This window comes from Saccharopolyspora sp. NPDC002578 (assembly GCF_053592695.1).
In genome coordinates this window covers 1-56,980 of sequence record NZ_JBSFWJ010000038.1, presented here as the reverse complement: position 1 = coordinate 56,980, position 56,980 = coordinate 1, and the positions used below count along the sequence as shown (strand labels likewise).

Here is a 56,980-nt window from a genome sequence, read left to right as displayed (position 1 = left end):
CAGCACGATCAGCGACAGCGGGTAGTGCGTGCCGTCGGACACCCGCAGGTCGGTGATCCGCGGTTCCCGCAGGTGCCGCTGCGCGTCCTCCCGCTCCGGCGGGTAGTTCTCGAACACGAGGACCGTGTCGAACAGCTCGCCGTGCCCGGCGATGGCCTGCAACCGGGTCAGGTCGACGTGCTGGTGCTCCAGCACCGCGAGCTGCTGCTCGCGCAGCTCGGCCAGCGCCTCGGCCACGGTGCGGTCCGCGCCGAGGCGCACCCGGACCGGCACCGTGTTGATGAGCAGCCCGACGACGTCCTCCACGCCGGGCAGCTCGGCCGGGCGGCCGGAGACGGTGGCGCCGAAGACCACGTCGTCGCGCCCGGTCAACGACCCCAGCAGCACGCCCCAGGCGAGCTGCACGAGGGTGTTGAAGGTGAGCCCGTGCCCGCGTGCGGCCCGCCGGATCCGCTCGGTCGTGGCGGCGTCGAGCTCGTGGTGCACCCGGCCGTGCCGCGCATCGCCTGCGCCAGGTGCGGCCACCAGCGTCGGTTCGTCCACATCGGACAGGAACGCGCGCCACGCGGACTCGTGCGCGGCGGAGTCCTGCCGCGCCATCCAGTCCAGGAAAGCGCGGTAGGGCACCGGGTCCGGCAGCGGCTCGTCCGCGTACAGCGCGAACAGGTCGCGGATCAGGATCGGCATCGACCAGCCGTCGATGAGGATGTGGTGCGTGGTCAGCACGAACACGTGCCGATCCGGGCCGGTGCGCAGCAGCGCGGCGCGCAGCACCGGCGGTTCGGCCAGGTCGAAGCGGCGGGCGCGGTCCGCGTCGAGGTAGCGGGTGACGTCGGCCTCGGCGGTCGCGTCGAGCTCGGTCCAGTCGACGCCGAACCGGGACGGCCACACCTGCACCGGGACGCCGTCGGTGCCGTGCCGGAACCCGGCGGTGAGCTGCGGATGCCTGCGCAGCAGCGCGTGCACCGCACCGCGCAGGGCCGCGGCGTCGAGCGCGCCGGTCAGCTCGAACCCGAACTGCACCAGGTACGGATCGGCGCCGTCGCGGTCGAACAGCGAGTGGAACAGCAGTCCCTGCGCCAGCGGCGGCAGCGCCAGCACCTCGCCGCCGTCGCGGTCGGTGCGGTGCCGCGCCTCGGCGGCCAGCTCGGTGAGCACCTCGAACCAGCGCCGGGCGAGCTCGTCGACCTCGTGCTCCGGCACGAGTTCGCCGGCCCAGGACCAGTTGGCGGTCAGCCGCGGGCCGTCGGCGCCATCGGTGATCAGCGAGTCGAGCTCGATCGGGTGCGTCAGCGGCAGGCCCGGCGGCATCGCCGAGCCGAGCACGCCCGACCACGGCTGCGGCCCCCATTCCTGCTCGGCCGCGGTGTCGAAGCGCCCGAGGTAGTTGAACCCGAGCTGCGGGCGGGTCCCAGCGGCCAGCTCCGGCGCGGTCTGCGGGTTGAGGTGGCGCAGCAGGCCGTGACCGATCCCGTTGCGCGGCACCGAATCCAGCGCGGCGCGGACCCGCTCGACCGGTTCGTCCCAGCCCGCGCTCTCGGGCCGCGCGCCGCGCAGGTCGAACCGCACCGGGAACCGGGTGGTGAACCAGCCGACGGTGCGGGACAGGTCCTGGTCGTCGGCGAACTCCTCCCGGCCGTGGCGCTCCACGTCCACCAGCACCGCGTCCCCGGCGCACGGGTGGCCGGTCACTGCCAGCGCGAACGCGGCGAGCAGCACGGTGTCCACCGGGCAGCCGAACACCGCGGCGGCGCGGTGCACCAGTTCACCGGTGACCTCGGCGGACAGCGTCAGGGACCGGTGCGCGCGGGTGAACTCCAGATCGGCCTCCGGCGACAGCGGCCGTGCGGTCAGCGGCGGGTCGGAGACGGCTGCCAGCTCCCTCCACAGTGGATGTTCCGCCTGCACTTCCGCTTGCTGCGCCCGCAAACCCGAGGCGCGCGCCCACTCCGCGAAGGACGTGCCGACCGGTTCCAGCCGCGGCTCCCGCCCGTCGGCGACGGCGCGCCCGGCGTCGCGCAGGTCGTCGAGCAGGATGCGCCAGGACACCCCGTCCACGGCGAGGTGGTGCACGGCCAGCACCAGCGTGCCCGGCTCGGCACCGGCGTCGAGCCACACGGCCCGCACGACGCGGCCCTCGGCGGGGTCCAGGTCCGCTTGCGCCGAGCGGGCGCGCTCGGCGGCGAGCTCCCGCAGCTGCGCGTCCCCCAGGCCGCGCACGTCCTCGCGCTCGAACTCGCACTCCGCGTCCTCGGCGATCGCCAGCGACCACAATCCGTCCGCTGTCGACAGTCGTAATCGCAGCATGTCGTGCTGTGCCACCACGGCGCGCAGCACGGTGCGCATCGCGTCCTCGCCGAACCCGGCCGGGGTCCGCAGCACCGCGCACTGCGCGAAGCCCGCCACCGAGCCGCCCAGCTCCCGGAACCAGTGCATGATCGGGGTCAGCGGCAGCGGCCCCCGGTCCGGCGCGGCGTCGCGGCGCACCGGCGCGGCGGGAGCTCCGGCGTGTCCGGCCAGCGCGGCGGCCGTGGGATGCCGGAACACGTCGGCGGTGCCGATCCCGAAGCCCGCCCGCCGTGCCCGGCTGGCGAACTGGATCGCCGTGATGCTGTCGCCGCCGAGCTCGAAGAAGTCCGCCTCCGGCGCCACGTCCGCGAGCCCGAGCACCTCGCCCACCAGGCTCCGCAGCACCTGCTCGGCGTCGGTCGCGGACGCCGTCGCCGCCACTTCCGCGCTCGCACCGGCGGGCGGCGGCAGCGCGTCGCGATCCAGCTTCCCGTTGCGGGTCAACGGCAATTCGTCCACGGGGACGATCGCCGAGGGCACCATGAACGCCGGGAGCGCCGCTTCCGCCCGAGCCGCCAGCGCGACGGCGTCGGCCGCCCCGACCACGTAGCTCACGATCCGCCGCCGACCGGGGCGGTCCTCGCGCAGCACCGTCGCGACCTGCCGCACCCCGGGCGCACCGCGCAGCGCGGCGTCGATCTCACCGAGCTCGATGCGGTAGCCGCGCAGCTTCACCTGGCCGTCGGCGCGTCCCGCGAACTCCAGCAGCCCCGCGGAGTTCCACCGGGCCAGGTCGCCGGTGCGGTACATCCGCTCGCCCGGCGGGCCCGACGGGCAGGCCACGAACCGGTGCGCCGTCGCCCCCGGCGCGCCGACGTAGCCGCGCGCCACCCCGGCGCCCGCCAGGTACACCTCGCCGACGACGCCCGGCGGCACCGGCCGCAGCGCGTCGTCGAGCAGGTGCACCCGCTTGCCGTCCAGCGGCGCCCCGATCGGCACCGTCACCTCGTCGAGCGCGGCACCGGGCGGCACGGGCTGCCGGGTCGCGAACACCGTCGTCTCCGTCGGCCCGTAGCCGTTGATCACGGTCAGCCCCGGCACGGCGTCCTGCACCCGGCGCACCGCGGCGGGTGAGACGACGTCACCGCCGGTCCACACCTGGCGCACCCCGGTCAGGCAAGCCGGGTTCTCCTCGCTGAGCGCGTCGAACAGGCCCGCCGTCAGCCACAACCCGGTGATGCCGTGGGCGGCGACGGTCTCGCCGAGCACGCCGAGGTCGGCGGCGTCCGGCGGAGCCAGCACCACCTCTCCCCCGGTGAGCAGCGGCACCCACAGCTCCAAGGTCAACGCGTCGAAGGCGTGCGGCGAGTGCAGCAGCACCCGCTGGGCGCCGCCTTCGGCCCACCACCGGTCGGCGGCCAGCCGCACCAGGTTGTCGTGGGTGATCGCGACGCCCTTGGGCACGCCGGTGGAGCCGGACGTGAACATCACGCACGCGAGCCGCTCCGGCACGGGGTCCGCGGCCTCCGCCGACGGCGCCGCCGGTGCGGGCTCGGCGAGGTCGAGCACCCGGCCCCGTTCCCGGAACCACGCGGCGAAGTCGTCGGTCGCCACGTCGGTGAGCAGCAGCTCGATCCGGGCGGTGTCCGCGATGGTGCGCAGCCGGTCGGGCGCGTCGCCCCGGTGCAGCGGCACGTAGGCCGCGCCCGCGCGAGTCACGGCCAGCACCGCCACCACCAGGTCCGCGGACCGCTCCACCAGCAGTCCCACCGGCGACTCCGCGCCCACCCCGGCCGCGACCAACCGGGCGGCCAGCGCGGCGGAGCGGGCGTCGAGTTCGCGGTAGGTCAACCGCTCTCCGGTGGCGGCCGAGGTCACCGAGACCGAGTCCGGCCGGTCGCGCACCTGCTCGGCGAACAGCGCGATCGCGTTGCGCGCAATCGGTTCCGCCGGTGCGCCGGCCCCGGCCGCGAGCACTTCCGCGCGCTGCTGCCGGGAAATCGCCTCGAACCGGCCCAGCGGAGTGTCGGCCGGGGCGTCCACCAGCTGTCGCAGCAACCGCTGGAACCGGTCCCGAGCCGCCGCGAGCAGCTGCTCGTCGTGGTTGGCGGGATTCGCGTCGAAGTCGAACCGCAGCTCCCCGTCACCCCGGTCGTAGGCGACCACGGAGAAGTCCTCCGACGGCGGGGCCTGCACGTTGTGCACGCTCGCCGAGCAGTCGCCGAAGCGCAGGCCGTAGGCGAACTTCTGGATGTTCACCACCGGCCCGAAGAACACCCGGCCGTCCTCGGGATAGCCGAGTTCGCGGCGCAACCGCTCGCCCCGGTACCGCTGGTGGCGTTGCACCCCGGCGACCTCGGCGGCGACCTGCTCGACGAACTCGCCGGCGGTGGCGGCCGGGTCGACGTGCAGCCGCAGCGGCAGCACGTTCGCCGACATCGACGGCACGGTGCGGCTGAGCTCGGTGGCCCGGCCCGGCACCGGCAGGCTCAGCACGACGTCCCGGCTGCCCGTCACCGCGTGGGTGTGCAGCGCAGTGGCCGCCACGACCAGCCTTGACCAGCGCTGCCCGAGCCGTTGCGCGGCGGAGCGCATCCCGGCGAACTCCGACTCGTCCAGGACGGCGCTCGACCGCAGCGACTGCGCCGAGGCCGCGGCCGGACGCGCCGCCATGCTCAGGAACCCGGGGCCGTCCGCGAGCCGGTCCTGCCACCACCGCCGGTCCGCGTCGAACTCGGCGCCGCGGCGGTACTCGTCCTCTTCGGACAGCAGCGCGGCCGACGAAGCCCAGCGGCAGGCGGGCACGGGCTCACCCGCGACGCGGTGCGCGTAGATCTCCGAGACCCGCTGGGAGAACAGCGTCATGCCGACGCCGTCGAGCGCGATGTGGTGCACCCACTGGAACAGCAGGTGCCGGTCGTCGGCGATGCGCAGCACCTCCGCCCCGAACAGCGGGCCGGTCGCCAAGTCCACCGGCCGGTCCAGTTCCGCGCGCATCAGCCGCAGCGCCGCCGCGTGCGGTTCGGCTTCGGCGCGCATGTCCCGGACGGCGACGTCGGGTTCGTCGCAGCGGGAGCGACGTCGAGGCCGCCCGTCCGGTCCTTCCGCGAACACGGCGTTGATCGCCTCGGTGTCGCGGGCGGCGAGGCGGACCGCCGCCACCAGCGCGTCCACCTCCAGCGGCCCGGTGATGTCGACGTACTCGCCCCACAGGTACCGCGAGCGCTGTCCGGAGCGGGCCTGTTCGGCGATCCAGATGCCGAGTTCGGCCTCGGACGCGGGCAGCTCGGCGGAGTTCTCGCCCAGGTTCATCGGTCATCCTCACCGGCAGTGGTCTGCGCTGTGTCGGCCTCGGATGGCCGCGCCGGTACCGGGGCGGCCCACGAGACATCGCCCCCGGACGGGCGCGGGGCGATGGCGTTCTGCGGTCGGCTGATGTCGTACGTCGGGCGGCGGCGAACCCCCGCTCGCGACGAGCGGTGTCCCCGCGACGGCGGCGCTTGGGCCCGGTGGCCGCTTCCCGAAGCGGGCGCGGCGGCGGGCGGACTCCCGGTTTCCGGGCGCATTGCGGCGTTGCAAGGCCCGAGCGGGAAGGCGCGGAGCGCTGTGGCGCGCTAGTTCACGCGCGTCGGGAACGAGTCGCGCCGTGCGGCACGCGTTCCCCGTATCTCGTTCGGCTGCAGCTCCCGCACGGTGGGCGGCGATCTCCCTCGCTCACGTGCTGACCTTGACATGCGGGAGCCGACCAGTCGATACAAAGAACCCAATTAGACCAATTCGGACATCTCACTTGATGCCGCTGCCCACATTCAGGTTGCGCTCGCGCGACACGGCCGACCGGTCGACGCGGACGCCGCGCCGGGCGTGTCCGCTCAGTCCGGCGGGACGTGCGCGCGCAGGAACCGCAGCAGTTCCGCGCGGCTCACCGCGCCGCCGATGGTGTGGAAGCGGGAGTCGAAGGCGTGGTCGGAGAACGGCACCGCCGCGTAGTCCACGACGTCACCCGCCGCGCGCAGCCGGTCGGCGAACCCGCGGACCCGCTTCTCCAAGATCAGGTGATCGTCGATGCCGGTGACCAGCAGGGTCGGCATCAGCCCCGGCCGGACCCGCGCCAGCGCCGACGCGTACGCGTAGCGCTCCGGGACCTGCTCCGGCGATCCACCGAGGAACGCGACCGCCGTCCGCCTGCCGTAACCGCCGAGCCCGGCGTCCGCGTACGCCCCGGCCAGGTCGACCGCCGGGTAGAACCCCGCCACCGCGATCGGCGGCGCCGGCCGCACCCCGCCGCAGCCGCCCACGTCGCGCCGATCGGCCAGCGCGTACCCGGCGTTGATGGCGAGACCGCCGCCCGCCGACCCGCCGGAGAGCACCAGCCGCGACGGGTCGACCCCCAGCTCAGCGGCGTGCTCGGTGATCCAGGACAGCGCGCACACCACATCGGACGTGGCGTCGTACCAGCGCGGCGGCGGGGTGAGGCGGTAGTCGATCGAGATCACCGGATAGCCCCGGTCCGCGAGGTACCGGTACAGGGCGCGCTGCTCGAAGCGGCTGCCGGAGCTGAAGCCACCGCCGTGCACCCACACCACGGCAGGGCGCTCGGCACCCGAGCGCGGCGGGGACCAGACGGAGGCCCGCAGTTCGTGGCCCTCGGCCTCGGCGAAGACCTCGGTCCGGTCCGGTGGCGCGGCGGGCGTGCCCGCGCCCAGCACGTCGGCGAACCCGACCGGAACACCGCGGTCGTGCGCGAAGGAGAGCTGGCCGCCGAGCACGACGAGTGAGCCGGCCAGCGCGATCAGGGCGCCGCCGCCGAGCACTCCGGCGGATCGCCGCACCCGCAGCCACCACCCGGCCGCGGCGACCACCGCCAGCACGAGGCCGAGCAGCACGAAACGGAAGGCCCACCGGCCGACGAGCTGCGAGCCGAGGACGCCGAAGAACGGCAGCGCGGGAATCAGCGCGCCGAACGCGAGCAGTGCCGCGGCGACGGCGACCACGACGCCCGCCGAGACCACCACGACGCCGAACGCTCTGGCGGCGGACCACCGCCGGGCCTCACCCGCCACGTCTCACCTCTGCTGGATCAGGACGTCAACGGCCGGTCTCGTTCCGGGCACGGCGCGGGCCGCAGGGACCCGCGCCGCTGTCGCTCAATCCTGGCGGCTCTTGCGCCCGGTGACCTTGTTGTAGATGATCAACACGACGATCGCGCCGATGATCGAACCGATCCAGCCGGTCGGCTGGAAGCCCCGGATGCCCACGGTCAGCAGCCCGAAGATCAGGCCGCCGACGACCGAGCCGACGACGCCGAGCACGATCGTCATCAGCAGTCCGATGTCGTCCTTGCCCGGAACGACGGCCCGCGCGATGAAACCCGCGATCAGGCCGAAGACGATCCAGCCGAGGATGGTCCACACCATCGCTTTCCTCCTTCTCTCGGTGCCCCTCCCGATCCGGCACCCTACTGTCCGTAAAGCCCCGAGCCGAACCGGAAGGGGGCGGCACCGGGTGAAACCGGACCCGATCGGACGCATCGGCCGCCTTCGCGGCAGCGCACACCCTCGCGAACCGTTGACAAATTCCGTTGCCGATCCTGCAATGGCCGGATGAGCGAACCCTCGTCCCCCGAGCTGGACGCGACGCTGGCGGAGGTGGGGCCGCGGCTGCGGGCGTTGCGCAAGCGCGGCGGGCTCACGCTGGCCGGGCTGTCGGAGGCCACCGGCATCTCGGTGAGCACCCTGTCCCGCCTCGAATCCGGCAGCCGCCGCCCCAGCCTGGAACTGCTGCTGCCGCTGGCCAAAGCGCACCAGGTCCAGCTGGACGAACTCGTCGGCGCCCCCGCCACGGGTGATCCGCGGATCCACGCGAAGCCGATCGTGCGCCACGGCATGACGCACATCCCGCTGACCCGGCGCCCCGGCGGCGTGCAGGCGTTCAAGATGATCATTCCCACCGGCCGGGGCGAGCCGGACCCGCAGACGCACGAGGGCTACGAGTGGCTCTACGTCCTCAATGGACGCTTGCGACTGGTGCTCGGCGAACGCGACCTGACCTTGCAGGCCGGCGAGGCGGCGGAGTTCGACACCCGGGTCCCGCACTGGTTCGGCCCCGCCGACGCCGCGACGGTGGAACTCCTCGTCCTGTTCGGACCCCAGGGAGAACGGGTCCACACCAGGGCGAAACCCCGCGGGTAGCCCCGCGCTCGACGTCCTCGCCTCGCGGTGCCGTCTCAGCGGCGGAGCCACCGGGTTCCACCGCCGGACACCTGCGCAGGCCGTTCCGGAGGAACGTTCAGTGCGAGCCCGGGGTGTAGTGGCCGGGGACGTTGCGGCTGGTCACGGCGAAGCGGTTCCAGGCGTTGATCACCGTGATGGCGGCGATGAGATGCGCCAGCTCGGTCTCGTCGAAGTGCTTCGCGACCCGGTCGTAGACGTCGTCGGGCACGAACCCGTCGGTCAGCACGGTGATCGCCTCGGTGAGTTCGATCGCCGCGATCTCCTTCGCGGTGTAGAAGTGCCGCGATTCCTCCCACGCCGAGAGCTGCACGACGCGCTGCACCGACTCACCGGCTGCCAGCGCGTCCTTGCTGTGCATGTCGAGGCAGAACGCGCAGTGGTTGAGCTGCGACGCGCGGATCTTCACCAGCTCCAGCAGAACCGGGTCGAGGCCCTTCCGGGCCGCCGAGTCCAGCCGGATCATGCTCTTGTACACGTCCGGTGCGAGTTCCTGCAGGTTCAGCCGCGGCGCGTGTTCGGGTTCGTAGCCGGATTCGTTCGCCATGCGAGCAACGCTAGTCCCGGAGTGGCCCACCCACCTGGTCCACTTCGCCCCCGATCACCTGGTCCAGTCCCGGGCAGCTCCCCCGCCGGGGCACCCCTGAACGACTGGGGACCGATTCCCCACCTGTGGACAACTCGCGCAATTTCGCGAGAAATCGCGAGCCCCCGAAATGAGTTCCCCGGCAAACACGGGTCTTGAACTGGTGTTACGGCCGGGTTTTGGGTGGCGCGGGTGTGGCAGGGGTGCGATTTCTCGCGAAATTGCGGGGTGACTGCGGGTGGTGAGGTGGGCCTTTCGGGGGGGGGCGTACGGAGTGGGGCGGAGCGAGCTACTGGTCGTCGTTCCGGGCGGGAGCCGCTCCGGGGCCGGGGGTCACTGCTCGATGCTGAACGGGGTGCCGTAGACCTCCCAGTGCAGCGGCGGGGTCAGGGCGAGGTTGCCCTCGTCCAGGAACCGGCGCTGGGCGGTGTCGACGCGGCTGGTGTCGCTGTGCGCCTCCTCCTCGCGCATCGCCTCGACGCGGGCGTCGAGGAAGGCGTGCAGGTAGGCCGTCTCGTCGCCGCCTTCGGCGGGCGGGGTCGCGCGGTCCAGCGCCGCCTGGCGGATGCCGCCGAAGCTGGGCCAGTCCTGGCCGGGACCGTGCATCACGATCGCGTCGTAGTAGGCGAACTGGCCGAGCGCACCGAGGCCGTCGGCCTTGGCCTGGTCCACGGCGGGGCTGAAGTAGACCCGGTCGCGCTCGGATTCCTGCGCCTGCTGGAAGTCCGGGTCCTCGGCCGCCTGCGCCCAGGCGTCGGTGAAGCCGGGGTCGAGTCCTTCGTGGGAGTCGGTTCCGTTGACCTCGCGCAGCGCGGGCAGGTACTCGGCGAGCGGGTTGTCCGGCTTCGCCTCGGTGTAGGCCTCGACGAGTTCCAGCATGTCCCCGGTGCCGGAGCAGAAGCCGATGATGCCTGCCGTGTAGCCGCGGCCGTCGCCGATGTCCTCGATGTAGCCGAACTGCGCGCGCCAGTCCAGCGAGGAGTTCTCCGCGCTGGAGACGAGCTGCATCGCGATGTCCTTGGTGCGCGGGTCCGTGAGATCGCCTTCGGCGGCGAGGTGCGCGGCGAGCGCGGGCGGCGCGACCGAGGAGGCGACCGGCGCGGCGGAGGCCGCCGACAGGGCGGGCAGCGCGGTGGCGCCGAGGGCGCTCGCGGCGACACCGGTGACGAGCAGCAGCCGGAGGGCCCGGCGGGACGGCTGGGGCGACGGGGTGGGCATGGCTGGCTCCTCTGGCGACGACCGATCTCGATCCGGTGACGGCGAGCAGCCAACCGTCCGGCCGCCCGTCCGTCAAGATCACTTGAGGTGGCCCGCCCGCACCTGCTCCCGACCGCGTCCACCGGCCGTGACGTGGCATTCGGCCCAAGCGCTCGCGACCTCGCCAGCTCAGCGTTCCCGAATCGCGAGGGTCCGCGCTCCCCCGCAAGTCCGCTCGGGCCGCTTTTCCACGGCACAACTGGGAATTTTCCACAGTTCCCACAGCAGGGCCGTTCCGCCGGTGCGCTGCCGCGTTCGGCGGTTCGGGAGGCGATCGCCACTATTCCTCGTCGTCGCCGTCCGGGTCGTGCAAGGATCCGCGTCGGTCTTGTTGCAAGGAGTTGGCAATTGCGACGCGGTGTGGGATTCCTGGCCTTCGGGCTCGTGCTGGTGCTCGCCGGGTGCGGGTTCACCGGCGGTGGAGCGGATGCGGGCACGTTGCGGGTGGCGGTGACGATCCCGCCGCGGGCCGACTGGTCCCCCGCCTCCGACGACGCGTTGCTGATGCAGCGGCTCGGCGTCACCGAAACGCTCGTCGACGGCGCCATGGACGGCGGCGCCGAGCCCGGACTGGCCGAGTCGTGGCGCCGGACCGCGCCGACCGAGTGGCGGTTCACGCTCGTCGAGGGCGTGCGCTTCCACTCCGGTGAGCCGGTGACGGCGCGCGCCGCCGCGGAGTCGATCAACCGCGTCGTGCACGACCCCGCCCCGCCGCGAGCGCTGCGCGGCACCGTCGAACGCGCCGACGCGCTGGACGAGCGCACGCTCGCGGTGCGCACCTCCGCACCCGATCCGATCCTGCCGCAGCGGCTCAGCGCCGCGAACACGGCGGTCCTCGCGCCCGCCGCGATCCGCCCGGACGGTTCGGTCGACCCGGCGAAGGGCGCGGGCACCGGGCCGTTCGAGGTGACCGGAACCGACGGCGACCGAAGCGTGTCGCTGCGCCGGTTCGACGGCTACCGCGGCGGGCTCGCGCAGGTCCAGCGGGCCGAAGTGCGGTTCGTGGAGGACGCCTCGGCGCGGGTGAACGGGCTGCGCAGCGGCGAGTTCGACCTCATCGACAAGGTCCCGGTCTCCCAGCTCGCCGAGGTGCGCGCCGATTCCGGGCTCCGGGTCGACGCGGTGGACCTGCCGCGCACGACGGCGCTGCACCTCAAGACCTCCGGCGGCCCGTTCGCCGACCCGCGCCTGCGCGAAGCCGCCGCGGCGGCGATCGACCGCGCGGGCCTGGTCACCGGGGTGCTGCGGGGGCAGGGAGTGGCCGCGAGCCGCTACTTCGGGCCCGCCGTGCCGTGGAGCGAGCAGCACCCGCCGCCGCGGCCCGACCCGGCGGCGGCGCGGCGGACCGTCACCGAGGTCACCGGCGGAGCGCCCGTTCCCATCACCATCGGCACCTACCCGGACCGCCCGGAGCTGCCCGCGCTGACGACCGTCGTCGCCGACGAGCTCGGCCGGGCCGGGTTCACCGTCCGGATCGTGCAGGAACCCGCCGGGAGCATCGAGCCGCGCATCCTGTCCGGGGAGCTCGACGCCGCGGTGTACTCGCGCAACCAGCTCGTCGACGTCCCCGACGCCGCCGCGCACCTGACCAGCGACTTCAGCTGCCGGGGCGGGTTCAACCTGGACCACTTCTGCGCGCCAGAGCTGGATTCGCTGCTCGCCGAGCTGCCCGGGATCAGCGCCCCGGACCGGCGCGCCGCGGTCTTCCGCCGCGCCGACGACCTGCTCGCCGAGCGCGTCGCGGGCGTGCCGCTGGTGCACGAGCAGCAGCGCTTCGCCCACCGCGCCGAGGTGAGCGGCGTCCCCGCCGACCCGCTGGAACGGGAGTTCCTCACCGAGGAGGTCGTGCTGCGATGAGCACCCCGATCATCGACTACTGGAACGACCGCGCCCGCCGCGGCTACGACCGGCAACCCGGCCAGGACCCGGCGCGGGACCTGTGGGCGAAGCGCCTCGGGCCGCTGGTGGCGGACCTGGCCGGTCCGGGCGCGCGCGTGCTGGATTCGGGCTGCGGCACGGGATTCCTCGCCCGCATCCTCGCCGCCGACGGCCACCGCGTCACCGGGCAGGACGCCTCGCCGGGAATGCTGGAGGTCGCCGGGGAGCGCGGTGCCGCCGAAGGGCTCGACGTCCGGTGGCTGCTCGGCGCGGCCGACGAACCGCCCGCGGGACCGTTCGACGTAGTGGTCACCCGCAACGTGCTGTGGACGCTGCCCGACGCGCGGCGCGCGGTGGACTCGTGGGCGGCGGTCCTGCGACCGGGCGGGCTGCTGGTCGTCAGCGACGGCCGGTGGAACGAGGCCGCGGCCGGGGACGACGCGACCGAGCGGCGGTTCGGCGCGTCCTACGCGGACGCCGCGCCGGCGCTGCCGATGGGGTTCGACTTCGCGAGCTGCGCCGAGCTGGTCGGCCGGGCCGGGTTCGTCGAGCGCACCGATCGCACCGGATTGTTCGACACCGCGCCGTATCCGAGCGCACCCGGCTTCTTCCTGCTCTCCGCCCGAACCCCGCGACGGTGACGGGAGGGCGCGGGCTGCTGGCCCGGCTGGGCGTGGCGCCGGTGGTGGCGGCGCTGATCGTGCTGGTCGCGGTGCTGCTGCCGGAGCTCACCGGGGTGGACGCCGCCCGCACGGTGCTCGCCGCCCGCTACGCGGAGGCCGACCCGGATCCGGCGGTGCTGGCGGGGATCCGCACCGAGCTGGGGCTGGATCTGCCGCTGCCGCAACGGGTTCTGGCGCGGCTCGGTTCCATGGCCACCGGCGACCTGGGGTCCTCGTGGGTCTCCGGCGTCCCGGTCGCGGCGGTGATCGGGCCCGCGCTCCAGGTGTCGCTGGGCATCGCGCTGGGCGCGGCCGTGCTGTCGTTCCTCGTCGGCTACCTGGCGGGCCTGCTCGCGGCGCACCGCCCCGGTTCGGTCACCGACCGGGTGCTGTCCGGGCTGGTGCGGGTGTTCTCGGCGCTCCCGGAGTTCGCGCTGGCCCCGATCCTGGTGCTGGTGTTCGCCGTCGGGCTCCAGGTGCTGCCGAGCTCGGGGTGGCGGGGCCCGGAGCACTCGGTGCTGCCGCTGCTGTCGCTGGTGCCGTCGCTGGCGGTGCCGATCGCCGCGGTGACCCGCGAACAGGTGGTGGCGTTGCGGCGGGAGAACTTCGCGCTCGCGGCGCGGGCGCGGGGGCTCGGCGCGGCGCGGATCTGGGGCGTGCACCTGGCGCGGCCCGCGCTGCCCGCGGCGCTGTCGCTGGTGACCTACAACGCGGCGGGCGCCGTTTCCGGCACCACCGCCATCGAAGTCGTCTTCGACATCCCCGGGCTGGGCAGCACCGTCGTGGAGGCGGTGCGCGCGCAGGACGTGCCGGTGGTGCAGGCCGGTCTGGTGGTGGCGGCGCTCGCGGCGCTGTGCGTGGGTGCGGCGGGTGATCTGCTCGGGCTCGCCGCCGAGCCCCGCACCCGGCGGGAGGCCCTCCGATGACGCCGCGTCGCATCGCCGGGCTGCTCGGAGCCGGGACGTTCCTGCTGGTGCTGGTGTTCGCGGCGGGCGGCGACCCGCTGGCCACGAACATGGGCGAGGTGCTGCGAGCCCCGTCCCTCGCGCACCCGCTGGGCACCGACGAGCTGGGCCGGGACGTGCTGGCGAGGCTCGCGCACGGCGCGGTGGTCACGCTCGGCACCGCGGGCACCGCGCTGGCCGCCGCCGTGCTGCTGGGCACGCTGGCCGGATGCGCGACGGGCTGGAGCACCTCGCCGGTGGCCGCGGTGGTGCGGGCGGGCGTGGACGTGGCGACGGCGCTGCCGCCGCTGATCGTGGCGCTGGTGACGGCGCTGGTCGCGGGGCCGAGCACGACGGCGCTGCTGCTGGCCCTGGCCGGGGTGGGCTGGTTGCCGTTCGCCCGGAACGCGGACGCGATGACCGCGCAGCTGCGGACGCGGAACTGGGTGCTGGCGCACCGGGCGCTCGGCGCGGGCCGGCTGCGGATCTGGCACCGCTCGCTGCTGCCGTTCCTGGCGCCCGCGACCGGTGCGCTCGCCGCGGTGCGCCTGCCCGCGCTGGTGAACACCGTGGCGGCGCTGGGTTTCCTCGGGTTGGGACCACCACCGCCGAGCCCGGAGTGGGGCGCGATGATCGCGGAGTCGGTCGATCACCTCGGCACCGCTCCGTGGCTGCTGGCCGCGCCGGTGCTGGCGCTGGTGGCGGTGCAGGCGCTGGTCAGCGCCTGCACCGCGCGCACCCGCGAGTGATCACTTGCCCTGGAACCGCGGCGTGCGCCGTTCGGTGCGGGCCCGGCTCGCCTCGGCGGCGTCCTCGCTGGCCCAGCAGTCCGCGTAGGCCGCTTCGAGCTCGTCGGCCTGCTCGCCGGGGTCGAACCCGCCGGAGTCGAGCGAGTTCAGCGCCATCTTCGAGTAGCGCAGCGACAGCGGCGCCAGCTCACCGATCTCCCGCGCCCACGCCACGGCCGCGTCGTGGTCCCCGAGCCGGTCCACCACGCCGCGCTGGTGGGCCACTTCGGCGCCGAGCCGGTCGGCGGCGAGCAGCAGCGAGCGGGCGGCTCCTCCCCCGGCCAGCAGCGACAGGCGCCGGACCGTCCACGGGTCGACGGCGAGGCCGTTGCGCGCGGTGGGCACCGCGAAGTACGCGTCCGGCGCGGCGATCCGCAGGTCGGCCGCCAGCGCGAGCTGGGCGCCCGCGCCGACCGCGGGTCCGTTGACGGCGGCGATCACCGGGACCGGCACCGTGAGCACGGTCTGCAGCGCGTCGTAGAGCCCGTCCCGGAACTCGTCGCCGTACACGCCGTCGAGGTCGGCGCCCGCGCAGAAGGTGCTGCCCGCGCCGGTGATCACCAAGGTCCGCGCGCCCTGTTCCACCAGTGCGGGCACCGCGTCGCGCAGCGCCTCGCAGTGCTCCAGGTCGAGCGCGTTGCGCCGTTCGTGCCGGTCGAGCGTGATCAGTCCGATCGGCCCGTCCCACCCGGTGGTGATCATCGATGCGCCTCCAGTGCCGCACCGGCCGCGCCGGTGATGTCGTCGCTGCGCCACCGCCGCCGGTGGCCTCGGCCAGTGCACCACCGCCGGACCGCACGCGGGGGTTCGGCCGCCACAGATCACATGTCCGCGGCGCTCGGCCGAATCGGTGATGTTCGTTCCGGCCTGACGAGTGAAGACCGGCATCGGATCATGTCCACGTCTTTTCGTTCGCTCGCAATCATGTCCGGGCATGCCGGAACACCGATCGGGAAAAACCGCCCGCGCACCGGAATGTTCCACCTCTTCCCGCCGTCCACTGAGAACTCCGTCCACTGTGCACGCCGCTTTCGATTCGTTACCGAAATCGACCGGGACGATCGCTTTCCTCCCGAAAACCCGCAGCGGTTCCTTTTCGCGGGAAATACCCGATTTCACCGACTCCCCGGTAGCGGCGTGCCCATACTCCTCACCGTGACGACACTTTCACCGGAGCAGATCGCTCAGCACGCCTACGACGCGGGTTTCCGCGGCGAGGCATTGTCCACCGCGGTGGCGGTGGCGATGGCCGAATCCAGCGGGAACACCGAAGCGCACAACGGTCAGGAACCCGACGACTCGTACGGTCTCTGGCAGATCAACCTGCACGGCGACCTCGGTCCGGGCCGCCGCGAGCAATTCGGCCTGAGTTCCGATGACGAACTGCTCGACCCGGCGAAGAACGCCGAGGCGGCTTACTCGATCGCCGGGAACGGCGAGAACTTCGTCCCGTGGTCGACCTACAACGACGGCACCTACAAGGAACACCTCGACGAAGCCCAGAAGGCCGCCGCCACGATCGAGGGCGGCGGGGACACCGGCCCCTCCGGACCGCCGGGCGGGAGCACCGAGCAACCATCCGGACCGCCCGCCGACAGCGGCGGCCAGGACAACGGCTTCACCGTGGAAACGGATCTCCTCACCGACTACGCCAAAGCCGTGGAGGGGATCGCCGAAGAACTGGGGAACATCGGCAAGCGCGCCCTCGATTCGGTGACCGGCCTCGCCCCGAACAGCTTCGGCGAGGTCGGCGAGGAGACGGGATTCGCCGGCGCGCTGGCCGATCTGAGCAAGAGCCTCGACAAGCAGGTCGCCGCGGTCGGCGAGAGCGCCCGCTCGCTCGGGCAGGCCGCCGCGGACGCGGCCAAGACGTACCTCGACGCGGACGACGAGTCGATCAAGGCACTGGAAGGCGTCCTGAAGCTCTGACACGGGGGAGGAACAGGTGGATGTGGCAGCGATCGCCACGAAGTTCGTCGGCGAGCTCACCGCGCACCAGGGGAAGCTGGACGGCGATGCCGGGGGCGTGCAGGACGCGCAGGGCGCGTTGGAGCGAGCCGCCGAAGGGGCCCGGCAGCAGAGCGACGCCCAGCGCGAAGCGGCCGAGACACTGCTGGGCGGCTGGCAGAGCAAGGCCATCGACGGTTTCAAGCAGCAGGTGGAGAAACTCACCACCGACCTCGCGACCACCGCGGAGGCGAGCGCGGAGGCCGCGAAGATCGCGGGCGAGGTGTCCCAGGCGCTCGGCGGCAGGCACGACACCGTCGGCGGCCTCATCGGCGACTTCGTCGAGAAGTCCACGCAGCTCCTGGGCGCCGGGCTCGCCGCGGTGGGGCTCAACGCTCCGGGTGGCCTGATGCAGGCCGCCGCGCAGCTCAACGACCTGGCGGGCGGGTTCATCAAGGACTCCGGCGGGGAGCTCAAGGGAGCTCAGGACGAGATGGAGCGGGCCGCGCAGAAGCTGCGCGAGTTGCAGCAGCGCCTCGACGGCGACGGCATCGCCGATCCGCCGAAGGAGCAGGAGACGGACGGGGCCGGCGAGGACCGGGCGACGCCGGTCAGGACAAGCCGGGATCGAAGACCGAGGACATCCTCGCGAGGGCGCGCGAGAACCTGGGCTTCGAGGAAGGCCCGAACGACAAGAACAAGTGGGGTCCGGACGGGCAGCCGTGGTGCTCCTACTTCGCCACCTCCATGTGGCAGGAAGCCGGAGTGGACATCGGCAGCCTCGGCTACAGCGGCGACGTCTACAAGTGGGGCCAGGAGCACGGGACCGCCTACGACCAGGATTCCCTTGCGGAGAGCGCGAAACCGGGCGACGCGCTGCTGTTCGGCACCGGACCGGACCAGATGCAGAGCACCCACATCGGCATCATCGAGAAGGTCGAAGGCAACCAGATCACCACGATCGAAGGCAATTCCAGCGACAAGGTGCAGCGGATGACCTACACGCTTCCCGACGACGCGGACAAGTTCTACGGAGGGGTGCATCCCGAATGACCACCGGACGTGCGGAACGCGACGGCGTCGCCGTCGAAGTCTCCCCCGGCGGAGCGCTGCGCTCCCTCGTGCTGGACCCGAGCGCGCTGCGCGGCGGCGGCGCCAAGCTGGCGAGCACGATCACGACCTTGGCCCACGAGGCGAACGCCCAGGCCACCCGCGCTGCGGCGCGCGACCCCCGGCTCTCGGGGCTGAGCGCGCAAGACCGCGCGGCGCTGGGCTTGGAACCGGGCGACGCCGCCCGCCACGACGAGGACCGGAGGTAGCGATGGGCGACGGACGCAGCGTCAAGACGCTGATCGCGATAGCCGAGAGCTTGCCCGCGAATCGCGGGCTGGCCGCGGGAATGGCCGAGATCCGCGGCACGGCCACCGGCGAGGGCATCTCGCTGTCGGTCGACCTGAACGGCCTGCTCACCGAGCTCACCGTGTCGGAGCAGGCGATCGCGCTAGGACCGCAGCGGCTGGCCGCCGAGATCACCCGGCTCAGCGCCGAGGCGTGCGCGGAGTCGACGCGGCGGGGCCTCGTCGCGCTGGAATGGGGCTGCGGTCGCGGTGTGGCCGCCGCGATCGGCGAGCGACTCGCCCCCGCCGAGCAGCCCGGCACACCGGCCCGAACCCGCGGCCGGGACTCCGACGAGGACGACGAGGACTTCACCGACTCGTCGCGAACGACGCCCTGGGCGTCGAACCGCCCCGCGTGGGGGCGGTGAGCACCACGGCACCCGGTACGGTTCGGGGGTGCGTGTTGAGGTGCTCTCCGACCATCCGCGGTTCGCCGCCCGCCGTACCGAGCAGGCCGCCGAGCAGCGGCGCAGCCGGTACGAACAGGCGGTGGCGGACGTGCGGGCGCGGCACGCCGCGCGGCGCTGGTGGCAGGTGTGGAAGCTCCTGCCCCAGTGGCTGGAGCTTCGCAGGCTCCAGGCGCAGCGCCCGGCCGACGAAGACCAGGTGCAGCACCGGTTGGCCCAGCAGGAAGCCGGGATCGAGGCCGAGGACGCGATGACCTCGGCGCTCGACCGGCTCTCCGACGACTGGACGGTGTTCCGCGGTTACCGCAACGGCCGCGGCGAAGTCGACCACCTGGTGGTGGGTCCCGGCGGGATCTGGGCCATCGAGGTGAAGAACCACCCCGGCAAGGTGCACGTGGACGGGGATTCCTGGCGTTCCGAGGTGTTCGACCGCTACGGCAACCTCGTCGAGAACCGCACCCTCACCGACCGCAGCGGACGCAGCTGGGGCCGCCAGGTCACCGACGTGTCCAAGGCACTGGCGGACTTCCTGCAGAAGCGGGGCCGCCAAGCGCTGGTGCGCTCGGTGGTCGTCATCATCAACCCCCGCGCCCAGCTCGGCACCGTGCGCCGCCCCGGTTTGGCGCTGGTCAGCGTCGGCACCGACGAAGTGGTGCGCACCCTGCGCCAAGCCCCGCCGACGCTCGGCCCCGCCAGCGCCGACGAGGTGGCCCGGCTAGTGCGCCGAGACCACGCCTTCCACGAAAAGCGCCGAGCCAGCCGTGATGGTTGAAGGCTCGATTCTTCCGGCTTGAGTAGCGGGTCAGGTAGCGGAACCTCAGCGGTTTCCTCGCTGCGGGATCATTTTTCCAAGTGGCTCCGCCACGAGGAAAAATGCTGTCCTCGCGAGGAAACCGCTGAGAACCCGCGGCGGTGCCGGTTGCTCAAGCTGGTCGCTGCTCAGCGGCTTCGCCGCTGACAGGACACTGACTACGAACACTGATGGGCGTTGCGGTTTCGCCGCACCGGCGGCTATGCGGGTCGTTGCGAACGTTGCCATGACGAGAGGTGGTGCAGTGCCCATTCCAGCGGGCCTCGTCCGAGCAGCGTCCGCCACAGCGTGGCGCACACCAGCGTGATCGCGGTCAGCACCAGCCATGAGGCCCACGAGGCGGGAAGTCCGATCGCGGCCAGCGCCACGATGTGCCCCGCGTACGAGGTGAGCGCGAGCGCCCCGACCGAAGCGATCGGCAGCAGCAGCGCTCCCGCGCTTTCCGCGAGCAGGCACAGCCCGATCACGAGCACCGCCACCCCGGTCGCTCCGATGATCTCGACGGGACTGCCGCTGTGCGCGCCCGCCGACAGCAGGTAGATCGGGTCCGTGGTGGGCACCGCGCCGAAGCCGGTGGCCAGCGTCGCGTCCACGATTTCCGGCGGCAGCGCCCCGCCGAACAGCTCCAGCACCCGGTCCCGCCCGCCGAACACGTGCATCGCCAGCCACGATCCGCCGTAGCCGAGCAGCGCGAGCCCGCCGCCGACGAGCACGAGCCTGCCGCGCACCGCCCGCAGGTCGAGCCTGCCCAGCGCCATTCCCGCGAGCACGAACGGCAGCCACGTCAGCACCGGGTAGGCACCGGTGAGCAGCACGTGCTGCAGCGCGGTGCCCGCCGCTTCCCATGATCCGAACGACTCGAAACGGGGAGTGACGCCGAGTTCCTGCTGCGGCGGCATGGCCGATCGGACGAGGAACGACACCAGCGGACCGGCGACGGCGAGCACCGCCGCCGCGACGGCGAGCGCCGCGGAACGCAGGCGCAGCAACGGGATCGACAGCAGGAACAGCACGGCGTACGACGTCAAGATCACCATGACCGGCGTCTGCAGCGCGGTCAGCGCGAGCCCCAGCACGAACAGCACCACCGCGCGCACCGCGATCCGCGGCGCGGCCGACCGGCCGGTCGCCGGGTTCGCGCCACCGCTGAGCAGCGCGATCGACAAGCCCGCGAGCACCGCGAACAACGCCGCCGAGCGCCCGGCCACGAGCGCGTGCAGCGGTCCCTGCGGCGGCCCGGTGTGCGCGGCGAACATCCCCAGCACGGCCAGGCCGCGGGCGGCGTCCACCCCGACGAGCCGCGCGGTCTCGCGGGGGTCGATTTTCCTCGTCTCGCCCGAGGAAAGCGTAGTTGTGGTCACCTGACGATCGTTGCGGAACGAGCTCGCGCGGAGATCCCCCTTCGAGGTCGCGATACCTACGACTTCCGGCCGGCGGTCGTACGTCCCGCCTCGCCCGATCGGCCGTCCCGGTCTCGCCGGCGGTAGCGGGACGTCCCTGCCTCACCTGGCGACGAGTTCACCGACCCCGGCCCGGTAGGCGATGCGCTCGGCGGACACCTCCGGCGGCACGTCCGGACGCCAGTGCGACGGCGCCACCAGGCCGGGCGGGACGAGTTCCAGCCCGCCCAGCAGCGCGTCGATCTGCTCCGGCGAACGCCAGTAGCTCGGCGGGTTGACGTTCCGGTACACCTCCGCGACGCGGTCGGCGGTCTCCTGCGGCAATCCCGCCGCCGTCGCGTGCGAAAGCGCGAGGTAGCTGCCTGGCACGAGGCCGTCGAGGTAGCCGCGCACGACCTCGGTCGTCTCCTGGTAGTCGGCGATGAAGTTCAGCACCGAGACCATCAGCAGGCCGACCGGGCGGGCGGTGTCGAGCAGTCCGGTCGCCGTCGCGCCGTCCAACACGCCCCGCACGTCGCGGAGGTCGGCCTCGATGATGTCCGCCTGCTTGACGTCGCCCAGCAGTTGCCTGCTGTGCGCGACCGCCACGGGTTCCTTGTCGACGTAGACCACGCGCACCGACGGGTCGAGCACGTGCGCGATCTCGTGCACGTTGCCGACGGTGGGCACGCCGGAACCGAGGTCGAGGAACTGCTCCACTCCCTGCTCGACGAGGTAGCGGACCGCCCGGCCGAGGAATCCGCGGTTCGCGCGGATCGAGTGGACCGTGTCGGGCATGGCCTCGATGACCTTCCGGCCGGCTTCCCTGTCGATCTCGAAGTTCGCCGAACCGCCCAGGAAGTAGTCGTACATGCGGGCCGAGTTGGGGCGCCGCACGTCGATGTCCTCGGTGCGTTCCTGTCGCGCTCCAGGCCGCCCCATGGCCCCACCTCCGACTCACCGGTGCATCACTTCACGTTACTGCACCAGCACTTTCGGTGACGCCGCTGTTCGGCCGCTCCTAGCCGCCGAGGACCGCGAGGCCGGTGAGCGCGGTCCTGATGCGCTCGGGCACGCGAACGGGACGCCGGGTCTCCCGGTCGACGTACACGTGCACGAAGCGGCCCAGCGAGGCCGGTTCGGCGGCACCGTTGCCGAACACGGCGAGCCGGTACACCACACTGGAGTTGCCCAGCCGCTCCAAGCCCACACCCACCTCGACGTCATCGGGGAAGCCGAGTTCGGCGAGGTACCGGCAGTTCGTCTCGACGACCAGTCCGATCTCGGGGAACTCGCGGATGTCGGCCCCGGTGGCGCGCATCAGCCACCCGTTGACCGCCGTGTCGAACCACGAGTAGTGCACGACGTTGTTGACGTGCCCGTAGACGTCGTTGTCGGACCAGCGCGTGGTGATCGGCCAGAGGACGGTGAAATCCGCGCGACCCGGCGGGGTTTCGGCAGGTTCGACCATGGCGCCGACCCTAGTCACCGGCCGGATCCGCGTCCGCGTCGAGTGCCGCGGCCATGGCGGCGAGGCCCGCGACGACGTGCTCCTCGACGGCGGGCTTGGCCAGGCCGAGCTCGGCGAGCACGCCGCCGCCGTTCTCCTGCTCCAGCATCGCCAGCAGGACGTGCTCGGTGCCGACGTGGTTGTGCTCCAGGCGCAGCGCCTCGCGGAAGGTCAGTTCCAGCACCTTCTTCGCGCCCCCGTCGAACGGGATCAGGTCGGGCACCTCGTCCACCCCGGCGGGCAGCGGCGCCGCGGCGGCTCGACGCACGGCCTCCGGGGTGATGCCGTGCGCGGTGATCGCGCGCATGGCCAGGCCCCCCGGTTCGGCGAGCAGCCCGAGCAGCAGGTGCTCCGGCCGGATCTCGGTGTTGCCCGCGGCGCGCGCCTCGTTCTGCGCGGCCAGCACGACGTTGCGGGCACGCGGCGTGAACCGGCCGAATCCTTGTGCCGGGTCGAGGTCGGGCGTGCCGCCCTTCGGCAGGAAGCGCTGCTGCGCCGCCTGCTTCGTGACGCCCATGCCCGCGCCGATCTCCTTCCAGGACGCGCCGGAACGGCGCGCCTGGTCGACGAAGTGGCCGATGAGGTGGTCGGAGACCTCACCGAGGTGGTCGGCCGCGATGACCGCGGCGGAGAGCCGGTCGAGCGCACCGGAGTGCACGTTCGTGATGGCGTCGATCAGGTCGTCGAGGCGAACGGGGTTCGCCAGCTGCAACGGTTCGCTCATGCGTCAACCCTAGGTTGACGATCATCGGCCGTCAACCTTCGGTTGACGATGGCTCGGCCACTCGCTGCGCGGCGAGCACCGCCGCCCGCCGGATCCCCGCTGCGTCCCGACCCCGTGGGCCGCCGTCGATCTTGCCGACCGCCAGAGCCGACAGCGCCATCGACCGCGCGATCCCCAGCAGCACGATGAGCAGGTCCGCCGGATGCCAGGAGGCATCGACGTGCCCGTCGGCCTGCCCCTGCCGGATCGCGTCGATCTTCGGGCGCAGCGCGGTCAGCCGCAGGTCGTCCGCCGCCAGCCGCTCGGGCTCGTCCAGGTCGATCCACGCCTGCAGCCGGGCGCTCTGCGGGTTGTCCAGGTAGTGGTCGAACAACCTGCCCACGTAGCCCGCAACGTCGTCGCCGCGCACCGCGGTCCGCTCGTCGACGTCGACGACCCACTGCCGGACGACCTCGTCGAACAACGCCTGCTTGCTGGGGAAGTACGCGTAGAGCCGGTCCTTGCTGGCGCGCGCCTCGGTCGCGATTCGGTTGATCCGGGCCCCGGCGACACCGCGGGCGGCGAACTCGGCGGTGGCGGCGGCGAGAATCCGCTCCCGCGTGGCATGTCCTGCTGCGCGCATCGGGCGAGACTACCTTGCCGAACCGTTCAGTTCGGGAGTACGGTCGGCCGCCGAACCGCTTGGTTCGGCAACGCAGCCCGCCGCAGCCCAGGAGTTGACGTGCACCTCGACCAAGCCCGCGCCCGGTTCACCGCACTGCGCGACCAGGACTCCGGCGTCTGCCCCGACGAGCTAGACGAGATCTGGGCCGCGCTGGACACCGTGGCCGCCGCGGACGTGCTCGGCGCTTGGCGGGGCGCCGACTTCGCCACCGGCCACCGGCTCGGCAGGCAGCTCATCGCCGCTCGCTGGCACGGCAAGACCTTCCACTCGGTGCTCGACGCGAAGCCGCTGATCTGCCGGGACGCCGACGGAGAACTGTTCTCGAACGTCGAGCTCGGCGGCGGCGAGGCGACGCTGTGGGACGTCGAGTTCCGCGGCGAGGTGACCGCGACGATGGTCTACGACGGGCGCCCCGTGCTCGACCACTTCAAGCAGGTCGACCCGAACACCCTGATGGGGATCATGAACGGCCGACCGGAACAGGTCCTCGACGACGGGCGCTTCTACTACTTCCTGCTCGAACGCACCTGACCGGCCCGCCCGCAGCGGCCCCCTGAGGGCGGCTCCGCGCCGCACGCGACAGCGCCGTCCGCACGAGCGCGACCGCCTCGCTCAGCCCGGCCACCGCGGCCGGGACGCGGATTCGAGATCGGCTCAGATCGAGGGGTTCATGCAGATCACCGCAGCCGTCGTCCCGGAACCGGGCGGCGAGTTCGTGCTGGAGACCGTTGCGCTCGACGATCCGCGCGACGACGAGATCCTGGTGCGCGTCACCGCTGCCGGGCTGTGCCACACCGACCTGGTCGCCAAGGACGATCCGCGCCGGCGGGAGCCCATCGTCCTGGGGCACGAGGGCACCGGCGTGGTCGAGCGGGTCGGCGCCGCCGTGACCGGGATCGAGCCCGGCGACCGGGTGGCGCTGAGCTATCGCAGCTGCGGGCGCTGCCGCCCGTGCCGAGCGGGCGACCGGCCCTACTGCGAGCAGGCCCGGCGGCTCAACAGCGCGGGCCGGCGCCCGGACGGGTCACCGACGCTGACGCGGCGGGGCGAACCGGTGGCGGGTTCGTTCTTCGGCCAGTCCTGCTTCGCCACGCACGCCTTGGCCACCGCCGACAACGCCGTGGTGATCGGCGAGCGGGTGGATCCGCTCGTCGCGGCCCCGATGGGGTGCGGATTCCAGACCGGGGCCGGTGCGGTGCTCAACGCGCTGCGGCCGGACGCCGGTTCGAGCCTGGCGATCTTCGGCGCGGGCGGGGTCGGCCTGGCCGCGCTGCTGGCGGCGAGATCCGCCGGGGTGCGCACGATCATCGCCGTCGACGTGCAGCCCCGGCGGCGGGAACTCGCGCTGCGGCTGGGCGCGGACGACGCGCTGGACCCGGCGCGGACCGACGTCGTCGCGGCGATCGCGCAGCGCACCGGCGGCGGCGTGACGCACGCGCTGGAGGCGACCGGGCTCGCGGCCGTGCTGACCCAGGCGGTGGCCGCGCTGGGTGCCACCGGCGTGGCCACCGTGGTCGGTCTCGGGGCGGCGGAAGCAACGCTGAACCTGCGCGACCTGCTCTACCGCGGCAAGACCGTCCGCGGCTGCATCGAAGGCGACGCGGTGCCGCAGCGGTTCATCCCGGAACTGCTGGAGCTGCACGCCGCCGGGCGGTTCCCCGTGCGGGACCTCGTCGCGGAGTACCGCTTCGCCGACATCAACGCGGCGGTCGCCGACCAGCGCTCCGGGACGGCGGTGAAGCCCGTGCTCGTCTGGTGATCCCGCGCGGACGACGGCGGATCGGTCCTTGATCGGGACCCGGTTCGCTGGTTGCCTTGGTGGCTCGTCCGGCTAGGAGGAGGGACTCGTGCGCCTCTACGCGCAGACACCGGCGCGCGCCGGGAGGCAGGTGCTGCACGACCTGGGCGCCGTCGCCTGGTGCGCGGTGTTCGCCTGGCTGGCCCACCGGGCCTACCTGGCCGTGCTGGAGTGGCAGGCGCCCGGCCTGCGGATGATCGACGCCGGGCAGGACCTCGACCGCACCCTGGGCGACGCCGCTCGCACCGCGAGCAGGGTGCCGCTGGTCGGCGACGACCTGGCCGGTGCCCTCAGCAGAGCAACCGCCGCCGGTGACATGCTCACCGACGCGGGGCGGACGCAGGTCGACGCGGTGAGCGCGGGGGCACCGGCCGCCGCCGGGCTGGTGCTGCTGCTGGCGCTGATCCCGCTGGTGCGGTGGTGGCTGCTGCCCCGGATCGCGTACGCGCGAGCGGCCACCTCGGCGCAGGAATTGCGCACCGCCGCACCGGATCTGCTCGCGCTGCGCGCACTGTCCACTGTGCCCTATCGCGAACTCCGCGCGGTGCACGAAGATCCGGCCGCGGCGTGGCGCGAAGGCTCGCGTCCCGTCATCGACGGCCTGGCCGCCCTGCACCTCGCCCGACTCGGCCTCCGACCCTCCGAACCACCGCAGCACCGCCCCGGCCGGTGACACCGCGCGCGTTCCGGTATTCCCGCGTCACATCGGAGAGCCCGCGCGGGGCCGGTTGCGTCGGGATGTAGCGTGGAAAGCGGTTGAGCCCACAGCCGCGAACAGACTTCCCCGCCGAGAGCGTGCGCTCGGCCGTGACGTCGCGGCGCTCCCGCCGCCGTCCGGTGATCACTTCGGCGACCACGAGGAGTCCCCGCGAGCGCGCGATCCGCTTCGGAAGCCGCCGAGGTCCGGGCCGCGCGGATCTCCCGCGGAGGACTCGTTAGGAGACGGCATGAGTGCGACTTCCACCACGTTCGGCCTGGTACCGCCGCAGGCCTCCCCCTCCGGTGTCCAGCAGGCGCCCGACATCCCGGCGCCCGCCAGAGGTGACCGCCCGCAACGCCGCGCGGACCACCACGGCGGTGCGCTCGAACTGCGCCTCGACCGGCCCAGCTCGGACACGATCGTCCTCGCGGTGCACGGCGAGGTGGACACCAGCACCGTCCGGCGGCTGCGCGAGCTGCTGTGGCACCGGCTCGCCTCGTGCACCGGCACCGTCGTGCTGGACCTCTCCGCGATGACCTTCGTCAACACCAGCGGCCTGCACCTGCTGGACCAGTGCCAGCGCCGCGCCGAGGAGCACGACATCTCGTTCCGCGTGGTGCGCGACGACCAGGGCCTCCTGCTCCGGTTGCTGGACCTGGCCGACGCGCACGTGCGATTCCTGGTGCACGCCGACCTGCGCAGCGCCTTGTCCCCGCGCTGACGGCGGATGGCCGGCCCCGGTCAGCGGATCAGGCGCTCTCGTCCCAGTCGATGCCGATGGGCCCGTCGGAGACGAGCAGGAACTCGCAGCCGTGCACGGGGTCGGCCTCCTCGGGGCCGTAGACGTGTCCCGCCTGCACGCCGCGCACCGAGTTCGCGCCGACCCAGCCCTCGTCGCCGAAGCGCAGCGCGCCCTTGACCATGTGGTAGGTCGTGTTGAACGGGTGACTGTGCGCGGGCGCCGAGTAGCCCGGCGGGAACCAGGCGTAGAAGACGTTCGGCGCGAGGATCTTCACCTGCGCCGCGTTCTCGCCGCCGGGCAGGTGCGGGTCCTCGAACGGAACCCAGGGTTCCTCCTCGAGGACCTTCGCCCACACGGTCGGAACGTCGTTGTCGATGCTCATCGGCGGTAGATCTCCAGTCCGGGAGGCGGTGGGGGAACGCTTGCGTGGCGGACAGTCTGCCCCCTGCGGCGAGCGGAGATCCACCGCCCCCGGCGCCGATTTTCGGCATATACCTTGGGTTTTATGCCGCAGCGGTGGCTCCCTGCTACTCCGGCGACACCGCACGCCCGCGGCTCACACGAACGGTGGAACCGACGGGAACGTGCTCACGGGCGGTGCCCGCTTCGGCTCACCCGGCCGGAGCGGGCTCCGCTTCGGAGAGCCGAGCGTGCAGCCTGGCGCTGTGCTCGTCGAGCCCGGTGATCTCGACGGCCACGCCGCGCGCCGCGAACCGCGCGACCAGCGCGGTGACCACCGGGGAGTCCCACACCGGGCCCAGCGGTTCCCGCATCTCGTCGAGCGACCGACGGTGGCCGCCGCGCACGACGACCACCGGGTCCGCTTCAGCGACCGCCCGTCACCTGCCGAGGCTGCCGCGCAGGTTCGCGGTGTAGCGCTCCCCCGCCGTCGAGCCGGGCGGGAACGTCTCGGACAGTTCGGCGACCAGCTCCGCGGGCAGCTCCAGCCGGGCCGCCTCCAGGTTCGCGTCCAGGTTGGCCGCGCGCCGGGTGCCGGGGATCGGCACGACGTCGTCGCCCTGCGCCAGCAACCAGCCCAGCGCGAGCGCGGCGGGCGTGGTGCCCAGCTCCTCCGCTCGCGCCCGCAGCCGATCGACGCGGGTCAGGTTCTGCTCCAGCGCCTCCTCGGAGAACCGCGGGTAGCGCGCCTGCCTGCCCGCCAGGTTCTCCACGTCCGAGGCGCTGCGGATCGACCCGCCGAGCACGCCGCGCCCCAGCGGCGAGTAGGCCACCACGCCCACCCCGAGCTCCCTGGCGACGGGCAGCAGCTCCGCCTCCAGGTCGCGGGTGAACAGCGAGTACTCCTCCTGCGTCACCGCGATCGGGTGCACCGCGTGCGCGCGCCGCAGGGTCTCGGCCGACACCTCGGACAACCCGATGTAGCGGGCCTTGCCCTGCTCGACGATCTCCGCGAGCGCGCCCACGCTGTCCTCGATCGGCGTCGACGGATCGACCCGGTGCAGGTAGTACACGTCGACGTGATCGGTACCGAGCCGCTTCAGGCTGGAGTCGATCGCTTCGCGGATCCGCTCCGGGCGCCCCAGGCCTTCCCCGCCGCCGCCACCGGTCTTGGTCGCCAGCGCCACCCGCTCCCGCAGGCCGCCGGACAGCGCGCCGCCGAGCAGCAGCTCGTTGTGCCCGTTGCCGTACACGTCGGCGGTGTCGATGAGGTCGATGCCGGCCTCGACGAGGTGCCGGATCAGCTCCCGCGACTCGCCGTCGTCGGCCTCGCCGTACACCCCGGACAGCCCCATCGCCCCGTACCCGAGCGCGCTCACCGCGGGGCCGCGAGCACCGAGCCGGTGCCGTGGGATGTCGTCTCGCCGAGTCAAAGCCATCAGCCGTGACCTTCCTTGTCGCCGTCGTCCGCACTTCGCGGCGGACCCTCACCAGCACCAACGACCGGCCCCGCGCCGCGCTTCCCGCCCGGAGGAACTTCCCGCACTCCGGACGGTCGAAAGGCGCCCCCCGCGCGAGCACGTGCCCGTGGCGTGGAACCCCGGGTCAGCTGTGCCAGTTGCGGTAGAGGCGGACCGCGTTGCGCAGGGCCATCGTCACCGTCATCGGGCCGATGCGCGGGACGAACACCCCGGCGGATTCCACGACGTCGTCGTCGTAGTTCTTCAGCGTGGAGAAGTTGATGCAGGTCGCGCCCGGCTTGATCTCGGCGGCGCGCACCAGCGGGAACTCCCGCGAGGGCACACCGGTGACGACCACGTCGGCCTCGGCGAGCGCGGTCGCGCGGTCCACGGAGGTGGGGCGGACCTCGTAGGAACCCTTGCCCTGCGAGGGCACGTAGGCCAGCGGACCGTCGACGTCGAAGGACGTGACCTCGGCGCCGTCGTTGGCCATCATCGCCGCCAGCGGCTGGCCGACGATCTCGCTGCGGTTGAACACGCACGCCTTCAGCCCGGCCAGCGGCTCGGCGGCACCGCGCTCACCGACCTCGGCCTGCTCGATGAGCTTGAGCACCGCCAGCGGCGTGCACGGCAGCACGGCGCGCTTGGTGTGCTCGGTGTCGATGTAGCGGCGGTTCTCGTAGAGGCAGCGGCTCCAGAACGAGTGCAGGCCCTCGACGTCCTTGCGCGGGTCGACGAGCTCCCGCAACCAGCGGTCCTGCGCGAGCCCCATGATCGGGTAGTACAGGAAGATCCCGTGCACGCGCGGGTCGCTGCCCGCCTCGTGCACGGCGCGCTCGACGTCGCCGGCGGGCAGCACCCGCTGGTCGAAGCGGATCCCGACCTTCTCGCAGCCGCGCCGGGTGTACTCGGCGTAGGTCTGGGTGGGGCCATCGCCTTCGACGCGGAAACCGGTCAGCGTCAGCGGTTCCGGCAGCGCGGCCACCTCGGCGCGGATCTCCGCGCGGAAGTCGTCGGCGAGGGCACTGGGATCGAGCAGTCGAGCGGACACGGGTAGTTCTCTAGCACAGCGGCCGACCTCCGGCGACGCCGCCCCACACCGCCACGGGCCGCCTTCCAGTGCCCTGACCAGCCGATCAGCCATTGCGAAACCGTCGAGTTCCGCTGTCGCCGAGGGTCGGTGTGTCCGATGTCAACCCGAGTCGACGCCCACGAAGCCCTGATCGTGGCACGGCGCCGCCCGCGCCACGGCGCTGCCACCGCGCGCTCACGCAGTGAGATGGTCTGGCCGCCGGGCGCGGCGCTCTGGTGACCTTGCGGGCATGTCGGCACAACTCCGCTTCGGCGTGTGGGCGCTCGTCTACGGCAACTGGGCCTCCTTCCACCACCCGGAAGACCCGGTGGACGCGTCCTGGGAACGCAACAAACGGCAGATCCTGGAAGCCGAGCAGCTCGGCTACGACACGACGCTGATCGCCCAGCACGTGGTCAACCCCTTCGGCGAGGAGCACGACCAGCTCGACGCGTGGACGGCGGCGGCCGGGCTGGCCGCGCTGACCGAGCGCATCGAGATCATCGCGGCGATCAAGCCCTACCTCTACCACCCGGTGGTGCTGGCCAAGCAGGCGTTGCAGATCGAGGAGATCAGCGGCGGACGCTTCGGCATCAACCTCGTCAACGCCTGGTTCAAACCGGAGCTGGAACGCGCGGGCATCGGGTTCGCCGAGCACGACGCGCGCTACGCCTACGGCACCGAGTGGCTCACCGTGGTGCGCGGACTGCTCTCCGGCGAACGCACCACGTTCCACGGCGAGCACTTCCACGTCGACGACTACCTGCTCAAACCCGCCAGCAGGACGCGGGAGCGGCCCGCGGTCTACCTCGGTGGCGAATCCGATCCGGCGCGGGCGCTGGCGGCCGAGCAGGCCGACACCTGGTTCATCAACGGCCAGCCGCAGCAGGACGTGCAGGCGTTGATCAAGGACGTGGCGGGTCGTCCGCGCACCGGGGAACCGCTGCGCTACGCCCTGTCCGCGTTCGTCATCGCCCGCGAGACCGAGGAGGAAGCCCGGGAAGTCCTCGCGTACCAGTGGGAACTGGCCGAGAAGGGCCAGGCGACCTGGGACGGCCTGGTCGCGCAGGCGGACCCGAAGGCCGTCATGTTCCAGACCTTCGCCAAGCACCCGCACATCGGCACCAACGGCGGCACCGCCGCGGGACTGGTCGGCAGCTACGACCAGGTGGCGCAGCGGATCCTGGAATTCCACGAGCTCGGCATCAGCACGCTGATGCTCCAGTTCCAGCCGTTCGAATCCGAGCAGCGCCGGTTCGCCCACGAGGTCATCCCCCGCTTCCGCGCCCTGAGCCCGTGACCTCGGCCCGCGCAGGGGCCGAAGGCTCAAGAACCCGCCTTCGGCCTCGCGCGGCAGGCCGCGAAGATCACCACTCGATCCAGCGATGCAGCGTCGGGACGTACCGGTCGATGATCTTGATGAGTGGCCGATCGGAGCGAAAGGCGTGACGGCACATGCGATTCCGCCGGACCAATCCACTGTGGACGATAGCGGCGGTGGCAGCGGCGCTGCCGTTGTCCACCGCGAGCGCCGACGCGGAGCCGCTGGTCGACGTGCACGACGTCCAGGGCGTCGACCTCGGGCCGGTCGAGGACGGCATCGCCCGCGACGTCGCGCGGGACCTCGCTCGGGATCTGGCGCGGGACCTGGCCAGGGACTTGGCCAGGGACCTCGCGAAGGACGTCGCGCGCGACCTGGCGCGGGACGCCGCGAAGGACCTCGGCCGGGACCGCGAACTGCTCCGCCGGACGATCGACAAGATCACCGACCGGCTCTGAGGTCTCCGGGCGAAACGGTGGGCGAACCACCCCCGATCTCCCGTGGGACCGGATCGCGTGCCCCTTTCCGGGCCCACGGGTTCCCGCCGCACCCTGGCTGCTCAGCCCTGCGGCGCCGCCATCTTGCGGAAGTCCCAGCTGGTGATCTTCGTCGGCGTGATGCGCAGCCAGCCGTGGCGGCCGTCGTGGAACATCTCGTCCCCGCCCATGTACTTGCGGGCGAACAGCAGCTCGATGCCGGTGAGCGCGTCGTTCGGCTCGCCGGTGCGCGGGAGCTCCCCGACCACCTCGACGGTGCCGGTGATCTCGACGCCGCGCAGCTCCTGGAACTCGACTCCCGCGTCCACCACGACGCTGATGCGCGCATCCCGCATCAGGTCCGCCCAGCGCTTGCTGCGGGTGATCGAGTAGAGCCAGCACGCGGCACCGTCCCAGCCGAACCACAGCGGTGTGGCGTGCGGCCCGTCCGGGCCGACCGTCGCCACCCGGCAGGTGCGTTCCTCCGCCAGGAAGGCGTCGATCTCCTCGCTGGTCATGGCGATCCGGCGGCCGCGCTTCTGCGGCTTGAGCTCCTCGGTCATGGCACGACTTCCATCCGCTGGTCTGTTCCGTCCACAGCGCAACGACCGCACCAGGGCTCCGGTGACGCTGTCAAGATCGCCGCAGCGCGGATCGGGCGGCCGGGAACGCGTTACCGCCCGATGCTCGCGCAGACCCGGTAGCCCGGTGCGTCGCTGTACTCGCTCGGATTCCGGTTCCCGTGCAACGGTCGTGCGACCGGTGGCGCCGATCACCGGGACGGACGGGTCAGCGCAGGTGTTCGGTGAAGAACGTCGTCACCCGCCGCCAGGCGTCCTCGGCGGACTCCTCGTGGTAGCCGAAGCCCGCCACCCGCAGCAGCGGCTTGAACGGCCCGGCCTTGAGGTCGTTGGCGAAGCTGTGCCCCGCGTCCGGGTATTCCTTGACGTCGTGCGCCACGCCCAGCTCGGTCAGGTGCGACTCCAGCTTCGCGGCGGCGCCCTTGAGCGAGGCGTCCTTCGCGCCGAAGCTCGCGACGACCGGGCACGCGCCGTCGAGCACCGCCTTGTCGTCGGGCACCTGGCCGTAGTACGGCGCGGACGCCTGGAATCCGCGCGGGGCGGCCAGCAGCGCGAAACCGCCGCCCATGCAGAAGCCCACGACGCCGACCGCGCCGGTGCAGTCCGCGCGTTCGGCCAGCAGCCGCCGCGCCGCTTCGATGTCGTCGAACGTCTGGCCGCTGCCCTTGCTGAGCTGGCCGAACACGGTGCGGATGCAGCGGACGAAGCCGCCGCGCGCGTAGAGGTCGGGCGCCACCGCGAGGAACCCGTCGGCGGCGAACCGGTCGGTGATGGCCTTGCTGTCCGCGGTCATCCCGAACGCGTCGTGCACCACGACCACGCCGGGCCACGGCGGCTCGCCCGAGATCGAGGGGTACGGCACCGCCAGGTGGCCCGAGATGTCACCGTCGGACGAAGGAATGGTCGCAGTCACGACCCCGAACCTAGTCCGCGTCCACGTCGATGTCACTCGCCGGAACCACCCTGGTCGGCGGAGAATCCCGCGCAGCCGGACCAGATCGCGCTCGGTCCACAATGGATACCGGGCCGGGAGCGATCGCTCCCGGCCCGGGTCCGGTCAGGCCAGTCCGGGACCGCGCCGGGGGAATCCGGACGTCAGCGGCGACAGCTGGGTGGCCCGGACCGTGCGGGTCCGCTCGATCGCCAGGTAGCTGAACACCACCCCGGCCAAGCCCCAGATCACCAGCAGGGCCACCGCTCCGCCGCCCGGAGCGACGCCGTCGGTCACCGCGCGCAGCGCGTCCTGGGCCGGGCCCGCGGGCGTCGCCGCCAGGAACTTTCCGAGCACCGCGGGCACCGCGGTGATGAACCCGGTGGCCAGCAGCAGCAGCGCGACCAGCATCGCGAGGAACCGGCCGAAGCCGCCGAGCGCACCGGCGAGCGCCTGGTTGACGGCCGTGAACGCGACCCCCGCCAGCATCGCCAGCCCGGCGCAGCCGAACCACTGGCCGACCGAGAGGTCCTGCGAGACGCCGACGACCACGGCCACCAGCAACCCCTGCGCCAGCCCGATCACCGCGGGCAGCCGCAGCTGGCGCAGCGCCAGCGCGAACGACGAGCGCGTCGACTCCAGCGCCCGGCGCGGCACCGCGCGCAGCACCAGGAACGTGGCGATCGCGCCGACCCACAGGGCCAGCACCGCGAACAGGGCCACCCCGGAGGAACCGAAGCCGAGGCTGGTCCCCTCCGCCGTCGTCACCGGGTTCGCCACGGCCTTCGCGAGCTTGTCCCGGTCACCGTCCGGGTAGCTGGGCAGCTGCTCCACGGCCTGGTCCAGGCCGCCCGCGAGCTCACCCGAGCCGTCGCCGAGCTGGTGGGCGCCGTCGGAGAGCTGGCGCACGCCGCCCGCCAGCTGATCGGCACCGTCGGCGAGCTGGCCCGCGCCGCCACCGGTCTGCGAGATGCCGTCGGCGAGCTGGCCGACGCCGCCGTCGAGCTGCTTGGAGCCGTCGGCGAGCTGATCGATGCCACCTGCGAGCGCGGGCAGGCCGCCACCCGACTCGGGGGTCTGCCCGGCGAGCGCGGCGAGACCGCCGGAGACGCCGGTGCTGGCCTGCTGCACCTGCCCGGCGCCCTCGCTGAGGGCCTGCGCGGTGGCCGCCTGGATGGCGATCTTCGTGCAGATCGGCAGGGTGCCCGGCGGGCATTCCTTGCTCATTTCGCCGAGGCTCTCCGACATGCCCTGCAGGCCGCCGGAGAGCTGCTGCACGCCTTGGGCCTCCTTCGCGGAGACGTCGGCGAGCGTCGCGGTCTGCTGCGGCAGCTGCGCGGTCTTCTCCTGCAACTGCCCGATTCCGTCGGACAGACCCGCCATCCCGGTCTTGAGCTGCAGCGCGCCGTCCTCCAGCGCGCCGATGCCGTCGGCCAGCGCCCGAGACCCGTCGGCGAGCTGGTCGGCACCACCGGCGAGCTCGTCGGTGCCACCCGCGAGCCGGCGGGCGCCGTCGGCCAGCGAGGTGGCGCCGTCGGAGGCCTCACCGAGCTTGTCGCCCAGCGTGTTGAAGCCGACGAAGACGTTGTCCAGGTAGGTCGTGGTGAGCTGCTGCCCCAGCAGGTTCGCCGCCGTGGTGGTCACCACCCGGCTGATCGCCTCGTCGGCGAGCTTGCTGCGGCCACCGGTGCTCACGTCGATCGTCGCCTTCTTCGCCTGGGCGGGATCGCCGGAGAAGGAGGTGGCGGCCTTCGAGAAGTTCTCCGGGATCGTCACGACCGCCGCGTAGTCGCCGTCTTCGAGGCCCTCGGCGGCGGTCTGCGGGGTGGCGAACTCCCAGCTGTAGTTGCTCTCGATCTCGCCGCCGACGAGCTTCGCGGACAGCTGGCGGCCCAGCGGGGTGAGCTGGCCGTTGACCTCGATCGGCTCGTCGTTGTTGACGACCGCGGCCTTGGTGTCCTTCAACCGGTCCTCGGGACTGCCCATCGACCAGGTCAGCAGACCCGCGATCACCAGCGGCACCAGCAGCAGGCCGGCCAGCGGTAAGAGCAAGCGGCTTTTCGCCATCGTCAGATTACCTCTGCTTTCTAGCGGATCGCGCCGGAGAGGACACCGGGCATCGCGGCGGAGTCATCGCGCAGTTCGGTGAGGGTGGCGCCGCCGGTCGCGGGCAGGACGTCGCGCGCGTCGGACAGACCGGTGCTGCCCGCGATCACGGTGGGCCTGCTGCCGGTGAGCAGCTCGCGGATCGCCAGCCGCTGCCCCGGATCGGAGATCCGGTCGGTCCGGTCGAGCACCAGGACCTCGGGCTTCTCCCGCAGCGCCGCGCGCACCGCGTCGGCGCCGCCGTCGCCCGCGTCGACGTAGGAGACCTTGGCCCGGACGGTCGAGGCCCGCGCGGGCAGCACGTACCCGAGGACCTTCAGCTTGCCCTGCTCGGCCTGCAGCCGGCCGGACAGCGTCAGCAGCACCGCGGTGATCGCCGACTCGTACCGGCCGCGCACCACGTGCACGCCGCCGCGCGGCACCAGGAATCCGACGTCCTGGTAGACCGGCGCGCCGGTGGACGGGTCGTCGAGGCGCAGGCCCTCGCAGGCGACCGCGTCGTCGGCGCCGGGCCGCGGCCAGTCCGCCAGCGCGATCTCCTCGCGCAGGTTCTCGCCTTCGACGTCGAAGGCGGGCAGCACGCGGTCGAGCTTGCGCGGCATCCACCACGCCTTGTCCCCGAGCAGCGCCAGCACCGCGGGCACCAGCGTCATGCGGACGATGAACGCGTCGACGAACACGCCGACGGCGAGTCCCATCGCGATGGGCTTGAGGTTCGCGTCGCCGTCGGGCACGAACGCGGCGAACACCGCGAACATGATCACCGCGGCGGCGGTGACGACCTTGCCGGAGGACACGAACCCGGTGTGGATCGCGGCCTGGGCGTCCTTGGTGTGCACGTACTCCTCGCGCATCCGGGACACCAGGAAGACCTCGTAGTCCATGGCGAGGCCGAACAGGATGCCCATCAGCACGATCGGCATGAAGCTGATCACCGGGCCGGTGCGCGGCACGTTGAGCAGCTCGGCCATCCACCCGTCCTGGAAGACGAGCGTCACGATGCCGAAGGAGGCGCCGATGCTCAGCAGGTAGCCGAGCGTCGCCTTGATCGGCACCGCGATGGAGCGGAACACCATGGTCAGCAGCACCAGCGACAGGCCGACGACGACGATGCCGAACGGCAGCAGCGCCGCGCCGAGCTGGTCGGAGACGTCGATGCCGATGGCGGTGAAGCCGGTGACGGAGATGTTGATGCCGTAGGTGTCGAGGAAGTGCCCGCGCAGCGAACGGATCTCCTCCACCAGGTCCTTGGTCTGCTCCGAGTCCGGAGCGCCCTCCGGGATGACCTGCACGATGCCGGTGTCGGCGGTCGGGTTGGGCGTCGCCATCGGCACGTCGGCCACGCCGGGCAGCCGCTCGATCTCGCCCTTGAGGTCGGCCATCAGGCCGAGCGGGTCCTCGCTGGTGACGATGTCGCCGGTGACGATCAGCGGGCCGTTGAAGCCCTTCGGGAAGTGCTCGGCGGTGAGGTCGTAGGTGACGCGGGCCGGGTCCTCCTTGGCCAGCGCGCCCGCGTCGGGCAGCGCGAGCCGCAGGCCCGCGGCCGGCACCGTCGCGATGCCGAGCACGCCCACCACGACCAGGACGGTGACGATCGGGAACCGGGTCGCCGCGCGCACCCAGCCCGCGAAGAACCGGTCGCCCACGGGGGGCTTGCCGGAGGTCGCGCGGGCGCGCTTGCCCTGCTTGGGCGCCTTCGGGGTGAGCCGCTCACCGGCGAACCCGAGCAGCGCCGGGATCAGCGTCAGCGACACCAGCACGGCGATGCCGACGGCGACCGCCCCGGCGACGCCCATCGTGGTCAGGAACGGGATGCCCGCGACGCCGAGCCCGCCGAGCGCGATCATCACGGTCAGCCCGGCGAAGATCACCGCCGAGCCCGCGGTGGCGGTGGCGCGCGCCGCAGCCTCGTGCGCGGACACACCGCCGGCGAGTTCCTGCTGGTGGCGGGACACGATGAACAGCGCGTAGTCGATGCCCACGGCGAGGCCGAGCATCAGCGACAGCAGCGGAGTGGTCGCGGTGACCGGCCCGAGCACGGTCGCGAGCAGGATCAGGAACGTGGACACGCCCACGCCCAGCAGCGCGTTCAGCAGCGGCATCCCGGCGGCGAGGAACGACCCGAGCGTGATCATCAGGACCACGATCGCGATCACCAGGCCGAGCGCTTCGACGAAGCTGAGGCCGGGGAAGCTCTGCGCGAACAGCGGACCGCCGTGGGAGGCCTGGGAACCTTGCGGCAACCGCTGTTCGAGGTCGGCCGCGATCCCGGCGATGCGGTCCTTGGTCGGCTCGCCGATCTCCATGGTCTGGCCCTCGAGCTGGACCATGATCAGACCGGCTTTGCCGTCCTCGCTGATGCTGCCGCCGAGGTCCTCGTTGTACGGCGAGACGATGGACGCGGCCTCGTCCATGCTCTCGAGCTCGTCGACGGTGCGCTCGACTTCGCTGCGCACCTCGGGGGCGCGCACGTCGTCCGGCGCGACCACGATGATCTGCGCGGAGGCACCGCTGGTCTGCGGGAAGGTCACCGAGAGCCGGTCCAGCGCGTTCTGCGCCTCCGTGCCGGGAATCGTGACGTTGTTGTCCATTCCCTTGAACAGCAGACCGGCCGCTCCGCCGGTCACGACCAGCACTAGCAGCCAGATCACGAGGACGGTCTTGCGGGCCGCGTACGCCCTGCGCCCTAGTGAGTAGAGGAACGAGGACACGCCACACTCCTGTCGCCGGGAGGTTCTCGCCGGACGGCGTCACCAGAAAGGGGGAAGTTGGATACAACGCTGTATCCGATACATGAGCGTATCCGATACCATGGGGCGGTTCCACGCGGGCCGCATCACAGCGGAAAGCCGCTGGTACGGGTCCGAAGGAAGGAAATTTCGTGGTGAACGCGAGCAAGTTGGCCGGCCGGGGCGCGGAGCGCCCGGACACCGGCGCGCGCGAGACCGCTCGGCGCACCAAGACCCGCGAACGGTTGATGGACGCCGCCTACCGGCAGTTCAGCGAGCACGGCATCAACGGCACCTCCGTCGAAGCGATCACCGACGACGCCGGTTTCACCCGCGGCGCGTTCTACTCCAACTTCAGCAGCAAGGAGGAGTTGTTCTTCGCCCTCACCGAACGGGAGAACCGCGTTCGGCTGGAGGTGCTGCGGGAGAACTTCGCCCGGCTGGTGGCACCGCTCGGCGACACCGCGGGCAAACCCGCCCCGCACCTCATCGAAGGCATCATCGCCGACGTGCTGTCGTTCCAGCCGGACAACCGCCAGTGGTGCCTGATGCAGAGCGAGTTCCGCCTGCTGGCGCTGCGCGATCCCGAGGTGGCGCCGCGGTTCCTGGCCGCATCGCAGTCGTTCCTGCGCGAACTCGCCGCGATGGTCGACACCGCGGTCCGCTCGGTGGGAGTGCGCTTCCTGATCGACACGCTGGACCTGACGAGGATGCTGATGGACCAGTTCGACTCGGCGATGCAGGAGGCGATCCTGTCCGGTGCCGAAGATCCCGAGGCCGTGGTCCGCGAGCACGTGATGCGGACCCTCCCGCTGCTGGTGCACAGCCTCACCGACACGATCGAGCCGTGAACCGCACGAGGGGTCGTGGTCTGCGCGGCGGATCGGGTGGCGGAACCTCAGCGGCCTTCTTGGTCGAGCTGGTCACTGCTCGGCGGCTCCGCCGCTGACAAGGCACAGGCGAAGAACACTCCTCACCTTGAACGACGAGATCCGAGCCCGAGGAGACCTCGGTCGCGGCGCGTTCCCGCGCCGAATTCGGAGCGGAACGACCGGGCGATCGGTGCGCCCGCCGGTGGGATTCCGCACGGCGTGATCCAGGAAGCTCTGCGAGGGTCGGATCGTTCTCGCCCACGGGAGCGCCGGGCGAACGCCGGCGGCGTCCCGGACGAACGCCGACACGAGGAGATGTCATGGCCGACCGCAACGCGACGACGAGCTGGACCGGCGATCTGGGGTCCGGCTCCGGCATCGTCACCCTGGATTCCTCGAACGCCGGGCAGTTCCCCGTGTCGTTCGCGACCCGCGCGGAGGACCCGGCCGGGCAGACCAGCCCGGAGGAGCTCATCGCCGCCGCCCACTCGTCCTGCTACAGCATGCAGCTGTCCGCGCTGCTCGGCGGCGTCGGGCACGCGCCGGAGCGGATCGACACCAGCGCCGAGGTCACCCTCGGCAAGTCCGGCGACGGCTTCGCCATCACCGGCATCGCGCTGACCGTGCGCGCCAACGTCCCCGGCGCCGACGCCGACACCTTCCAGCAGGCCGCGCAGCAGGCCAAGGAGACCTGCCCGGTCTCGGCCGCGCTGAGCGGGACCACCATCACCCTGGACGCGCAGCTCGCCTGATCCGGCCCATCACGCGCGGAACCCCGGTCGTCGTCGAGGCGACCGGGGTTCCGCGCGTCGGGGTCAGTCCCCGGCGAGCGCGGTCGGCTCGTGCTGAGCCCACGGCGCGGCCTGCTCCAGCTGGGCCGCGAGGCGGAACAGCGCGCCCTCACCGCTCAGCGGCGCGACGAACTGGACGCCCAGCGGCAGGCCGTCCGCCGTGCGGTGCAGCGGCACCGACATCGCCGGGCGTCCCGTGATGTTCGCCAGCTGGGTGTACGGGACGTGGCGCATGTTGGAGCGCGCGATGCGGTCGACGACGCCGGTGCGCCGCAGCAGCCCGCCACCGCGCACGGCCAGCACGATCCGGCCCAGGACGTGCAGCGGAGCCGGCGTGGCGAGCTCGCCGACGCGCACCGGCGGCCCCGCCAGGCTCGGGGTCAGCAGCAGGTCGTGGTGGCGGTGGAACTCCGCCAGCCGCGCGGAGTGCGCGTGCCAGGACTCCAGCACGGACACGTAATCCGGGCCGCTGATGCTGCGCCCGACGGCCGCCAGCAACCGGGTGTCCAGTTCGAACTCGCCCGGGCGGGCGCCGGTGAACCGCTGCGCCTCGCCGAGCGCGTGGGCCAGCTTCACCGACCAGGCCCGCAGGAAGTCCACGGTGAGCGCGGCCAGGTCCACCGGTGACGGGACTTCCTCGACCTCGTGCCCCAGCTCGGTGAGCAGCTCCGCGGCGGAGCGCATCGCGGCCACCGCCGCCGGGTCCGGGTCGCCGAGCGCGGAGGCCGCGCTGAAACCGATGCGCAGCTTCCCCGGTTCGCGCAGGACCTCGTCGGCGAACGGGCGTTCCGGTGCGGCCGCCGCGTACGGGGCCATCGGGTCGGGTCCGACCAGCGAGTCCAGCGCGATCGCGCTGTCGCGCACGGACCGCGACACGACGCCGTCCACCGCGGCGCCGTGGAAACCCTCCGCGCGCTGCGGCCCCGCGGGCACCAGCCCGCGTCCGGCCTTGAGCCCGAACACCCCGCAGCAGGCCGCCGGGATGCGGATCGACCCGCCGCCGTCGCTGGCCGCCGCGAGCGGCACGATCCCGGCGGCCACCGCGGCGGCGGCACCACCGGAGGAGCCGCCCGGTGTGCGGTCCAGCGCCCAGGGGTTGCGCGCCGGGCCGAACGCGACCGGCTCCGTGATCGGCTTCGCACCGAACTCCGGGGTGTTCGTGCGCCCGAACACCACCAGCCCGGCGTCCTCCCAGCGCCGCACCACCTCGGCGGTCCCGGTCGCGGCGACGCCGCGCAGCGACCGCGAACCACCGCTGGTCGGCAGCCCGGCGATCTCCTGGTTCAGGTCCTTGAGCAGGAACGGAACTCCGCCCAACGGCCCGGCCGGGGTGTCCCGGACGCGCTCGCGCGCGCGGTCGTCGAGCCGCTGCGTGATCGCGTTGAGCCGCGGGTTCACCCGCTCGGCCCGCGCCAGCGCCGCGTCCAGCACCTCACCGGCGGAGACCTCACCGGCACCGATCAGCTCGGCCAGCCCCGCGCCGTCGTGCCGACGGTATTCCGCGTACTCCATGACACCTACCCCGCTCGTCGCCCGGTCCGCCCGCCATGATCCCGCGCCCGATCCCGGCGCGGGAGGACCACCGCTCGCGGCGCCCGCCCCTGCCTCGCCACCACCTCGCTGCCAGCGCTTGCTCGGTCAAGCACGCCGCCCGGACCCGGGCGGCCCGGTCGTCGGCGGGGGCGACAGCGACGGGGTGCGTGCGGAAGACTTCGCCCGCGCCGGACTTCGGCGGTGGACGTGATCAGGGGGCTTCGGATGACCGTCGGGCTCGGTGCCGATGTCGTGGTGGCCGTGCTCGGGGCCGCGCTGCTGCACGCGACGTGGAACGCGATCGCGCACGGCATGAGCGACCGGCTGGCCGGATTCACCCTGATCGCGTTGAGCTACACGGCGATCGGCGGGGTCGCCGCGCTCTGCACCGGACCTCCCCCGGCGGCGGCCTGGCCGCTGATCCTCGCCTCGGCGGGAGTGCACGTGGCCTACCAGGTCGCGCTGATGCTCAGCTACCGGCTCGGCCAGTTCAGCCAGGTCTACCCGCTCGCCCGCGGCACCGCGCCGTGGGTGGTCACGGTGCTGTCGTACGTCGTGCTCCGGCAGGGGGTCTCCGGATGGGTGCTGGCCGGGGTGCTGGTGATATCGGCGGGGCTGACCGGCTTGGTCTTCCTCGGCGGGCGACCCACGAGGCGCCAGGTCCCGGCGCTCGCCGCCGCGTTCGGCACCGGCCTGCTGATCGCGACCTACACGGTCATCGACGGGGTCGGAGTCCACCGGGCGGACGTGTTCACCTACGCCGCGTGGATGTTCTTGCTGCAAGGGGTCGCGGTCGTGCTGCTGGCGCAGGCGGTGCGCGGCCGGGCGCTGTTCGCCCAGCTCCGCGTCGCGCCGATCCCCGGGCTGGCCGGCGGAACGTTGTCGCTGATCGCGTACGGCCTCGTGCTGTGGGCGCAGACCCGGGGAGCGCTCGCACCCATCGCCGCCCTCCGCGAGACCAGCATCATCTTCGGCGCGCTGATCGGCGCGGTCTTCTTCCGCGAATCCCTCGGGCGCGGCCGGGCGCTGGCCGGTGCCGTCGTGCTCGCGGGAATCGTGCTGATCAACCTGCCGTGACCGTCAGCGCTGAGCGGCGAGCGGCCGCGGTTCGGCCGCCGCCGCGAGGGCCGCGGTGAAGCGGTCGCGGAAGGCGCGGACCGCCGATTCCGCCGCGGCCGCACCGGGATGACGGGTGCGCAGGAACAGGCCGTCGGACGTGCGCGACACCCAGAGCTGGACGTCGTCGGCGTCGGTCTCGCTGCTGATGTGGCGCGGCCGGGACTCGGGGAACTCCAGCGAGACCGGCATCGCCCGGTAGTCCACGTAGGACAGCATGAAGATGTCCTTGCGCACCGGGCGGTACTCGTCGGCGACCGCGGCCAGGATGTTCGGCAGCGGCACGCCTAGGGTGCCCAGGGCTTCCCGGAAACCCACCTTCGCGTGCGTGTGGGTGTCGGCGAACCGTCCGTTCACCACGTTGAACGTGACGGGAGCGTTCGTCGTGAACCACCCGACGGCGTGCCGCCAGCGCGGTTCGTGCCTGGTGTGCAACGGGATCAGCACGCTGATCCGGTCACCGGCGCCCAGTCCGCGCAGCGCGAGGCCCGCGGCGGCCAGCACTCCGGTGAACGCGCTGCCCGAGCCGTCCCGGCACGCCGCGTCGAAGGCGTCGGCGGTCTCCGCGTCCAGCAGCCGGGCGGTCATCGAACGCTGCCGCACCGGACGCCCCGGTTCCACGCCGAGCTCCAGCGGGAACGACGGCGTCGTTCCCCCGCAGTCGCGCAGGAAATCCCGCCAGTACGCCACCGCGGGATGCTCGCCGCTCGGCAGCGGCGGCGGGACGGGCAGGCCGTCCGGGCCGGGCGCGTCCCACTCCGCGGTGGCCGGTCGCCCCGGGACCGCGAGGTCCGCGGCGGCCACCGCCTCGTGCTCCTGCGCGCAGTAGTCGACGAAGCCGCCCACCTCCGCCAGCGACGGCGGCGTCCCGTCGACGGCGGCGGAGTACAGCACCTGCAGCTCGTGCGCGGCCACCGCCATCGAGTGCGCGTCCACGCAGGAGTGGTCGAACGCGCCGAACACCGTGCCGCCCCGCTCGTGCCGGATCGCGCCCAGCAGGAACGGCGGCCACCGCAGCGGGTGGCACTGCTCGTCGAACCGCCGCGACAGGTGCTCGCGCACCGCGGCCGAACCGGTGAACGAGCCCGCCTCCCGCCGCCGCAGGACCACCCCGTCGGCGGGCAGCAGCGCGCGGCGGAACTCGCCGTCGCGCTCGGTGAAGCGGCTCAGCAGCCCGGTGTGCCTGCGGATCCACTGCCCGAAGGCCGCTTCCAGCGCGCCGGTGTCCAGCTCCCCCGGCAGTTCGAAGGTGCAGGCCAGCCACGGCGGCGGCGTCCCGTCGGCACCGAGCGCGCCCAGGTGGAAGGACTGGTTCAGCGACGGAGGTACGTCACTGGGCGCGAATTCGTGGCCCGGCGCGGGTTCCGCGGTCCACTCCACGACCTCGCCGGGCGGCGGGTCGAACGCGCTCATCGTCGTGACTCGCACCGGACATCACTCCGCGAGGGCGGCGGCGGGCACCGCGGACCGGAACTCGTGGTCGCCGTCGGCGATGACGCGGTGCAGCACCGCCATCGTGCGATCCAGGTAGCGGGCGACGTTGTCCGCGGCGACCGCGGTGTCGGGGTAGCTGGCCTTCAGGTACGTGAGACCGCGCAGCCGGTTGACCCACATCGGCACGTCGAAGCCCTCGCCCGGACCGCTGAGCACCTGCGCGTCCGCCTGCTCCCACAGCTCGCCCCCGCGGATCCGGCGCAGGTCGATGAACGACACGATCGGCAGCACCGTGCGCGCGTCCTCCTGCAACCGCAGCTGCGAACCCAGCAGTTCCACCAGCTTCACCACCGGCACGTCCGCGATGGCGCGAGCGCGGGTGAAGGCCTCCTCCGCGGCGGTGAGCACCTCGCCGAACGTGCCGAGACCGGTGAGCGAGAAGTGCAGCGGGACCAGGTTGATGAACCAGCCCTGCGCCGCCGCCCACTGGCGTTCGTCGCGGGTCTGCACCGGGGTCAGCGTCCGGAACGACTCCGCGCCGGCCAGTTCCGACGCGGCGATCGCCAGCGCCGCGAAGATCCCCGCCGCGAAACCGCCGCGGTGCTCGCGGCAGCGCTTGCCGAACGCGTTCGCCTGGTCGGCGTCGAACAGCTCCCGCTCCATCAGCAGCTTGCCGCGGGGTTCGCCGTCGTCGAGCCCCAGCGGCAGCGGGAACGACGGGGGCCGTTCGCCGCCGCTGAGCCAGAAATCGCTCCAGGTCCGCACGGCCGCCGCCTGCGCCTCGGGTTCGAGGGCGCGCCCCCGCTCGCGCGCGGCGAACACCGCGTGGTCGCCGACCTCCGGCAGCGCCGCCGGTTCGCCGCCGACCTGCTGCTCGTAGAGCCGGCGCAGCTCGTCGAACACGAGGAAGATCGAATATCCGTCGGTGTGCGCGTGGTCCACGGCGAAGAACACCGTGGAGGATTCCTCCCGCAGCACCGCGCCGAGCACGAACGGCGGCCACCGCAGCGCGCTGGTGGCGCCGTCGAAGCGGTGCAGCAGGTGGTCCCGGATCTGCGCGCCGTCGCGGTCGCCGATCTCCACCGGGGCGAACTCGACGTCGTCGGCGTCGAGGGCGTAGCGGCGCAGCTCGTCACCGGTGTCCTCGAACCAGGTCAGCAGCGTGCCGTGCCTGCGCACCCACTGCTGCCAGGCCACCGCCATCGCGTCCGCGTCGATCCTGCCGGGCAGGTCGAACACCGTGGACAGCCACGGCGAGTGCACCGCGCCGGCCGCGTCGTTGGCCAGCGAGCGGCGGATGTGGTTCTCCTGGAACGACGACGGCGGAGCGGGATGCTCGCGCGCGGCGCCGATTGAGTCCATTGTGGACTCCGTGGGTCGCCATTCGACGAGCCTGCCCGCAGCGGGCTCGTACTCGCGGAGTGCGTTCATCCTCATGAACGGGATCCCTTCGCCACGGGGTCGTGCTCGATACCGGAACGCCGCGTTCCCGCGCCGACCGGAGTTCGAACGCCGGACCCTACCTGATCTTCGAACGACCTCTCCGTCCACAGTGGCGCGACGGTGGCGGCGAAATCCGGGTCCGCGGTCGCCGCCGCCGCGCACACCGACCGGCGGATCCGGTCGACGTAGTCGCGCACCGCGGCGTCCGCGCGATGCGTTCCGGGGAACCGGCTCGTCACGTAGATGCCGTCGTTGCTGCGGTTGACCCAGATGTAGACCTCGTCGGTGGAACTGGCGGGCGCGTGCAGCGCCCTGGCGTTCCACTCGTTCCAGTGCTGCGCGCCGGGACTAGCCCGCAAGTCCATGTAGGACACGACGAAGCGCGGCACCAGCTCGGCGCCGAGCAGCTCCGCCACCTTCGGAACCGGGACCGTCGAGAGCGGTTTCGCCCGTCGCAGCGCCGTTCCCGCGCCGGGCAGCAGGTCCAGCACGTCGACGCCGTCCAGCGCGCCGGGCCCCACCGGCATCGCCAGTTCCACCGGCGCCAGCCCGACGAACCAGCCCAGCGACCTCGCCCACTGCCGGGCCGAACGGGTGTGCATCAGCAGCAACGCCCGGAACGTCTCCGAATCGTCGAGACCGGCCCCGCCGGAGCGCGCGGCGGCCAGCGCCAGCGCGCAGAGCACTCCGGAGAACGCGCTCCCTCCGTTGCGCCGGCACGCCTTCTCGAACGCCGCGGCGCCGTCGGCGTCCACGAGCCACTCGCACAGGCCGTGCTGGCGGACCCGGAGCGCGGGCGCCGCGCTCGGTTCCGCGACGGGTGGGAAGGGGAAGCGGGGCAGCTCACCGCCGCAGTCGGCGAGGAACTCGGCCCAGCGCGCGACGGGCTCGTCGGCGCGCTCGAATCCGTCGCTGTACTCCCGTTCCCGCGCGCAGAAGTCCACGTAGCTGCCGACCTCCGCGAGCTCGGCGGGGCGCCGGTCGCGAGCGGCGGTGTAGAGCTCGTGGATCTCGTGGGCCACCAGCAGGATCGAGTACCCGTCGACGTTGCCGTGGTCGAAGGCCAGGCACGCGGTGACCGAGTCGGCCCGCGACACCGTGGCGAACACGCAGGACGGCCACGTGGTGGGATCGGTGTTGTCGTTGAACAGCTCGCGCAGCGCGTCGGAAAGGGCCGCGGAGTCCTCGTAGGCGCCGAGTTCGTCGCCCGTGACGGATAAGCCTCCGGTGCTCCAGGTGTAGCGCCGCACCCCGTCCGGGGTCGGCCGCAGACCGCTGCGCAACGTCTCGTGCCGGTCCACCCACTGCAGCAGCGCGGTGCGCCAGGCGTGCTCGTCGAGCGGACCGTCCAGGTCGAAGCAGATCGCGAGCCAGCTCGGGTCGTGCACCACTCCCGGCTCGGAACGGCACCGCACGTGGGCTTGCTGCAGGTGCGACGGCGGGCGTTCGTCGAGCCGGGGTCGCGCTCCGTCGACGGGGGACACGCTCCACCGCGCCGCCGTGCCGGGCCGGACGCCGTAATCCGCGATCTCCGTGAATCTCATGCCACCCACTCAGGTTTTCGATGTCGCGTTCCCCGCTCGCGCCGATAGCGCGCCGAACCACGCCGATCACACGCGGGAGCCACGATGATGCCGCAAGGGAACCGATCGAGTTCCGGGCCCCCGCCATCGAGCACGCCGGGCGGTCATTCAAAACCGGTGAGCGCGACGACCGCAAGCCCCCTGCCGATCACATCAGGTGTTTTCGCAGCTCACGGGCCACTCGTCGAGTGTCCACAAAGTAAGATCCTTGCAAATCTCCCCGGAGTTTCGAATTTTTCTCACGCCATGAGACATGCTCGCTCAGCATTGCAAACTTTCACGTTAAATGAGAGTTTCATCTGCTCCGGAACGGTCGTCTTCCGTGCCACCAGCAATGGAAATGCCCTGTGCATCGGGAAATCACGAGGCCACGGGCATCGAGTGGTTCCGGCACCAGAGCATTCGACGACATCGGGCGCGGGAACGGATTTTCGCCCGCCGCGGGACGAACCGGACGCGGTGCACAGCAGAACGTGGCGGCGCCGAACGGATCGGCACCGCCACGTCATCGCGTCCCGGCTAGATCTGCGGCGGCCGGTGCTCGTACGGAGTGGACAACACCACCGTGGTCCGCGTGGAGACCTTCGCCGCCTCCCGGATCTGGCGCAGCAACTCCTCCAAGCCCAGCGGCGAAGCGACCCGCACCTGCAGGATGTAGGACTCGTCGCCGGCCACCGAGTAGCACGACTCGATCTCCGGCAGGTGCTCCAAGCGCTGCGGGTAGTCGTCCGGGGCCGCCGGGTCGATCGGGGTCAGCGAGATGAACGCCGTCAACGGCAACCCGATCTGATCACCGTCCACTTTGGCCACGTAGCCCTGCAGCGCGCCGCGCTGCTCCAGCCGCCGAACCCGCTGGTGCACCGCCGACACGCTCAGGCCCACGCGCTCGGCCAAGTCGGTGAAGCTGCACCGGCCGTCGTGCGCCAGCTCGCGCAGGATCGCGCGGTCCGTCGCTTCCAGTTCGCCCGAATTCCGGTCGTTCACGCCGGCAGCACCACCAGGTCGTGCGGCTGCGAGTTCACGCTGAGCACACCGTCGTCGGTGACGATCACGATGTCCTCGATGCGGGCACCCCAGCGACCGGACTGGTAGATGCCGGGCTCGATGCTGAACGCCATGCCCGCCTCCAATTCCAAGGTGCTGCCCCCGACGATGTACGGCTCCTCGTGCACGTCGAGGCCGATGCCGTGCCCCGTGCGGTGGATGAACTGCTCGCCGAACCCGGCCGCCGCGATGGGCTCCCGCGCGGCGGCGTCGATCGACTCGGCCGTCGCCCCGGGACGCACCGCGCGCACCGCGGCGTCCTGCGCCGCCTGCAGCACCGCGTAGGTCTCCCGCACATCGGGCTGCGACGGCTCCCCCACCGCGTAGGTGCGGGTGCAGTCGGAGTTGTACCCCGACGGGATCGGCCCGCCGATGTCCACGACCACCACGTCCCCGGCCTCGATCACCCGGTCCGACAGCGCGTGGTGCGGGCTGGCGCCGTTGGCGGCCGAACCGACGATGACGAAATCGGCCTCGGTGTGGCCCTCCTCCACGATGGCGGCGGCGATGTCCGCGCCGACCTGCGCCTCGGTGCGCCCGGCCCGGAGGAACTCGGCCATCCGCGCGTGCACCCGGTCGATCGCCGCGCCCGCCGTGCGCAACGCCTCGATCTCGGCGGCGTCCTTGCGCATCCGCAGCTCGCGCAGCACCGAACCGGCCAGCACCTGCTCCGCACCCGTCGCCGCGCCCAGCGGCAAGGTGTGCAACGCGGGCATCACGTCGGCGACGCCCAGGCGCGACGGCGCGCCACCACGGCGCAGCAGGTCCGCGACCAGCGCGTGCGGATCCTCCCCGTCGACCCAGGTCACGATCTCGATGCCGAGCTCGTCGGCGGGCACGTCGGCGTAGCCGGGCGCTTCCAGCTTCGGCAGCACCAGCACCGGAGCGGCGCCGTTGCCCGTCGCGGGCAGCACCAAGGTGCTCAACCGCTCGAACGACTCACCGCGGGCACCGAGCAGGTACCGCAGATCCGAACCGGGGGTGATCAGCAGGGCGTCCAGGTCCGCGGTCGCCGCCGTCGCCGCGGCGCGGCTCAGTCGGGCGGCGAACACCGCGGGGTCCTGCTTGAGCGAGTCAGTGGCCATGGCCACCTAGCCTAAAGAATGCGGCCACCGCGAGTCGCGCGGCGGTCCCGCGGATCAGGCGAAAGATCACCCCGGACGGAACAGGCCGAGCAGGAGGATGTCCTGTCCTGCCCGGCCTGCTTCCGTGCCTCCGGCCGAGTCGCGTCGTCCGGGGAGGACCGATGCGCCCGTCCGGAGCGGCCCGCCGCCTGTCGGGGGTTCGACGACGGCCCGTTCCCATCCCGATCCGTCGGACCGGGAAACCTCCGCGCCGCACCTCGATCCGGACGGTGCCGCGCGCTGAACCGACTGTATGAGGCCGCTCCGGCGGCGTAGTGACAGTGATCTGACAGCTCGCGTCCGCGCCCGGCCTGCGGTGCGGTGTCGGCGGGGCGTGACAGAGTGGTCCGCGTGACGGGTTCTGTGATGCTGATCGACTCCGCCGGGTTGTGGTTCCGCTCGTACTACGCGCTGCCCGACTCGTTGACGGCCCCGGACGGGACACCGGTGAACTCGGTGCGCGGATTCTGCGACATGCTGGCGAAGCTCGTCGGCGAACGGCGGCCGACGCGCCTGGTGGCGTGCTTGGACAACGACTGGCGCCCGCAGTTCCGGGTCGACGCGCTGCCCTCCTACAAGGCGCACCGCGTCGCCGAGGAGGACCCCGACGCCGAAGAGGTGCCGGACACGCTGAGCCCGCAGATCCCGATCATCCTCGACGTGCTGGACGCGCTGGGCGTGGCCACCGCCGAAGCCGAGGGCTACGAAGCCGACGACGTCATCGGCGTGCTCGCCGACCGGGAACGAGCCGACCCCGTCGAAGTGGTCACCGGCGACCGCGACCTGTTCCAACTGGTGCGCACCGGACCGACGCCGGTGCGGGTCCGCTACGTCGGCGCCGGACTGGCGAAAGCGCAGGACTTCGGCCCGGCCGAACTCGCGGAGCGCTACGCGCTCGACGCGGCCCGCGCGGGCGACGCCTACGCCGAGATGGCGATCCTGCGCGGCGACCCCTCCGACGGGCTGCCCGGCGTCGCGGGCATCGGGGAGAAGACCGCCGCGAAGCTGATCACCGAGTTCGGCTCGCTGGACGCGCTGCTGGCCGCGGCCGGGCAAGACGACCGGCGGCTCACGCCCCGCGTGCGCGGAAAGCTCGCCGACGCCGCCGACTACCTGGCCGCTGCGCCCGCAGTGGTCCGAGTCGTGCGGGACGCACCCGTCGTGGTGGACCGTCCCGACACGACCCCGACCAAGCCCGCCGACCCCGAACGCCTCGCCGAACTCGGCGCACAATGGGGCCTCGGCGGCCCGCTCGACCGGTTGGTTGCGTCGCTCTGACGGGCTCTTTTTGCTTTGGTGGTCGGGTGGCGGAACCTCAGCTGTCTTCTCGCTGCGGGATCTTTTTCCCAAGTGGCTCCGCCACGAGGGAAAAAGCTGTCCTCGCGAGAAGACAGCTGAGAACCCGCGGGTGGTCACCTTGATTACGTGGGCTATGCGCTGACGCGCATACAAGCACGGCCTCCAGCCGCAAAGCAGGCGTGGCTTCGCCCGCCCAAGACACGGCTACGCCGCAAAGCACGGCCTCCGGCCACAAAGCAGGCGTGGCTTCGCCTGCTTCGGGCGGCTTTTCGGGTGTGGGGTGGGGTTGTTCGTCGTCCGGTCGGGATTGTTAGAAGCCCGTGCCGCACCAGGGTGGGCGGGGGGTGGCGAACAGGCGGTCGGCTTCGGGCGGGGCCGCCGGGTCGTGCACCTCGACGCGGTTCGCGTCGGCGAGGGTGGTCACCGCGACGTCTCCCAGGTACAGCGAGCCCAGGACGTCCACGTCGAGCGTCAGCTGCGGCCGGTCGTCCACTGGTTCGGTGCCGTCCGGGCCGATCCGGTAGGTGCCCGCGTTCTCCGGCAGCACCGGGTCCCGCACCTCGATCACCACGGGTTCCGCGGCGCCGTAGGAACGCGCGGCCAGCGCGGTGGGCACGTCGACCAGCCGCACCCACAGGTCGTCGTCGAGCCGGTCCACGGCGTAGCCGCGCCGGTCGGCGAGCCACCACGGCAGCGCCTCGTCGAGCGGCCGGTCGATCGCGCTGACCGTCGTGACCAGGTCCAGGTTCAGCAAGAAGCGCCACAGCGACGCGGTGGCGACCGCGTCCGCCGCGTGCAGCTCACCGACGTGCAGCGCGACCGCGCCGTCGCCGAAGTGGTGATCGGTCTTCGCCGGCTCGAACAGCGCGAACCCGTCGTCGGTGCCGGACTCGTCGGAGTGCACGGCGATCCGCTGCGCGCCGCCGTTCTCGACGGTGCCGAACAACCGGGTGCTCCACCAGCCCTCGCTACGGCCGATGAGACCGGGCCTGCCGGTGCTGATCCGCGCGTACAGCTCCGGGAGCAGCTTCTCCGCCGACGGCCCGTCCACCAGCCGCACCTGCCCACCGGCGGGCGCGTCGTCCCGCAACCCGCCGAGCAGCCGGGACACCGACACGCGGTGCGCGCGGGTGGCGAGGCCGTAGCCGAAGCGCGGGTAGATGCGGGTCTCGGAAGCGTGCAGCATCGCCACCGGCTCCCCGCGGCGCCGCGTGTCCGCGAGCTGCGCGCCCATCAGCTCCCGCAGCAGCCCGCGCCGGGTGCGGTCGGCACGCACCCCGACACCGGTCACGGCCGCCGCGGGCAGCACCGCACCGCCGGGCACCTCCAGGGAGGACGACAGCGACATCGCGGTGCCGCTGAGCTCCTCGCCGAGGTACGCGCCGAACACCCGCCCCGGTTCGTACCGGGTCACCGACCGGCGCCAGCGCTCCTCGCTGCTGCGTTCCGGCACGTGCAACGACGCGAGGAACAGGTCGTTCGCCTGGCGGTACTCGGATTCGGCCAACGGCCGCACGTCGACTTCGCTCACACCTCGCATCCTGCCGAAGGCGCGAGCCGCGCGTCGAGCGAATTCCGGGCTACCTCGGGTAGCCGACCTCGTAGGTGCCGGACTCGTCCCGGACCGTCACCGACACGGGCTTCTTGCCGCCCTGCAGCGTCACCTGGCAGTCGAAGCTGCGTCCGGCGACGACCAGCTGCCCCTTGGGGCAGGTCACGGATTCGACGGTGCCCAGGTGGTAGGAGCCCTCCAAGGTCTGGCGCACGCCGTGCTGCACGCTGTTCGCGTCGAGCTGGTCGCGCACCAGCACGCCGGGGTGCACGAAGCCCACCACGGCGAGCGAACCGGCGACCACCACCAGGATCGCGCCGCCGAACACCCACGGCGCCTTCGACTTCCGGCGCGGCGGCGGAGGCGGCGGCTGGGAGCCGCGGCCCGGTGGGCCGACGGTGATCGGCGGCAGGCTCGGGTGCGTCGACTCCGCCGGCCCGGGACGCGACTGCGGCGGTGCCGCGCCGGGACCACCGGGGTGCGGGGGCCGCATCGGACGGCCCGGTTGCCCGGGTGCGGACGCTCCTGGACGGGCCTGCTGCCCCACCGGCGGCCCGGGATGGCCACCCTGGCGGCCGTGCGGTGGCCGGCCTCGCTGCGGAGCCGGGCCGTAGGGGCCGGTCATCTGGTACCTCCGGGGAAAGCTGAACGTTCCGGCGCGGCGCGCGACCCCCGGCGCACCCCGCCCGCAAATCCAATCACAGCCAGCCACCACCCCCTGACACCGCCGGGTGTCGCACCCTCGCCCCCGCACCACCCCACCACCAACAGCGACCGCGCGATTTCGCGAGAGATCCGACGCCCCCACTCCCCCGAGCCGCCCGCAAGACCGCCATCAGCCCAGGTGAACGGGTAGATGCCGAGGCCCCCGCCGTGGCGGGGTGGGTGCAATTTCTCGCGAAATCGCGCGAGTAGTCCACAGCGGGGACGTTCGTCCCCACCGGATCGTGGGGACGCCGCAGGAGCGGCCGCGCACCGGTGGACGGGACCGGTGCGCGGCCGCGGGGGTGATCACATGGCGCCCGCGGCGACGACTCCCCTGCGGATCGCGGTGACGGCCTTCGCGGCGGCCGAACCCACCGGGTCGGACTTTCCGGTCACGTCCCGGATCTGGTCCAGCAGGTCCACCACCTGGCGGCACCAGCGCACGAAGTCACCGGCGGAGAGCTCGTGCCCGGTGGATTCCGCGGCGGTGAGCACGCGCTCCAGCGACTCGCCGCGCACCCACCGGTAGACGGGCCAGGCGAACCCGGCGTCCGGCTCGCGGGTGCGGTCCAGCTTGTGCCTGCGCTCGTCCTCCTCCAGCTCACCCCACACCTGCCAGGTATCGCCCAGCACCTCGGCGACCCGGCCGGAGGGCACCGGCGGCGTCACCGGGGTCTCCCGGCGGGACTCGTAGACCAGCGCGGACACCACGGCCGCCAGCTCCGCCGGTTCCAGCGACTCCCAGATGCCCGCGCGCAGGCACTCGGCGGCCAGCAGGTCCGACTCGCTGTAGAGCCGGGACAGCCGCCTGCCGTGCTCGGTCACCGGCTGCTCCGGGTCGTCGACCACCACGTACTCGCGTTCCGAGAGCAGCGCGATGATCCGGTCGAACGCGCGCGCCAGCGAATGCGTGGTGGTGGCGACCTTGCGCCGCAGGTGCTCGGTCTCCGACCGCAGCCGCTCGTGGCGCTCCGCCCAGCGGGCGTGCTTCTCGCGCTCGTCGCAGCCGTGGCAGGGGTGCGCCTTCAACGCGCGGCGCAGGCTCGCCAGCTCGGCGTCGTCGGTGGAGTCCGACCGGTTCCGGCCGCGCCCGCCCTTCACCGAGATCCCCGTCTCGCGCAGCCCGGAGGCCAGGTCGCGGCGCGACTTCGGCGACCGGGTGTCGACGTGCTTGGGCAGCCGCATGCGCCCCAGCGCCTCCACCGGCGAGGTGAAGTCGGCGACCGACAACCGGCCGGACCAGCGGTCCTCGGTGACGACCAGCGGGCGCGGCTCCCCCATCGGCTCCAGGCCGGGGTCGATGACCACGGCCAGCCCGGATCGCCGCCCGGCCGGGACCTGGATCACGTCGCCCTTGCGCAGCTTCTCCAGCGACTTCGCCGCCTCCGCCCGCTTGGACGCCCGGTTCTGCCTGGCCAGCACCTTCTCCCGCTCGGAGATGCGGCGGCGCAGCGCGAAGTACTCGCCGAAGTCGCCCAGGTGGCAGGTCATCGACTCGGTGTAGCCCTCGAGGGCGTCGGCGTTGCGATCCACCCGCCGCGACATGCCGACCACCGACCGGTCGGCCTGGAACTGCGCGAACGACTGCTCCAGCAAGTCCCGCGCCGCGTCCCGGCCCACCCGGTGCACCAGGTTCACGGCCATGTTGTAGCCGGGCCGGAACGAGGAGCGCAGCGGATAGGTGCGGGTGGAGGCGAGCCCGGCGACCTGCTTGGGGTCCATGCCCGGCTGCCACACGACCACGGCGTGGCCCTCGACGTCGATGCCCCGGCGGCCCGCGCGACCGGTGAGCTGGGTGTACTCGCCGGGCGTGAGGTCGACGTGCGATTCGCCGTTGAACTTGACCAGCCGCTCCAGCACCACGGTGCGGGCGGGCATGTTGATGCCCAGCGCCAAGGTCTCGGTGGCGAACACGGCCTTGACCAGGCCGCGGACGAACAGCTCCTCCACGGTCTCCTTGAACGCGGGCAGCAGTCCGGCGTGGTGCGCGGCCACGCCGCGTTCCAGCGCGTCGCGCCACTCCCAGTAGCCGAGCACCGTCAGGTCCGCCTCGGGCAGCGAGCTGGTGTGCTCCTCGATCACCTCGCGGATCTCGTCCACGTCGTTCTCGCTGGTCAGTCGCAATCCGGCGCGCATGCACTGGTTGACCGCCGCGTCGCACCCGGCGCGGCTGAAGATGAACACGATCGCGGGCAGCAGCCCCGCCGAGTTCAGGCTGTCGAGGATCTCCACCCGCGACGGCGCGAAGAACCGCGGCGGACGAGGCCCCTTGCGCCTGCCCCCGCCGGGACCGCCGCGGCCCCGGCCGTACGGGGAGTGCACCCGGGCGAGTTCCTGGGTGTGGCGCAGCAGGTGCGGGTTGAGCTTGAGCTCGCGGTCGGAGGTCTCCCCGCCGAACAGGTCGAACATCCGCGAGCCGACCTGCATGTGCTGCCACAGCGGCACCGGGCGGTGCTCGTCGACGACGACGGTGGTGTCACCGCGCACCTCCACCAGCCATTCGCCGAACTCCTCGGCGTTGCTGACGGTCGCCGACAGGCTGGCCAGCTGGACGTGCTGCGGCAGGTGCAGGATCACTTCCTCCCACACCGCGCCGCGGAACCGGTCGGCGAGGTAGTGCACCTCGTCCATCACGACGTAGCCGAGCTGGTCGATGCCGCGCGAACCCGCGTAGAGCATGTTGCGCAGCACCTCGGTGGTCATCACGACCACCTGCGCGTCCCCGTTGATGGAGGTGTCGCCGGTGAGCAGGCCGACGGCGTCCTCGCCGTAGCGCTCGCAGAGGTCGGCGAACTTCTGGTTGGACAGCGCCTTGATCGGCGTGGTGTAGAAGCAGCGGCGTCCCTCCGCGAGCGCGAGGTGCACCGCGAACTCGCCGACCACGGTCTTGCCCGCGCCGGTCGGCGCGCACACCAGCACGCCGTGGCCGGATTCGAGCGCCTGGCAGGAGGTGCGCTGGAACGCGTCGAGCTCGAAGGACAGCTCGGAGGCGAACTCGGCGAACTTCGGGTGGGCGCTGCGGCGGCGGTGCGCGGCGTAGGAGTCGGCGGGCGACGGAGCCGGTTCGGCCACCGGGGCCTGGGCGGCGGGGCCGGTCGGGCGACCCGCTCTGGTGCGGGTGCGGCGCGGTGGTTCCACCTTCTCCCCCTGGCCGGCGGGTGCGCCGGCGGATTCTCCAGCGCCGGGGGCCGCGGGGTCCGGGGTGCCCGGCGATTCGGGGCTCCCCCCATCCGAGCCCGGGCGTTCCGGATGCGACATGTCAGAGTGCGAACGGCTTACAGCCACCCCACTAGGTTTTCACATCGCACCGACGGTCGTCGCACGCGTGCGGACACGGAGCGTTCCAGGCTCGCCGAACCGGCACCCGGCGGCCGCCCGAGCGCGGCCGGCGGCGTCGTCGCCCCTCACCGGCGACGACGAGGTCTCAGGCGGCTTCGCCGTCGCGGTTCGCCGTGGCGGGGGCGAGCACCTGCAGCGCGCCGGGCTGGCAGCGCAGGCTCACCGGCAGGCGCACCTGCGGTTCGCCGTCGGCGAACGCGGTCCAGCCGTTGCCGCCGCCCAGCCGCACCGAACGGGCCCGCAGCGTGCGCACCGCGGGGTGGTCGACGTGCTTGCCGCTGCGCATCGTCGGCAGCACCCGCAGCATGTCGGCCCGGCTGATCTCGCCGACGACGGTGACGTCGAACATCCCGTCGGTCGGGTCGGCGTCGGGGCAGATCGGCACGCCACCGCCGTAGTACGGCGTGTTGCCGACCGCGACGCAGGTCGCGGCGACGTCGAGCACGACGTTGTCGGCTTCGACCCGCAGCGGCATGGCGCGCAGGTCCGCGAGCTCCCGCAGCACCGCCACGTCGTAGCGGGCGCGCCCGATGGGCAGCCGGGAGCGGTTGACCCGGCCGTTGACCTGGGCGTCGAACCCGGCGCAGAGCACCGTGGCGAACCGCTGCCCGCCGACCACGCGGCCGAGGTCGAGGGCGCGCCGGTGCCCGCTCTGCACCGCGTCGGTGGCGGCGCGGGCGGCGTCCATCGGGTCGGCGGGCAGCCCGAGGGCGCGGGCCAGGTCGTTGCCGGTGCCGACGGGGATGACCGCCAGGGCCGTCCGCGCTCCCGCGCACGCCTGCACGGCGGCGTGCGCCGCGCCGTCGCCGCCGAGCACGGCCAGCACGTCCACGTCGTCGGCCACCGCGGTGCGGGCCGCGGCGGCGAACTCGGCGGCGTCCTCGGCGACCACGACGCGGACCGCCGAGACCACGCGGAACCGCCGCACGACCTTCGCAGCGATGGCCGCCGCGCGGCCTCGGCCGGAACTGGGATTGATCAACACCACGGTGCGCATGGGGCAACATCGTGGCCCACACCCCTGTCACCTGACCAGCGACCACCCCCGAACCCGACATGAGAAGGCGCCGGACCCCCACTGCCCACCGTTCAACTCGCGGTACCGGACGAACAGCATCCTTGATCGTTTCCGCACCCGCGCCGACTTCCCAGAGCACTGCCCAGCTAGAGCCGGCCGACAACCACGAGTTCTCAGCGGCCCCCGTTCTCGCTTCGGTGTCTTGTCAGCGGCGAAGCCGCTGAGCAGCGACCCAGCACGCAGATCGACCACCCGCGGGTTCTCAGTTGCTTCCTCGCGAGGACGGCTTTTTCCCTCGTGGCGGAGCCACTCGGGAAAAAGATCCCGCAGCGAGGAAGC

General features: G+C 72.6%; 50 protein-coding genes (1 of these 50 cut by a window edge). 20 read left to right on the top strand and 30 right to left on the bottom strand.

All coding sequences use genetic code 11. The annotated features are described in order from the left end of the window. The 3 genes from ACWD38_RS18770 to ACWD38_RS18760 all read right to left on the bottom strand — a co-directional run. Positions 1–5,601: the 5' end (the start) of an amino acid adenylation domain-containing protein gene (locus ACWD38_RS18770; protein ID WP_450124548.1), read on the bottom strand. 5,769 nt of this gene lie to the left of the window's left edge; the window shows 5,601 of its 11,370 coding nt (coding positions 1–5,601); it begins with the start codon at positions 5,599–5,601; the stop codon falls past the left edge of the window. Between the two features lie 560 nt (positions 5,602–6,161). Continuing rightward, entirely contained in the window at positions 6,162–7,352 is a 1,191-nt protein-coding gene (locus ACWD38_RS18765) for an alpha/beta hydrolase (protein ID WP_450124547.1), read from the bottom strand. A gap of 84 nt (positions 7,353–7,436) precedes the next feature. Next, positions 7,437–7,706, bottom strand: a complete 270-nt coding sequence (locus tag ACWD38_RS18760) for a GlsB/YeaQ/YmgE family stress response membrane protein (protein WP_184478387.1) — start codon at positions 7,704–7,706, stop codon at positions 7,437–7,439. Between the two features lie 186 nt (positions 7,707–7,892). On the opposite strand from ACWD38_RS18760, the gene ACWD38_RS18755 reads away from it, so the two are divergent. Continuing rightward, positions 7,893–8,480, top strand: a complete 588-nt coding sequence (locus ACWD38_RS18755; protein WP_184478385.1) for a helix-turn-helix domain-containing protein — start codon at positions 7,893–7,895, stop codon at positions 8,478–8,480. 97 nt (positions 8,481–8,577) lie between these two features. Here the strand turns inward: ACWD38_RS18755 and ACWD38_RS18750 are convergent, their stop codons facing one another. Both ACWD38_RS18750 and ACWD38_RS18745 read right to left on the bottom strand, forming a co-directional pair. Further along, a complete protein-coding gene (locus ACWD38_RS18750) occupies positions 8,578–9,066 on the bottom strand; it encodes a carboxymuconolactone decarboxylase family protein (RefSeq protein ID WP_184478383.1) in 489 nt (162 codons plus the stop codon). A gap of 372 nt (positions 9,067–9,438) precedes the next feature. Continuing rightward, positions 9,439–10,323 (bottom strand): chitosanase, encoded by an 885-nt coding sequence (locus ACWD38_RS18745; protein ID WP_450124546.1) that lies wholly within the window; start codon positions 10,321–10,323, stop codon positions 9,439–9,441. Positions 10,324–10,710: 387 nt separating this feature from the next. On the opposite strand from ACWD38_RS18745, the gene ACWD38_RS18740 reads away from it, so the two are divergent. The 4 genes from ACWD38_RS18740 to ACWD38_RS18725 are packed head-to-tail and all read left to right on the top strand — an operon-like array spanning position 10,711 to position 14,595. Then, positions 10,711–12,219 carry an ABC transporter substrate-binding protein gene (locus ACWD38_RS18740; protein WP_450124545.1) on the top strand — a complete coding sequence of 503 codons (1,509 nt, stop codon included), beginning with the start codon at positions 10,711–10,713 and terminating at the stop codon, positions 12,217–12,219. Continuing rightward, the gene (locus tag ACWD38_RS18735) at positions 12,216–12,881 is read left to right on the top strand and encodes a class I SAM-dependent methyltransferase (RefSeq protein WP_450124544.1); all 666 of its coding nucleotides are present in this window, start codon (positions 12,216–12,218) and stop codon (positions 12,879–12,881) included. The genes ACWD38_RS18740 and ACWD38_RS18735 overlap by 4 nt, the downstream gene beginning before the upstream one ends. Continuing rightward, a complete protein-coding gene (locus tag ACWD38_RS18730) occupies positions 12,878–13,828 on the top strand; it encodes an ABC transporter permease (RefSeq protein WP_450124543.1) in 951 nt (316 codons plus the stop codon). Before ACWD38_RS18735 ends, ACWD38_RS18730 begins: the two co-directional genes overlap by 4 nt. Then, positions 13,825–14,595: an ABC transporter permease gene (locus tag ACWD38_RS18725; protein ID WP_450124542.1), complete on the top strand. Its 771-nt coding sequence runs from the start codon at positions 13,825–13,827 to the stop codon at positions 14,593–14,595. Before ACWD38_RS18730 ends, ACWD38_RS18725 begins: the two co-directional genes overlap by 4 nt. Here the strand turns inward: ACWD38_RS18725 and ACWD38_RS18720 are convergent, their stop codons facing one another. Further along, positions 14,596–15,336, bottom strand: a complete 741-nt coding sequence (locus tag ACWD38_RS18720) for an enoyl-CoA hydratase (protein ID WP_450124541.1) — start codon at positions 15,334–15,336, stop codon at positions 14,596–14,598. 123 nt (positions 15,337–15,459) lie between these two features. On the opposite strand from ACWD38_RS18720, the gene ACWD38_RS18715 reads away from it, so the two are divergent. Continuing rightward, positions 15,460–16,563, top strand: coding sequence for a transglycosylase SLT domain-containing protein (locus tag ACWD38_RS18715; RefSeq protein WP_450124540.1), 1,104 nt, complete (start codon positions 15,460–15,462; stop codon positions 16,561–16,563). On the opposite strand, the gene ACWD38_RS18710 is transcribed toward ACWD38_RS18715, so the two are convergent. Continuing rightward, complete coding sequence (locus ACWD38_RS18710) at positions 16,532–16,891, bottom strand: hypothetical protein (RefSeq protein ID WP_450124539.1); 360 nt, start codon at positions 16,889–16,891, stop codon at positions 16,532–16,534. The two genes, ACWD38_RS18715 and ACWD38_RS18710, sit on opposite strands and share 32 nt — an antisense overlap. Before the next feature lie 455 nt (positions 16,892–17,346). On the opposite strand from ACWD38_RS18710, the gene ACWD38_RS18705 reads away from it, so the two are divergent. From ACWD38_RS18705 to ACWD38_RS18690, 4 genes are read left to right on the top strand one after another with little or no spacing between them, the layout of a single operon-like run. Further along, complete coding sequence (locus ACWD38_RS18705) at positions 17,347–17,634, top strand: CHAP domain-containing protein (RefSeq protein ID WP_450124538.1); 288 nt, start codon at positions 17,347–17,349, stop codon at positions 17,632–17,634. Further along, positions 17,631–17,900: a YbaB/EbfC family DNA-binding protein gene (locus ACWD38_RS18700; RefSeq protein WP_450124537.1), complete on the top strand. Its 270-nt coding sequence runs from the start codon at positions 17,631–17,633 to the stop codon at positions 17,898–17,900. The genes ACWD38_RS18705 and ACWD38_RS18700 overlap by 4 nt, the downstream gene beginning before the upstream one ends. Before the next feature lie 2 nt (positions 17,901–17,902). Then, positions 17,903–18,346, top strand: a complete 444-nt coding sequence (locus tag ACWD38_RS18695; protein WP_184478365.1) for a hypothetical protein — start codon at positions 17,903–17,905, stop codon at positions 18,344–18,346. Between the two features lie 28 nt (positions 18,347–18,374). After that, on the top strand, positions 18,375–19,157 hold the full coding sequence (locus ACWD38_RS18690) for an NERD domain-containing protein (RefSeq protein WP_184478363.1): 783 nt from the start codon (positions 18,375–18,377) through the stop codon (positions 19,155–19,157). A gap of 239 nt (positions 19,158–19,396) precedes the next feature. Here ACWD38_RS18690 and ACWD38_RS18685 read toward each other — a convergent pair whose 3' ends face one another. The 5 genes from ACWD38_RS18685 to ACWD38_RS18665 form a co-directional block, all read right to left on the bottom strand. After that, entirely contained in the window at positions 19,397–20,557 is a 1,161-nt protein-coding gene (locus ACWD38_RS18685) for a heparan-alpha-glucosaminide N-acetyltransferase domain-containing protein (RefSeq protein WP_450124536.1), read from the bottom strand. A gap of 141 nt (positions 20,558–20,698) precedes the next feature. Next, positions 20,699–21,517 carry an SAM-dependent methyltransferase gene (locus tag ACWD38_RS18680; protein WP_184478361.1) on the bottom strand — a complete coding sequence of 273 codons (819 nt, stop codon included), beginning with the start codon at positions 21,515–21,517 and terminating at the stop codon, positions 20,699–20,701. Between the two features lie 79 nt (positions 21,518–21,596). Next, entirely contained in the window at positions 21,597–22,046 is a 450-nt protein-coding gene (locus tag ACWD38_RS18675; RefSeq protein WP_184478359.1) for an acyl-CoA thioesterase, read from the bottom strand. Positions 22,047–22,056: 10 nt separating this feature from the next. Further along, positions 22,057–22,809 carry a Clp protease N-terminal domain-containing protein gene (locus tag ACWD38_RS18670; protein ID WP_450124535.1) on the bottom strand — a complete coding sequence of 251 codons (753 nt, stop codon included), beginning with the start codon at positions 22,807–22,809 and terminating at the stop codon, positions 22,057–22,059. Positions 22,810–22,840: 31 nt separating this feature from the next. Beyond that, complete coding sequence (locus tag ACWD38_RS18665) at positions 22,841–23,431, bottom strand: TetR family transcriptional regulator (protein ID WP_184478355.1); 591 nt, start codon at positions 23,429–23,431, stop codon at positions 22,841–22,843. A gap of 99 nt (positions 23,432–23,530) precedes the next feature. Here ACWD38_RS18665 and ACWD38_RS18660 point away from each other — a divergent pair, with 99 nt between their 5' ends. The 4 genes from ACWD38_RS18660 to ACWD38_RS18645 all read left to right on the top strand — a co-directional run bounded on the left by ACWD38_RS18660 (position 23,531) and on the right by ACWD38_RS18645 (position 26,692). Next, entirely contained in the window at positions 23,531–24,004 is a 474-nt protein-coding gene (locus ACWD38_RS18660; protein ID WP_184478352.1) for a DUF4334 domain-containing protein, read from the top strand. A 139-nt stretch (positions 24,005–24,143) separates the two neighbouring features. Further along, complete coding sequence (locus ACWD38_RS18655; protein WP_450124534.1) at positions 24,144–25,232, top strand: NAD(P)-dependent alcohol dehydrogenase; 1,089 nt, start codon at positions 24,144–24,146, stop codon at positions 25,230–25,232. Between the two features lie 88 nt (positions 25,233–25,320). Beyond that, the gene (locus tag ACWD38_RS18650) at positions 25,321–25,944 is read left to right on the top strand and encodes a hypothetical protein (protein WP_450124533.1); all 624 of its coding nucleotides are present in this window, start codon (positions 25,321–25,323) and stop codon (positions 25,942–25,944) included. Positions 25,945–26,218: 274 nt separating this feature from the next. Further along, positions 26,219–26,692 (top strand): STAS domain-containing protein, encoded by a 474-nt coding sequence (locus tag ACWD38_RS18645; RefSeq protein ID WP_184478349.1) that lies wholly within the window; start codon positions 26,219–26,221, stop codon positions 26,690–26,692. A gap of 28 nt (positions 26,693–26,720) precedes the next feature. Here ACWD38_RS18645 and ACWD38_RS18640 read toward each other — a convergent pair whose 3' ends face one another. The 4 genes from ACWD38_RS18640 to ACWD38_RS18625 all read right to left on the bottom strand — a co-directional run bounded on the left by ACWD38_RS18640 (position 26,721) and on the right by ACWD38_RS18625 (position 29,623). Then, positions 26,721–27,095, bottom strand: a complete 375-nt coding sequence (locus ACWD38_RS18640) for a hypothetical protein (RefSeq protein ID WP_184478348.1) — start codon at positions 27,093–27,095, stop codon at positions 26,721–26,723. A 229-nt stretch (positions 27,096–27,324) separates the two neighbouring features. Then, the gene (locus ACWD38_RS18635; RefSeq protein WP_184478347.1) at positions 27,325–27,486 is read right to left on the bottom strand and encodes a hypothetical protein; all 162 of its coding nucleotides are present in this window, start codon (positions 27,484–27,486) and stop codon (positions 27,325–27,327) included. A 66-nt stretch (positions 27,487–27,552) separates the two neighbouring features. Then, positions 27,553–28,551: an aldo/keto reductase gene (locus tag ACWD38_RS18630; RefSeq protein WP_184478346.1), complete on the bottom strand. Its 999-nt coding sequence runs from the start codon at positions 28,549–28,551 to the stop codon at positions 27,553–27,555. Positions 28,552–28,717: 166 nt separating this feature from the next. Further along, positions 28,718–29,623 carry a bifunctional methylenetetrahydrofolate dehydrogenase/methenyltetrahydrofolate cyclohydrolase gene (locus ACWD38_RS18625; RefSeq protein WP_450124532.1) on the bottom strand — a complete coding sequence of 302 codons (906 nt, stop codon included), beginning with the start codon at positions 29,621–29,623 and terminating at the stop codon, positions 28,718–28,720. Positions 29,624–29,894: 271 nt separating this feature from the next. Here ACWD38_RS18625 and ACWD38_RS18620 point away from each other — a divergent pair, with 271 nt between their 5' ends. Both ACWD38_RS18620 and ACWD38_RS18615 read left to right on the top strand, forming a co-directional pair. Further along, a complete protein-coding gene (locus ACWD38_RS18620) occupies positions 29,895–30,944 on the top strand; it encodes an LLM class flavin-dependent oxidoreductase (RefSeq protein ID WP_450124531.1) in 1,050 nt (349 codons plus the stop codon). Between the two features lie 197 nt (positions 30,945–31,141). Beyond that, positions 31,142–31,423, top strand: coding sequence for a hypothetical protein (locus tag ACWD38_RS18615; RefSeq protein WP_450124530.1), 282 nt, complete (start codon positions 31,142–31,144; stop codon positions 31,421–31,423). A gap of 101 nt (positions 31,424–31,524) precedes the next feature. Here ACWD38_RS18615 and ACWD38_RS18610 read toward each other — a convergent pair whose 3' ends face one another. The 4 genes from ACWD38_RS18610 to ACWD38_RS18595 all read right to left on the bottom strand — a co-directional run bounded on the left by ACWD38_RS18610 (position 31,525) and on the right by ACWD38_RS18595 (position 37,770). Beyond that, positions 31,525–32,004 (bottom strand): pyridoxamine 5'-phosphate oxidase family protein, encoded by a 480-nt coding sequence (locus ACWD38_RS18610; RefSeq protein WP_450124529.1) that lies wholly within the window; start codon positions 32,002–32,004, stop codon positions 31,525–31,527. A gap of 226 nt (positions 32,005–32,230) precedes the next feature. Continuing rightward, the gene (locus ACWD38_RS18605; protein WP_450124528.1) at positions 32,231–32,935 is read right to left on the bottom strand and encodes a dienelactone hydrolase family protein; all 705 of its coding nucleotides are present in this window, start codon (positions 32,933–32,935) and stop codon (positions 32,231–32,233) included. Between the two features lie 144 nt (positions 32,936–33,079). Further along, positions 33,080–35,020 carry a YhgE/Pip family protein gene (locus ACWD38_RS18600; protein WP_450124527.1) on the bottom strand — a complete coding sequence of 647 codons (1,941 nt, stop codon included), beginning with the start codon at positions 35,018–35,020 and terminating at the stop codon, positions 33,080–33,082. 20 nt (positions 35,021–35,040) lie between these two features. Then, on the bottom strand, positions 35,041–37,770 hold the full coding sequence (locus ACWD38_RS18595) for an MMPL family transporter (protein WP_450124526.1): 2,730 nt from the start codon (positions 37,768–37,770) through the stop codon (positions 35,041–35,043). Between the two features lie 173 nt (positions 37,771–37,943). Here ACWD38_RS18595 and ACWD38_RS18590 point away from each other — a divergent pair, with 173 nt between their 5' ends. Next, positions 37,944–38,639, top strand: a complete 696-nt coding sequence (locus ACWD38_RS18590; RefSeq protein WP_343071306.1) for a TetR/AcrR family transcriptional regulator — start codon at positions 37,944–37,946, stop codon at positions 38,637–38,639. A 341-nt stretch (positions 38,640–38,980) separates the two neighbouring features. Next, positions 38,981–39,412 carry an OsmC family protein gene (locus ACWD38_RS18585; protein WP_184478331.1) on the top strand — a complete coding sequence of 144 codons (432 nt, stop codon included), beginning with the start codon at positions 38,981–38,983 and terminating at the stop codon, positions 39,410–39,412. 63 nt (positions 39,413–39,475) lie between these two features. Here the strand turns inward: ACWD38_RS18585 and ACWD38_RS18580 are convergent, their stop codons facing one another. Then, positions 39,476–40,963 carry an amidase gene (locus ACWD38_RS18580; protein WP_184478330.1) on the bottom strand — a complete coding sequence of 496 codons (1,488 nt, stop codon included), beginning with the start codon at positions 40,961–40,963 and terminating at the stop codon, positions 39,476–39,478. Between the two features lie 246 nt (positions 40,964–41,209). Between ACWD38_RS18580 and ACWD38_RS18575 the strand changes: the two genes are divergently transcribed. Further along, on the top strand, positions 41,210–42,061 hold the full coding sequence (locus tag ACWD38_RS18575; protein WP_450124525.1) for an EamA family transporter: 852 nt from the start codon (positions 41,210–41,212) through the stop codon (positions 42,059–42,061). Positions 42,062–42,064: 3 nt separating this feature from the next. Here ACWD38_RS18575 and ACWD38_RS18570 read toward each other — a convergent pair whose 3' ends face one another. The 5 genes from ACWD38_RS18570 to ACWD38_RS18550 all read right to left on the bottom strand — a co-directional run bounded on the left by ACWD38_RS18570 (position 42,065) and on the right by ACWD38_RS18550 (position 48,689). Then, on the bottom strand, positions 42,065–43,528 hold the full coding sequence (locus ACWD38_RS18570; protein WP_450124524.1) for a condensation domain-containing protein: 1,464 nt from the start codon (positions 43,526–43,528) through the stop codon (positions 42,065–42,067). 6 nt (positions 43,529–43,534) lie between these two features. Next, positions 43,535–44,971, bottom strand: coding sequence for a condensation domain-containing protein (locus ACWD38_RS18565; RefSeq protein WP_184478327.1), 1,437 nt, complete (start codon positions 44,969–44,971; stop codon positions 43,535–43,537). Continuing rightward, complete coding sequence (locus tag ACWD38_RS18560) at positions 44,968–46,521, bottom strand: condensation domain-containing protein (protein ID WP_184478326.1); 1,554 nt, start codon at positions 46,519–46,521, stop codon at positions 44,968–44,970. The genes ACWD38_RS18565 and ACWD38_RS18560 overlap by 4 nt, the downstream gene beginning before the upstream one ends. Before the next feature lie 558 nt (positions 46,522–47,079). Continuing rightward, positions 47,080–47,544, bottom strand: a complete 465-nt coding sequence (locus ACWD38_RS18555; RefSeq protein WP_425503539.1) for an Lrp/AsnC family transcriptional regulator — start codon at positions 47,542–47,544, stop codon at positions 47,080–47,082. Then, complete coding sequence (locus tag ACWD38_RS18550) at positions 47,541–48,689, bottom strand: M24 family metallopeptidase (protein ID WP_184478325.1); 1,149 nt, start codon at positions 48,687–48,689, stop codon at positions 47,541–47,543. Before ACWD38_RS18550 ends, ACWD38_RS18555 begins: the two co-directional genes overlap by 4 nt. Positions 48,690–49,094: 405 nt before the next feature. On the opposite strand from ACWD38_RS18550, the gene ACWD38_RS18545 reads away from it, so the two are divergent. Further along, positions 49,095–50,006: a 5'-3' exonuclease gene (locus tag ACWD38_RS18545; protein ID WP_450124549.1), complete on the top strand. Its 912-nt coding sequence runs from the start codon at positions 49,095–49,097 to the stop codon at positions 50,004–50,006. A gap of 331 nt (positions 50,007–50,337) precedes the next feature. Here the strand turns inward: ACWD38_RS18545 and ACWD38_RS18540 are convergent, their stop codons facing one another. From ACWD38_RS18540 to ACWD38_RS18525, 4 genes are all read right to left on the bottom strand, one after another. Beyond that, positions 50,338–51,567, bottom strand: coding sequence for a GNAT family N-acetyltransferase (locus tag ACWD38_RS18540; protein ID WP_221315753.1), 1,230 nt, complete (start codon positions 51,565–51,567; stop codon positions 50,338–50,340). A 40-nt stretch (positions 51,568–51,607) separates the two neighbouring features. After that, a complete protein-coding gene (locus ACWD38_RS18535) occupies positions 51,608–52,072 on the bottom strand; it encodes a DUF4333 domain-containing protein (protein ID WP_246456720.1) in 465 nt (154 codons plus the stop codon). A 518-nt stretch (positions 52,073–52,590) separates the two neighbouring features. After that, positions 52,591–55,356 carry a DEAD/DEAH box helicase gene (locus ACWD38_RS18530; protein WP_184485028.1) on the bottom strand — a complete coding sequence of 922 codons (2,766 nt, stop codon included), beginning with the start codon at positions 55,354–55,356 and terminating at the stop codon, positions 52,591–52,593. A gap of 352 nt (positions 55,357–55,708) precedes the next feature. Beyond that, positions 55,709–56,620 carry a diacylglycerol/lipid kinase family protein gene (locus ACWD38_RS18525; RefSeq protein ID WP_184478322.1) on the bottom strand — a complete coding sequence of 304 codons (912 nt, stop codon included), beginning with the start codon at positions 56,618–56,620 and terminating at the stop codon, positions 55,709–55,711. Positions 56,621–56,980: the final 360 nt, after the last annotated feature.

Bases quoted from the DNA above. Each gene is read 5' to 3' on its own strand.
- ACWD38_RS18760 (WP_184478387.1), bottom strand. From the start codon at position 7,706: ATGGTGTGGACCATCCTCGGCTGGATCGTCTTCGGCCTGATCGCGGGT.
- ACWD38_RS18755 (WP_184478385.1), top strand. From the start codon at position 7,893: ATGAGCGAACCCTCGTCCCCCGAGCTGGACGCGACGCTGGCGGAGGTG.
- ACWD38_RS18750 (WP_184478383.1), bottom strand. From the start codon at position 9,066: ATGGCGAACGAATCCGGCTACGAACCCGAACACGCGCCGCGGCTGAAC.
- ACWD38_RS18745 (WP_450124546.1), bottom strand. From the start codon at position 10,323: ATGCCCACCCCGTCGCCCCAGCCGTCCCGCCGGGCCCTCCGGCTGCTG.
- ACWD38_RS18735 (WP_450124544.1), top strand. From the start codon at position 12,216: ATGAGCACCCCGATCATCGACTACTGGAACGACCGCGCCCGCCGCGGC.
- ACWD38_RS18725 (WP_450124542.1), top strand. From the start codon at position 13,825: ATGACGCCGCGTCGCATCGCCGGGCTGCTCGGAGCCGGGACGTTCCTG.
- ACWD38_RS18720 (WP_450124541.1), bottom strand. From the start codon at position 15,336: ATGATCACCACCGGGTGGGACGGGCCGATCGGACTGATCACGCTCGAC.
- ACWD38_RS18715 (WP_450124540.1), top strand. From the start codon at position 15,460: ATGTCCGCGGCGCTCGGCCGAATCGGTGATGTTCGTTCCGGCCTGACG.
- ACWD38_RS18700 (WP_450124537.1), top strand. From the start codon at position 17,631: ATGACCACCGGACGTGCGGAACGCGACGGCGTCGCCGTCGAAGTCTCC.
- ACWD38_RS18695 (WP_184478365.1), top strand. From the start codon at position 17,903: ATGGGCGACGGACGCAGCGTCAAGACGCTGATCGCGATAGCCGAGAGC.
- ACWD38_RS18680 (WP_184478361.1), bottom strand. From the start codon at position 21,517: ATGGGGCGGCCTGGAGCGCGACAGGAACGCACCGAGGACATCGACGTG.
- ACWD38_RS18675 (WP_184478359.1), bottom strand. From the start codon at position 22,046: ATGGTCGAACCTGCCGAAACCCCGCCGGGTCGCGCGGATTTCACCGTC.
- ACWD38_RS18670 (WP_450124535.1), bottom strand. From the start codon at position 22,809: ATGAGCGAACCGTTGCAGCTGGCGAACCCCGTTCGCCTCGACGACCTG.
- ACWD38_RS18665 (WP_184478355.1), bottom strand. From the start codon at position 23,431: ATGCGCGCAGCAGGACATGCCACGCGGGAGCGGATTCTCGCCGCCGCC.
- ACWD38_RS18655 (WP_450124534.1), top strand. From the start codon at position 24,144: ATGCAGATCACCGCAGCCGTCGTCCCGGAACCGGGCGGCGAGTTCGTG.
- ACWD38_RS18645 (WP_184478349.1), top strand. From the start codon at position 26,219: ATGAGTGCGACTTCCACCACGTTCGGCCTGGTACCGCCGCAGGCCTCC.
- ACWD38_RS18640 (WP_184478348.1), bottom strand. From the start codon at position 27,095: ATGAGCATCGACAACGACGTTCCGACCGTGTGGGCGAAGGTCCTCGAG.
- ACWD38_RS18635 (WP_184478347.1), bottom strand. From the start codon at position 27,486: ATGCGGGAACCGCTGGGCCCGGTGTGGGACTCCCCGGTGGTCACCGCG.
- ACWD38_RS18630 (WP_184478346.1), bottom strand. From the start codon at position 28,551: ATGGCTTTGACTCGGCGAGACGACATCCCACGGCACCGGCTCGGTGCT.
- ACWD38_RS18620 (WP_450124531.1), top strand. From the start codon at position 29,895: ATGTCGGCACAACTCCGCTTCGGCGTGTGGGCGCTCGTCTACGGCAAC.
- ACWD38_RS18610 (WP_450124529.1), bottom strand. From the start codon at position 32,004: ATGACCGAGGAGCTCAAGCCGCAGAAGCGCGGCCGCCGGATCGCCATG.
- ACWD38_RS18600 (WP_450124527.1), bottom strand. From the start codon at position 35,020: ATGGCGAAAAGCCGCTTGCTCTTACCGCTGGCCGGCCTGCTGCTGGTG.
- ACWD38_RS18585 (WP_184478331.1), top strand. From the start codon at position 38,981: ATGGCCGACCGCAACGCGACGACGAGCTGGACCGGCGATCTGGGGTCC.
- ACWD38_RS18580 (WP_184478330.1), bottom strand. From the start codon at position 40,963: ATGGAGTACGCGGAATACCGTCGGCACGACGGCGCGGGGCTGGCCGAG.
- ACWD38_RS18575 (WP_450124525.1), top strand. From the start codon at position 41,210: ATGACCGTCGGGCTCGGTGCCGATGTCGTGGTGGCCGTGCTCGGGGCC.
- ACWD38_RS18565 (WP_184478327.1), bottom strand. From the start codon at position 44,971: ATGAGGATGAACGCACTCCGCGAGTACGAGCCCGCTGCGGGCAGGCTC.
- ACWD38_RS18560 (WP_184478326.1), bottom strand. From the start codon at position 46,521: ATGAGATTCACGGAGATCGCGGATTACGGCGTCCGGCCCGGCACGGCG.
- ACWD38_RS18550 (WP_184478325.1), bottom strand. From the start codon at position 48,689: ATGGCCACTGACTCGCTCAAGCAGGACCCCGCGGTGTTCGCCGCCCGA.
- ACWD38_RS18545 (WP_450124549.1), top strand. From the start codon at position 49,095: ATGCTGATCGACTCCGCCGGGTTGTGGTTCCGCTCGTACTACGCGCTG.
- ACWD38_RS18540 (WP_221315753.1), bottom strand. From the start codon at position 51,567: ATGCGAGGTGTGAGCGAAGTCGACGTGCGGCCGTTGGCCGAATCCGAG.
- ACWD38_RS18535 (WP_246456720.1), bottom strand. From the start codon at position 52,072: ATGCGGCCCCCGCACCCCGGTGGTCCCGGCGCGGCACCGCCGCAGTCG.
- ACWD38_RS18525 (WP_184478322.1), bottom strand. From the start codon at position 56,620: ATGCGCACCGTGGTGTTGATCAATCCCAGTTCCGGCCGAGGCCGCGCG.